This window comes from Pseudomonas sp. TH41 (assembly GCF_016650695.1).
GTDB lineage: Bacteria > Pseudomonadota > Gammaproteobacteria > Pseudomonadales > Pseudomonadaceae > Aquipseudomonas.
The window spans coordinates 1,147,965-1,191,987 of sequence record NZ_JAEKFH010000005.1; the positions used below are offsets into that span (position 1 = coordinate 1,147,965).

Annotated in this window: 42 protein-coding genes, 1 tRNA gene and 3 pseudogenes (1 of these 46 running past the window's edge); 18 read left to right on the plus strand and 28 right to left on the minus strand. The window is 58.3% G+C overall.

Features of this window, described 5'->3' with window-relative positions; all coding sequences use genetic code 11:
- The 6 genes and pseudogenes from JFU37_RS23620 to JFU37_RS23645 all read left to right on the plus strand — a co-directional run.
- On the plus strand, positions 1-126 hold the 3' portion of the coding sequence (locus tag JFU37_RS23620) for a cysteine-rich CWC family protein (protein WP_201119432.1). The gene continues 69 nt to the left of window position 1, outside the view; 126 of the gene's 195 nt are visible here — the last part of the coding sequence; its start codon lies beyond the left edge, outside the window; it ends in the stop codon at positions 124-126.
- A gap of 57 nt (positions 127-183) precedes the next feature.
- Entirely contained in the window at positions 184-876 is a 693-nt protein-coding gene (locus JFU37_RS23625; protein ID WP_201119433.1) for a pseudouridine synthase, read from the plus strand.
- A gap of 312 nt (positions 877-1,188) precedes the next feature.
- Entirely contained in the window at positions 1,189-2,073 is an 885-nt protein-coding gene (locus JFU37_RS23630) for an alpha/beta fold hydrolase (protein WP_201119434.1), read from the plus strand.
- A 180-nt stretch (positions 2,074-2,253) separates the two neighbouring features.
- Positions 2,254-2,327, plus strand: a tRNA-Gly gene (locus tag JFU37_RS23635).
- Between the two features lie 818 nt (positions 2,328-3,145).
- Complete coding sequence (locus JFU37_RS23640) at positions 3,146-3,409, plus strand: short-chain dehydrogenase (RefSeq protein ID WP_201119435.1); 264 nt, start codon at positions 3,146-3,148, stop codon at positions 3,407-3,409.
- Between the two features lie 82 nt (positions 3,410-3,491).
- Positions 3,492-3,764, plus strand: a pseudogene (locus tag JFU37_RS23645) (type II toxin-antitoxin system HicB family antitoxin); the annotation flags it as partial.
- Between the two features lie 505 nt (positions 3,765-4,269).
- Here the strand turns inward: JFU37_RS23645 and tam are convergent.
- Positions 4,270-5,040, minus strand: coding sequence for a trans-aconitate 2-methyltransferase (gene tam, locus JFU37_RS23650; RefSeq protein WP_201119437.1), 771 nt, complete (start codon positions 5,038-5,040; stop codon positions 4,270-4,272).
- A gap of 269 nt (positions 5,041-5,309) precedes the next feature.
- On the opposite strand from tam, the gene JFU37_RS23655 reads away from it, so the two are divergent.
- A complete protein-coding gene (locus tag JFU37_RS23655; protein ID WP_201119514.1) occupies positions 5,310-5,720 on the plus strand; it encodes a low affinity iron permease family protein in 411 nt (136 codons plus the stop codon).
- 45 nt (positions 5,721-5,765) lie between these two features.
- Here the strand turns inward: JFU37_RS23655 and JFU37_RS23660 are convergent.
- From JFU37_RS23660 to JFU37_RS23675, 4 genes and pseudogenes are all read right to left on the minus strand, one after another.
- Positions 5,766-6,271: pseudogene (locus tag JFU37_RS23660) on the minus strand (DUF4142 domain-containing protein).
- Positions 6,272-6,346: 75 nt separating this feature from the next.
- A complete protein-coding gene (locus JFU37_RS23665) occupies positions 6,347-6,505 on the minus strand; it encodes a KGG domain-containing protein (RefSeq protein ID WP_201119438.1) in 159 nt (52 codons plus the stop codon).
- A 116-nt stretch (positions 6,506-6,621) separates the two neighbouring features.
- Complete coding sequence (locus tag JFU37_RS23670) at positions 6,622-7,968, minus strand: sensor domain-containing protein (RefSeq protein WP_201119439.1); 1,347 nt, start codon at positions 7,966-7,968, stop codon at positions 6,622-6,624.
- An 85-nt stretch (positions 7,969-8,053) separates the two neighbouring features.
- Positions 8,054-8,692 (minus strand): LysE family translocator, encoded by a 639-nt coding sequence (locus tag JFU37_RS23675; RefSeq protein WP_201119440.1) that lies wholly within the window; start codon positions 8,690-8,692, stop codon positions 8,054-8,056.
- A gap of 237 nt (positions 8,693-8,929) precedes the next feature.
- On the opposite strand from JFU37_RS23675, the gene JFU37_RS23680 reads away from it, so the two are divergent.
- Entirely contained in the window at positions 8,930-9,169 is a 240-nt protein-coding gene (locus tag JFU37_RS23680) for a CopG family ribbon-helix-helix protein (protein ID WP_201119441.1), read from the plus strand.
- Complete coding sequence (locus JFU37_RS23685; protein ID WP_201119442.1) at positions 9,159-9,443, plus strand: type II toxin-antitoxin system RelE/ParE family toxin; 285 nt, start codon at positions 9,159-9,161, stop codon at positions 9,441-9,443. The genes JFU37_RS23680 and JFU37_RS23685 overlap by 11 nt, the downstream gene beginning before the upstream one ends.
- Before the next feature lie 150 nt (positions 9,444-9,593).
- On the opposite strand, the gene JFU37_RS23690 is transcribed toward JFU37_RS23685, so the two are convergent.
- The 4 genes from JFU37_RS23690 to JFU37_RS23705 form a co-directional block, all read right to left on the minus strand.
- Complete coding sequence (locus tag JFU37_RS23690) at positions 9,594-10,925, minus strand: MFS transporter (protein ID WP_201119443.1); 1,332 nt, start codon at positions 10,923-10,925, stop codon at positions 9,594-9,596.
- Between the two features lie 187 nt (positions 10,926-11,112).
- Entirely contained in the window at positions 11,113-12,039 is a 927-nt protein-coding gene (locus JFU37_RS23695; protein WP_201119444.1) for a hydroxymethylglutaryl-CoA lyase, read from the minus strand.
- Entirely contained in the window at positions 12,036-13,229 is a 1,194-nt protein-coding gene (locus JFU37_RS23700) for a CaiB/BaiF CoA transferase family protein (protein WP_201119445.1), read from the minus strand. The genes JFU37_RS23695 and JFU37_RS23700 overlap by 4 nt, the downstream gene beginning before the upstream one ends.
- A 262-nt stretch (positions 13,230-13,491) precedes the next feature.
- On the minus strand, positions 13,492-14,400 hold the full coding sequence (locus tag JFU37_RS23705; RefSeq protein ID WP_201119446.1) for a LysR substrate-binding domain-containing protein: 909 nt from the start codon (positions 14,398-14,400) through the stop codon (positions 13,492-13,494).
- Between the two features lie 293 nt (positions 14,401-14,693).
- On the opposite strand from JFU37_RS23705, the gene JFU37_RS23710 reads away from it, so the two are divergent.
- Positions 14,694-15,860, plus strand: a complete 1,167-nt coding sequence (locus tag JFU37_RS23710; protein ID WP_201119447.1) for an MFS transporter — start codon at positions 14,694-14,696, stop codon at positions 15,858-15,860.
- On the opposite strand, the gene yiaY is transcribed toward JFU37_RS23710, so the two are convergent.
- Complete coding sequence (gene yiaY, locus JFU37_RS23715; protein WP_201119448.1) at positions 15,857-17,005, minus strand: L-threonine dehydrogenase; 1,149 nt, start codon at positions 17,003-17,005, stop codon at positions 15,857-15,859. The two genes, JFU37_RS23710 and yiaY, sit on opposite strands and share 4 nt — an antisense overlap.
- Before the next feature lie 153 nt (positions 17,006-17,158).
- Between yiaY and JFU37_RS23720 the strand changes: the two genes are divergently transcribed.
- On the plus strand, positions 17,159-18,178 hold the full coding sequence (locus JFU37_RS23720) for a DUF4917 family protein (RefSeq protein ID WP_201119449.1): 1,020 nt from the start codon (positions 17,159-17,161) through the stop codon (positions 18,176-18,178).
- Positions 18,179-18,322: 144 nt separating this feature from the next.
- Here JFU37_RS23720 and JFU37_RS23725 read toward each other — a convergent pair whose 3' ends face one another.
- From JFU37_RS23725 to JFU37_RS23740, 4 genes and pseudogenes are all read right to left on the minus strand, one after another.
- Positions 18,323-18,667, minus strand: a complete 345-nt coding sequence (locus tag JFU37_RS23725) for a YegP family protein (RefSeq protein ID WP_201119450.1) — start codon at positions 18,665-18,667, stop codon at positions 18,323-18,325.
- A gap of 82 nt (positions 18,668-18,749) precedes the next feature.
- The gene (locus JFU37_RS23730; protein ID WP_201119451.1) at positions 18,750-20,096 is read right to left on the minus strand and encodes an ATP-binding protein; all 1,347 of its coding nucleotides are present in this window, start codon (positions 20,094-20,096) and stop codon (positions 18,750-18,752) included.
- Positions 20,093-20,770 carry a response regulator gene (locus JFU37_RS23735; RefSeq protein WP_201119452.1) on the minus strand — a complete coding sequence of 226 codons (678 nt, stop codon included), beginning with the start codon at positions 20,768-20,770 and terminating at the stop codon, positions 20,093-20,095. Before JFU37_RS23735 ends, JFU37_RS23730 begins: the two co-directional genes overlap by 4 nt.
- A 91-nt stretch (positions 20,771-20,861) precedes the next feature.
- Positions 20,862-21,161, minus strand: a pseudogene (locus JFU37_RS23740) (hypothetical protein); the annotation flags it as partial.
- A 144-nt stretch (positions 21,162-21,305) separates the two neighbouring features.
- Between JFU37_RS23740 and JFU37_RS23745 the strand changes: the two are divergent.
- Positions 21,306-22,097 carry a dienelactone hydrolase family protein gene (locus JFU37_RS23745; RefSeq protein ID WP_201119454.1) on the plus strand — a complete coding sequence of 264 codons (792 nt, stop codon included), beginning with the start codon at positions 21,306-21,308 and terminating at the stop codon, positions 22,095-22,097.
- Between the two features lie 163 nt (positions 22,098-22,260).
- Positions 22,261-22,986: a 4'-phosphopantetheinyl transferase family protein gene (locus JFU37_RS23750; protein ID WP_201119455.1), complete on the plus strand. Its 726-nt coding sequence runs from the start codon at positions 22,261-22,263 to the stop codon at positions 22,984-22,986.
- Between the two features lie 126 nt (positions 22,987-23,112).
- On the opposite strand, the gene JFU37_RS23755 is transcribed toward JFU37_RS23750, so the two are convergent.
- Positions 23,113-24,723 (minus strand): ATP-binding protein, encoded by a 1,611-nt coding sequence (locus tag JFU37_RS23755; protein WP_201119456.1) that lies wholly within the window; start codon positions 24,721-24,723, stop codon positions 23,113-23,115.
- Positions 24,720-25,442: a response regulator gene (locus JFU37_RS23760; protein ID WP_201119457.1), complete on the minus strand. Its 723-nt coding sequence runs from the start codon at positions 25,440-25,442 to the stop codon at positions 24,720-24,722. The genes JFU37_RS23755 and JFU37_RS23760 overlap by 4 nt, the downstream gene beginning before the upstream one ends.
- 733 nt (positions 25,443-26,175) lie before the next feature.
- On the opposite strand from JFU37_RS23760, the gene JFU37_RS23765 reads away from it, so the two are divergent.
- Positions 26,176-29,070, plus strand: a complete 2,895-nt coding sequence (locus JFU37_RS23765) for a ribonucleoside-diphosphate reductase subunit alpha (RefSeq protein ID WP_201119458.1) — start codon at positions 26,176-26,178, stop codon at positions 29,068-29,070.
- Between the two features lie 262 nt (positions 29,071-29,332).
- Here JFU37_RS23765 and flgE read toward each other — a convergent pair whose 3' ends face one another.
- The 7 genes from flgE to JFU37_RS23800 form a co-directional block, all read right to left on the minus strand.
- Positions 29,333-30,649 carry a flagellar hook protein FlgE gene (flgE, locus tag JFU37_RS23770; RefSeq protein WP_201119459.1) on the minus strand — a complete coding sequence of 439 codons (1,317 nt, stop codon included), beginning with the start codon at positions 30,647-30,649 and terminating at the stop codon, positions 29,333-29,335.
- Between the two features lie 30 nt (positions 30,650-30,679).
- The gene (gene flgD, locus JFU37_RS23775; protein ID WP_201119460.1) at positions 30,680-31,402 is read right to left on the minus strand and encodes a flagellar hook assembly protein FlgD; all 723 of its coding nucleotides are present in this window, start codon (positions 31,400-31,402) and stop codon (positions 30,680-30,682) included.
- A gap of 15 nt (positions 31,403-31,417) precedes the next feature.
- Positions 31,418-31,861 (minus strand): flagellar basal body rod protein FlgC, encoded by a 444-nt coding sequence (gene flgC / locus JFU37_RS23780; protein ID WP_007980123.1) that lies wholly within the window; start codon positions 31,859-31,861, stop codon positions 31,418-31,420.
- A gap of 3 nt (positions 31,862-31,864) precedes the next feature.
- The gene (flgB, locus tag JFU37_RS23785; RefSeq protein WP_157714477.1) at positions 31,865-32,272 is read right to left on the minus strand and encodes a flagellar basal body rod protein FlgB; all 408 of its coding nucleotides are present in this window, start codon (positions 32,270-32,272) and stop codon (positions 31,865-31,867) included.
- A 255-nt stretch (positions 32,273-32,527) separates the two neighbouring features.
- Positions 32,528-33,499, minus strand: coding sequence for an IS110 family transposase (locus JFU37_RS23790; RefSeq protein WP_201113410.1), 972 nt, complete (start codon positions 33,497-33,499; stop codon positions 32,528-32,530).
- Between the two features lie 391 nt (positions 33,500-33,890).
- Positions 33,891-34,718, minus strand: a complete 828-nt coding sequence (cheR, locus tag JFU37_RS23795; RefSeq protein ID WP_150633335.1) for a protein-glutamate O-methyltransferase CheR — start codon at positions 34,716-34,718, stop codon at positions 33,891-33,893.
- 46 nt (positions 34,719-34,764) lie between these two features.
- Positions 34,765-35,697, minus strand: a complete 933-nt coding sequence (locus tag JFU37_RS23800; protein ID WP_201119461.1) for a chemotaxis protein CheV — start codon at positions 35,695-35,697, stop codon at positions 34,765-34,767.
- A gap of 82 nt (positions 35,698-35,779) precedes the next feature.
- On the opposite strand from JFU37_RS23800, the gene flgA reads away from it, so the two are divergent.
- The 4 genes from flgA to JFU37_RS23820 all read left to right on the plus strand — a co-directional run bounded on the left by flgA (position 35,780) and on the right by JFU37_RS23820 (position 38,390).
- Entirely contained in the window at positions 35,780-36,541 is a 762-nt protein-coding gene (flgA, locus tag JFU37_RS23805; protein ID WP_201119462.1) for a flagellar basal body P-ring formation chaperone FlgA, read from the plus strand.
- A 167-nt stretch (positions 36,542-36,708) separates the two neighbouring features.
- The gene (flgM, locus tag JFU37_RS23810) at positions 36,709-37,035 is read left to right on the plus strand and encodes a flagellar biosynthesis anti-sigma factor FlgM (RefSeq protein ID WP_201119463.1); all 327 of its coding nucleotides are present in this window, start codon (positions 36,709-36,711) and stop codon (positions 37,033-37,035) included.
- Positions 37,036-37,083: 48 nt separating this feature from the next.
- Positions 37,084-37,551 (plus strand): flagella synthesis protein FlgN, encoded by a 468-nt coding sequence (locus JFU37_RS23815; protein WP_201119464.1) that lies wholly within the window; start codon positions 37,084-37,086, stop codon positions 37,549-37,551.
- Positions 37,552-37,643: 92 nt separating this feature from the next.
- On the plus strand, positions 37,644-38,390 hold the full coding sequence (locus tag JFU37_RS23820; protein ID WP_201119465.1) for a flagellar brake protein: 747 nt from the start codon (positions 37,644-37,646) through the stop codon (positions 38,388-38,390).
- 66 nt (positions 38,391-38,456) lie between these two features.
- Here JFU37_RS23820 and JFU37_RS23825 read toward each other — a convergent pair whose 3' ends face one another.
- From JFU37_RS23825 to JFU37_RS23845, 5 genes are all read right to left on the minus strand, one after another.
- Complete coding sequence (locus JFU37_RS23825; protein WP_201119466.1) at positions 38,457-39,827, minus strand: MFS transporter; 1,371 nt, start codon at positions 39,825-39,827, stop codon at positions 38,457-38,459.
- A gap of 70 nt (positions 39,828-39,897) precedes the next feature.
- Entirely contained in the window at positions 39,898-41,139 is a 1,242-nt protein-coding gene (locus JFU37_RS23830; protein WP_201119515.1) for a glutamine synthetase family protein, read from the minus strand.
- Between the two features lie 312 nt (positions 41,140-41,451).
- Positions 41,452-42,144, minus strand: a complete 693-nt coding sequence (locus JFU37_RS23835) for a sensor histidine kinase (protein ID WP_201119467.1) — start codon at positions 42,142-42,144, stop codon at positions 41,452-41,454.
- On the minus strand, positions 42,141-43,745 hold the full coding sequence (locus JFU37_RS23840; RefSeq protein ID WP_201119468.1) for a tetratricopeptide repeat-containing response regulator: 1,605 nt from the start codon (positions 43,743-43,745) through the stop codon (positions 42,141-42,143). Before JFU37_RS23840 ends, JFU37_RS23835 begins: the two co-directional genes overlap by 4 nt.
- Positions 43,715-44,023 (minus strand): hypothetical protein (locus JFU37_RS23845; RefSeq protein ID WP_201119469.1); only part of this gene is annotated, 309 nt, incomplete at its 5' end. The genes JFU37_RS23840 and JFU37_RS23845, both read right to left, overlap by 31 nt.

A 44,023-nucleotide genomic window follows, 5' to 3' on the forward strand; every position in this document is an offset into this window, starting at 1 on the left:
GCCGATCGGGCCTGCTGGTGCTATGGCGTCAGCATCGACCCGGCGGTACTCGAAGCACTGCCTACCGAGTTGCGCGACAAGTCCTGCCTGTGCCCGCGCTGCGCTCAGGTCGAGGCGCAGTTGTAAGCATCCTCCCGGCCGATCACGTAAGATGCGCGGCCCTTTTCCTGCCGATACCCCGTCATGCGTATTGACCGTTTCCTCAGCAACCTGCCGCGCTTCAACCGAAAGCAGGTTCGCCTGTTGCTGGTGGAAAAGCGCATCAGGGTCGACGGAAATATCGTCAGCGACCCGCACACCGAGGTCCGGGAATTCAGCCGCGTCGAGGTCGACGACGAGGTGCTGCAAACCGGCAAACCGGTGCGCCACTTCATGCTGCACAAGCCCGCCGGTTGTGTCAGCGCTACCCGTGATCCGGAACACCCGACGGTGCTCGACCTGATCCATGAACCGGATAAAGATGAACTGCACATCGCCGGTCGTCTGGATTTCAACACCACCGGCCTGATGCTCATCACCAACGACGGCAGCTGGTCGCGACGCCTGACCCAACCGCAGACCAAACTGCCCAAGGTCTACTACGTCGAGACCGAGCAGGACATCGGGCCGCACTACGCGCTGAAATTTACCGAAGGCCTGTATTTCGCCTTCGAAGACCTCACCACGTTGCCTGCCGAGCTGGTGCTGCTCGGGCCGAAATCTGCGCGTCTGAGCATCGTCGAAGGCCGTTATCACCAGGTGAAACGGATGTTCGGCCACTTTGACAACAAAGTATTGCGCCTGCATCGCGAACGCATGGGGCCGCTGGTGCTCGACGACTCGCTGAAGCCGGGCGAATACCGCCCGCTGAGCGATGAAGAGATCCAATTGATCTAAGCCGCCTACCGCTGAGCAGAAGTTGTCGAACAATTTACGAAAGACACTTGCGCGATGGCGTTGCCCCTGCTTGAATCAGGTCGTCAGCCGAAATGTGACTGACGAGTCACAACATACTTCTAAGAAACTTTTTGTCGGTTAGAGAACCCTCAGGTTCCGCCTCAGACCGGCAGACTGCCCGCCAATAATAATACCCGTCGACCTGCAGTACGGATCGACATGGGCCACAAAAATTCCAGGCATATGCCTACCTGTCACAAAGCTCGTGCAATCTCATTTGCGCGCATACCCGCTTGCCAGGAGTCTTATGACATGAGGCCAGAAATCGCTGTGCTGGATATACAAGGTCAGTACCGGGTTTACACGGAGTTCTATCGCGCAGACGCCGCAGAGAAGACCATTATCTTGGTCAACGGCTCGATGGCCACGACTGCGTCGTTTGCACAAACCGTGAAAAACCTTCACCCGCAGTTCAATGTGGTCTGCTACGACCAGCCCTACGCGGGCAAGTCAAAAGCCCACAACCTGCACGAGAAACTGCTGACCAAGGAAGTCGAAGGGCAGATCCTCCTGGAGCTGATCGACCACTTCGCCGCCGAACACGTGCTGTCGTTTTCCTGGGGTGGCGCCGCGACCCTGGTCGCCCTGGCCCACCAGCCACGACGCATCGAAAAAGCCGTGATCAGCTCGTTCTCCCCGGAGATCAACGCGCACATGCTCGATTACCTCGAGCGCGGTGTTGACTACCTCGGCAGCCGGGACGGTGACCGCGTCGGCAACCTGGTGAACAGCACCATCGGCAAACACCTGCCGACCCTGTTCAAACGCTTCAACTACCGGCACGTCAGCAGCCTGGCCGACCATGAATACGGGCAGATGCACTTCCACATCAGCGACCTGCTGCACAGCGATCGCCAGTGCTTTTTCAAAGCCGCCGAGAAAATCAACGTGCCGGTATTGTTCATGAACGGCGAATGGGACGAATACACCGCCGCCGATGGCGCCCGGTTATTCGCCGATCACGTGCAAAACGCCACGTTTACGACGCTGGATGCGACCGGGCACTTTCTCGACATGGAACACAAAGCCGCCTGCCGAGACAGCCGCAATGCATTGCTGGGTTTCCTGAAACCGGCACAGCATGAAAGCCGACCGCGTTACCACTACGTCCAGGATCAACATGCACTGGCAATCTGAAACAGAGTCATCGCGAGCAAGCCCTGCCCTACAGTGTTAAACGCATTCCTGTAGGCGCAAGGCTTGCCCGCGATAGACCGCCACGCGGTCTTTGCCCTGTGTCACCTGCGCTAAAGCGATCCCGCGTAAAGAAAAACTTCTTTTCCACGCGCACATCTGGTACAAAGTCAGCCGCTCTGAGCGGGTGTCGTATAATGGCATTACTCCAGCTTCCCAAGCTGATAACGAGGGTTCGATTCCCTTCACCCGCTCCAATCGAATTTTGATCTCACGTCGTTTTTTGACGGGGGATGCAGGTAAAAAAAACCGGCCTTGATGGCCGGTTTTTTTGTGTCTGGGGTTTGTGTTTCAACGCGGAAATTAGCGTTTTCCCATAAAGTCGCTGTTCTGTTAGCGTTTTTCTTGCCCAAACAAAGGATTCGCCGGCACCGACGCCCTGAATGATCAGGTCAACGCGGAGATCGTGTAATGCACATTAAAGGGGCAATCTTTGTGGGAGCGAGCTTGCTCGCGATGGCGGACTGTCAGGCAACGCAAGTGTTGACTGCGCCACCGTCATCGCGAGCAAGCTCGCTCCCACAAGGGTTGCAGTGTTCAACGCCTTAACTGATCGGCATTAGCCGTTAGTGGCCGTTTTTTTTGTGCGCGGGACTTTGATGAACACCTGTTTCTCCCCTGGAAGTAACAAGTCAACGCATACCAAATTCAAGTGCCGACGGCCCATTCTCCTAGGCTCTAAGCGAGGCCTATTTTAGAAAAGGCAACGTCCTACACTACTCTGGGAATTGTCCGTACACTTGCGCATTGCTGTGTCTTTGTCACGAGGCCTATAGTCCGATCCGCGTCCACATGGCGTATCGGGTTTGGCGACTCGATGGCAAGGCACAGAAATCTCCGAGCTAGCTCGGAGCGTTTCTGAACGCACTTGGCTACCTGTTTTTTGGTGGCTGTGCGTGGGAGATCTTCGGGTCTGCCGGTTTGTGCCTTGTCCGGTTCGCCAACCCGCGTACAGCTACCACCCTTTGTTTGGCGACGATGAGTGGTAGTTCACCTAACTTCAAGGTAATCACTCATGAACGAATATATGGCTTTAACCAGCAACGCCGACGACCTCCCCTCGCTCTATGTAAACACCACCCAACCGCTGCATTCACTGCTTAGCACCGCCCGCTACAGAATTGGCGCAGTGACGCAGATCCTTGAAAACCTCGCCATGCGCGGCGACATCACAACTGACTCGGTAATCCTCAGCGACTTCGCATTGCTTTGCTGCATACCCTTGCGCGACGGTTGCGATGTGCTGGACGTCATTGCTCGACGCATGGATGCGCAATAGTTTGACGAGAAATGAGGGCGCCTTTCGGGGCGCCCTTTGACGTCATGGCATCAGCAACTGGATCCGCGTGAGGACAGTGAACATGCTTTACCCGATTGCGATTTCAATGGGCGATGACAAACACGCGTGGGGCATAGCCGTCCCGGATGTCCCGGGTTGTTTTTCCGCCGGGGAAGATCTGGACGATGCGAAGGCTATGGCTCGCGAAGCCATTGAGGGTCATTTCGAACTACTGGCTGAAAACGGTTTACCGATTCCACCTGCCAGTAACGTCACGCTGCACACAGCCAATCAGAAATACGCGGGATGTGTCTGGGAAGTGGTAGAGATCAACATGTCCAAGTACTTTGGCGAAACCCACTAGCATCGACGCATAAGGCAGTCCCGATCAGTTAAGCCGCAACACGAGCTGTAGCAGCTGGCGAAGCCTGCGTTCGGCTGCGCAGCAGTCGTGAAATCAGACTACGCGGTGTTTCAGGAAGACCTCGCGCACAGGTTTTACGACTGCTTCGCAGCCGAACGCAGGCTTCGCCAGCTGCTACGGATTGTGTCGCGCCTTTAACAAACGGCATTACCCCGAACACCGTTTCTTTTGTTAGTTTTTTGCCTCCCCACATATAGTTTGCGTATAGATCCCCGCGAGCCAGTAAAGAAGCCGTAGCAGCGCATTGAGCCTGACAACAGATGCCTTACTCTGCCAGCTCACCTTTCACTTAGAGGTCAGCATGGACCATTCAGAGTTCGGGATCATGATCATTTCAATGATTGGGTTGTTCGGCTTTGCTTCGTTTGTTTTTGAATACTTGAGTGCCAGGAAAAGGGGCCGATAACGTTCAGCGTTATCCGTCCCTTTTTTTGCGTTAGCGGGTCGCGACGATGAACAATCGCGGGAACGGCAGCAGCACCGAGCCATCGCTCAGCGCCGGATAAGCCTGCTCGATCGCGGCGTGATATTGCTTGAGGTATTGCGCCTTTTCCGCGTCATCCAGCGGTTCGAGAAATGGCCGCAAACCGCTGCCCTTGAACCACTCGACCACGCCCGCCGCACCGCCCGCCAGTGGATGATGGTAGGTGGTGCGCCAGACATCGACTCGTGCACAGTGCGGCCGCAGCATCGAGTAGTAAGCGCTGGCACTGGCCATTTCCGTCCGCTGCCCGGCGGCGTCCGCCAATTTACTGGCCCACGGGCCCTCAGCGGCCACTTCGCGCATCAGGCGATGGGACGGCTCGTTGAGGTTGTCAGGCATTTGAATGGCCAGGCTGCCGCCCTTGGTCAGTCTGGCGGCCAGCGAAGGCAGTAACATCGCGTGATCGGGAAGCCACTGCAACACCGCGTTGGCGAATATCACGTCGAACGGACCGTTGTCGTCCCAGGTTCCGATATCAACAGTGTCGAACTGCACGTGCGGCAAGCGCTTACGGGCGGCGTCGATCATATCAGTTGAACTGTCCACGCCACGCACGGTGGCGTCAGTGAAGCGCTCTACCAGCAACTCCGTCGAATTGCCGGGGCCGCAACCGATGTCGATAGCCGACCGCGCATCCACGGGCGGGATCGCCGCGAGCAGATCTCGAGCCGGACGTGTGCGTTCATCTTCAAAAGCGACGTATTGCTTGGCGGACCAACTCATTGCGTTCTCCTGTCGGCGTGTTGTCGTGGGCAGGGGCAGACAACCGGTTCGCTACGATACCTCGACTGACACTCGCTTCCCTATCAACACCTTATTTGTAGGAGCTGCCGCAGGCTGCGATCTTTTGATCTTGCTCTTAAAAACAAAAAGATCGCAGCCTGCGGCAGCTCCTACAAGGGCGGCGCAGGAGAAATACGAACATGTCATCAGAATTTTCATCCCGCCCGCGCTGTCACAAAATCAGGCGCATCCCCATAAGGAGCACGGCAATGAAATTCGCAAAAATCTCTCAGAAGCTCGCCCTGTGGGCCGGCAGTCCCCGGACGTTTCTCGGGGCAATTATTCTGATTTTCCTGTGGGGGTTAAGCGGGCCGATTTTCCATTTCGACGACACCTGGCAACTGATCATCAACACGTCGACCACCATCATCACTTTCCTGATGGTGTTCCTGATTCAGAACACGCAGAACCGCGACACGGACATTTTGCATTTGAAGATTGATGAGTTGTTGCGAGTGACGACGGAGGCGCAGAACGCGATGCTGGGGCTCGAAGCGCTGGACCTCAAGCAGTTGGAAGCGCTGAGAAAGCAGTATCGGCAACTTGGCGAGGGCGAAACGATTTCCTTGGACGGGACCGTCGTCCAGGAAAAAGACAAGCCAGATTTGAATGAAAGCTGATCGGAAAATCGCGGGTGGCCGGAGGTCACCCGCGCGCGCCGATGTTTAGCGACTCGCTTGCAGCGCCTTGGCCATTTGCAGATGGTTTTGCAATTTAGGCAGCGTTTCTTCAGCGAAGGCTTTAATTTCCGGCACGTCAGTGGTCTGCGCTACCTGCTGCAGTTGCTCGATGGCTTCCTGGGTAGTTTTCACCTGACTGGCGGCGTAGGCCTGGTCGAAGCTCGCGCCGTCCATCACTTCCGGCATCAGGGCTTTGGCCTTGTCGATGACTTCTTCGCGTGGCGCCACCGGCAAATCGAGTTGCTTGGCGATTTTCGCCAGATGCTGATTGGCGGTGGTGCGGTCATTAATAACAATGATGGTGTAGTCCTTGACCTCTTTTGATTCGGTTTTCTGATGCGCCAGGCGACTGGCTTCGATTTCGGCCATGCCTTTGGCCGAGGCATCGTTGATGAATTCGGCGGGCGACTGGGCAAAGGCACTGCTGTGGCGCACAGGCCCAGTACCGCGGCAAAACTGGCATTGCGTAATCGGGTGGCCATCCGGCTCATGGTCGCGCCCTCCTCAAAATAAAATTAAAACGGGAGCTTTCGCCCCCGCCTTTCAATCAAAACTACCTTCACCCACTATTTGGATTTCTGACCACCTTTGCGGCCCATTTCTGGTTTCACAGGGTCTTTATCGACAGTCGTGGTGGTAGTTTTCCCACCTTTGCGACCGGCTTCAGACGCCTTCGTTCGATCGTTGGCGAAGTTTCCCGAGTTCGAGTTTCTTGAGTTAGGCATGATTCTCTACCTCTTGGTGATGATCGCGACGAGCAGGTGCCCGCATAGAATCTGAATTTCGATCCGCAAAAAGGTTTAGAAAACCTGATAACGCCGCGACGAACGGCGGCGAATGCTCAGACCAGTCGCAGGTGATGCTCGCGCTTGGCGCTGTACATGGCTTCATCGGCATGTCGGAACAATTGTTTTTCATCAGTGCCATGGTCGGGGTATCGCGCCACACCGATGCTGGTATGAACGTTCAGGCTGTGCCCGTCCAGACGCAGCGGCTGAGCCAGCACCTGACGGATTTTACCCGCGACGCTGTCGGCGTCTTCCGAGGCGTGGATACTGTGTAACAACACCACAAACTCATCACCGCCAATGCGCGCCACCGTGTCGGTTTCCCGCACGCACCCCTTGAGCCGATTGGCGACCGCTTGCAGCATCATGTCGCCGACAGCATGGCCATGGGTGTCATTGACCTGTTTGAAACGGTCGAGGTCGACGTACAGCAAGGCCATTCGACCGCACTCCTGACGAGCCACCGCCAGCGAGTCTTTGAGACGCTCGCGGAGCAATTCGCGGTTGGGGAGCTGGGTCAGTTGGTCGTACTGGGCCATCTGCTGCAGCCGGGCATGCAATTGTTTGCGCTCGATCGCAGTGGCGACCTGGGCACAAACGTACTGCAACAGTTCCTTATCCTGCTCGGTGTAGCGCTCGCCACCCGGTACGCTTTTGACGATCAGCGCGCCGATGGTGCCGTTTTGCGAGTTCAGTGGCACGCCCAGCCAGCAAGGCGAATTCTGTTCAGCCACCAGCCCCTCGAATCCTGCGGGTGGAACGTCCTGGTCGGGGGTCAGCAAAATCGGCAGGCCGGTGCGAATGACCTCGGCACACAGTCGCCCGGTGACCGTTCCGGGCTGCCCGGGTTGCGGCTCGCGATCATCAACGTGATAGGGGAAGTTCAGTTGTGCACAGTGTTCGTCGTACAGCGCGACGGAAAAATTCAGCGCCGGCAACCATTCACCGATGATCAGGTGGATGCGTTTGAACAGCGCCAGCAAATCTTCCGCCGCGTGGGCCGCTTCGGAGATCGCATACAACGCCGCTTGCCGGGATTCCGCCTGCTTGCGCTCGGTGATGTCGCGCGCCACGGCGATGCGCAACTGGTCGACCTCAGACCAGCGCGCCGACCAAAGGATGTGCACCACTCGGCCATCCTTGCGCAAGTAACGGTTTTCAAAGTTGAGCTTGGGCTCGCCGCCCATGATTTCCCGTGCGGCATCAAGGGTGCGCTGACGGTCGGCTGGATGCACCAGATCGATCATTGGCTGTCCGATCAGTTCGTCCGGGGTGTAGCCGAAAATACGCTCGCAGGCCGCGCTGACAAACACGAAGCGACCTTGTTTATCGACCGCACAGACGGCGTCCAGCAAGAGATCAATGTAGCTCGCCAACGGCGCGGAATTTCTGGTTGCCATGGTGCAGAGAGCGTGTCCGGACAATGCAGCAAAAAGAAACCATCCTTGACCGATGAGCAGAACTGGCGCGTCCCGGCAACCAGTATCAAGCCTTGTTCGTCACCAACCCCGGCAATGCATGCGCCAGGGCATTGATGGCAAAACCGATAAACATGACCCCACACAGCCGGGTGATCAACAGCTCATGCCGTTGATACAACGTGCGTACCTGCTGCGCACCGACAATGCCAATGAGGATAGCGTAGGCCATCAGACCGCCGATGAAGCTCAGGACGATCAGCCACGGCAACATCGACCAGTGGAGCAACTCTGCACGACTGGAGAGCAGCGCGGTGAACGTTGCCACCGCAACCGGGTACGCTTTCGGATTGGTCAGACCAAACAGAATGCCGTGCCAGAACGGTTGTCGCGCCGGGCCCTGAGGCGCGTCGGCGCTGCTGCGACGGGCACGAACCGCGCGCATGCCCAGCCAGAACAGATAGAGCCCGCTGAGCACGCCCAGCACATCGAATGCCGTGCTGCCGATTTCCCTCGCCCCCACAATCGCGACGAGCGCCGTGCTGCACCAGACCACGTCCCCAAGCAAATGCCCGCAAAGAAACCCCGCCCCCGCCCGTCGACCACGGGCCGCGCCGATGCCAAACACCGCCAGCACACCCGGTCCGGGCGTGATGCCGTAGATAAAACCGGAAGCGAGAACGGCCATTAGCAGCGATGGGGTCATTGGAAATCCTTTTGAACTACCGGGTGAATGGACGCAAGTCTATCTCAGGACTTTGCGCATCGACTGACTGATCGTTAAAGAACTTTACGTCCGCACTGGGGCCCGACGCCTCAACCGCGCACGGTCCTTAGCTCCGTGAGTTCATTCAAGCATTTGTTACGACAGACGAACGGCCGGCCTATTACCCTATATGACGCTGTAGTATGTTGTATTACAAACCACTACATCGAGACTGCCATGTCCGTCATGTCTTTGCGCCTGCCAGACGAAATCGCCGATACCCTCGCCACTCTTTCTAAAGCTACAGGTCGCAGCAAGTCATTTCTTGCCGTGGATGCGTTGCGCGAATACCTGGCACGAGAATCATGGCAAATTGAGGAAATTCAGAAAGCGTTGAAGGAAGCTGATGCAGGTGACTTCGCAACGCCCGAAGAAGTGAAAGCAATCGCAGACAAGTGGGCTGCCAATGCGCGTTGAGTGGCTGCGTACCGCATTAAAAAATCTGGATGACGAAGCAGCCTATATAGCCATTGAGAATCCAAAAGCCGCAGCGGAGTTCGTCCAAGCCATTCTCGCCAGCGTCGATCACCTTGCTAGCTTTCCTGCGACAGGACGAGAAGGTCGTTTGCCCGGTACTCGTGAATGGGTCCTGCCCGACCGGCCGTACCTGATTCCCTATCGAGTTCGCCAAGGTCGCCTACAAGTGCTTCGGGTCTTTCATACTCGGCGCCTTCCACCCACGAATTGGTAGATATCAGCGGCGACGGTGGTGTTGATTCAGTTTAGTGATTCGCTGGCTAAAGCAATTATTGCAACATGTTGAAGATCAAAAGATCGCAGCCTGCGGCAGCTCCTACAGGGATGCGTGGTCCATGCAGGAGCTGTCGCAGGCTGCGATCTTTTAAAACTTGTCGAGCGTGCGCAGCTTCTGCGGCAACCCCCACATCAGCAGCGCCACGGCGATCAGCGCGGCGACGCCGATGACGTACAGGGCCGGGGTGGTGCTGCCGGTCAGGTCCTTGATCCGCCCGACCATGACCGGGCTGACAATACCGCCGAACTGGCCAAGGGTGTTGATCACCGCGATCCCGCCAGCCGCCCCTGCGCCGGCACCGGCCAGCAGTTTTGGCGGCAAGGTCCAGAAGCTCGGGATGGAGGCGATGATCCCTGCGCCGAGCAAGCCTAGCGCGACGATCAGGAAGGTCGTGTGGTTGGCGAAGATGCCTGCACAGAAGAAGCCCACCGCTCCCACCGCGACCAACCCGGCGACAAACTTGCGGCGCTCGCCGGTCGAGTCGGACAACCGCCCGATCACCACCATGCTGATCGCCCCACAGATGTACGGGATCGCCGTCAACAAACCGATCATGACCGGGCTCTCGGTGCCGGCACTGCGGATCAGCTGCGGGGCCCAGAAATTCAAGCCGTAGGACGCCACCTGAATCAGGAAATAGATCAGCCCCAGCGTCAGGAAACCCGGAATTCGCAGCGCGGCGAGCAACGAACCGCCGCTCTTGTGCGGTTCATGGTGCGCGATGCGGCTGGCCAGCAGCGTTTTCTCGGACGGCGTCAGCCAATGAGCGTCTTCGATGCGGTCCTTGAGCAACGTCAGCACCAGCAAGCCGAGGCCGATGCACGGCACGCCGCCGAGCAGAAACAGCCAGTGCCAACCGCGCATGTCCAGGAAGCCATCGAGGTGTTGCAGCACCAGTCCGGAGAACGGTGCGCCCACCAGACCGGCAAACGCCGACGACAGGAACAACATCGAGGTGATACGCCCGCGATAGTGCTGCGGGAACCACAGCGTCAAGTAATACAGCACGCCCGGCGCAAACCCGGCCTCCATGGCGCCAATCACAAAGCGCAACCCGTAGAACTGCCATTCGCTGTTGACGAAGACCATCGCCGCCGTCGCAAGCCCCCAGGACATCATGATCCGGGCGATCCAGCGCCGTGCGCCGACCTTGTAAAGCATCATGTTGCTCGGCACTTCGAACAACACATAACCGACCACAAACAGCCCGGCGCCGAGGCCGTACGCGGTGTCGCTCAGGCTCAGGTCCGTCTGCAACTGGAACTTGGCGAAGCTGATATTGATGCGGTCAAAAAAAGCGAACAGGTAGCAGACCATAATCAGCGGCATCAGCCGCCAGGCGACCTTGCTGACCAGGGCTTTTTCTTCGTCGTGGCTAACGGACGGGCTTGCGCCCGCTTCCAGTACATTAAGGCTCATGGTGTTTCTCCAGGCGGACTTCCCGTGGGTGTCCGATTGTTTTTGTTGTCTGGTTGAGATAATCGGTGTGGAGGCCATTCATTGTGGGAGCGAGCCTGCTCGCGAATACGGTCTGACATTCAGCAACGATGTTGACTGACACTCCGCTTTCGCGAGCAGGCTCGCTCCCACCGGGGATTCGGTGTGGTCAGGACGGGGTCGGGTGCAAATCGCAATTGCGTCCGGCCTTGGCCAACTGCCCGGGCACTTCGTGGCCTAGCAGCGCCGGCAATCCTCGGGACAGCTTCAGCAGCAGCGGCAGGTCGATACCGGTGTGAATGCCGATTTCATCGCACAGGTTCACCAGGTCTTCGGTGCAGATATTGCCCGAGGCACCCGGTGCAAACGGGCATCCACCCAGCCCGCCGAGGGCCGCGTCGAAACGTCGGGCACCGGCCTCGTAAGCCGCGAGCACGTTGCACAAACCGAGGCCGCGGGTGTTGTGGAAATGCAGGGTCAGATCCGCGGGCGAAACGCGCTGCAAGACCCGACGCACCAGCCGATCAACCTGGCGTGGATTGGCCATGCCGGTGGTATCGGCCAAGGTAATGCCCTGGATCCCGAGCTCCTGATAAGCCTCGACGATTTGCAGAACGCGATCCTCATCGATCGTGCCTTCGAACGGGCAGCCGAACGTGGTGGCGATGCTGCCGTTGAGGCGCACCTGGGTGCCGCCCACGTACTGCACGACCTCGCCGAACGCGGCCAACGAATCTTCGCAACGCATGCGCATGTTCGCCAGGTTGTGGGTCTGGCTGGCAGACATCACCAGATTCAGCTCGTCAGCCCTCGTCGCCAGCGCCCGCTGCGCGCCTTTGAGGTTTGGGATCAATGCCACGTAAATCACACTGGGTTGCCGGGTGATGCCCTTAAACACCAGTTCACCGTCACGCAGCGCCGGAATGGCTTTGGGCGAGACGAACGAACCCGCTTCAATGCGGCTGAACCCGGCCAACGACAGCTGATCGATCAGGGCAATCTTGTCGACGGTTTCGACCCAGGTCGGCTCGATCTGCAAGCCGTCGCGGGGAGAGACTTCCTGAACCATCAGGGTCTGGGAAAAATCAGTGATCATTGCACCACTCCTTCAGCTTTCAACCGCTCGATGTCCGAGCCTGTAAGGCCCAGCCCCGCGAGAATATCGTCGGTGTGCTGGCCCAAACCCGGTCCGGACCAGTTCACACCGCCGGGGGTTTCGGAAAGTTTTGGCACAATGCCCGGCATCTTCACCGTGGCGCCACCGGGCAGGTCGGCGCTGAGCAGCATGTCCCGCGCCTGATAGTGCGGATCGGCAACGATGTCGGCCACTGAATAGATACGTCCGGCCGGCACTTCGGCGGCTTCCAGGGCTGACAGTACGTGGTCGATCGGCAGGCTGCTGGTCCAGTGAGTGATCGCCGCGTCGAGTACGTTGCTTTTAGCCGCGCGACCGTCGTTATGAGCAAATTCCGGCGCTTCGGCCAGATCAACCCGGCCTATCACGCCCATCAAGCGCTTGTAGATGGGGTCGCTGTTGCCGGCGATCACCACGTAGGCGCCGTCGGCGGTCAGGTACGTGTTGGAAGGCGCGATGCCCGGCAAGGCCCCGCCGCTGCGCTCACGAACATGGCCAAGCATGTCGTATTCCGGCACCAGACTTTCCATGACATTGAATACGCTTTCGGCCAGCGACACATCGACCACTTGCCCGCCGCCCTGCCCGGTCTTGACCCGCAGCAATGACATCAAGGCGCCGATCACCGCGTGCAACGAGGCCAGGGAATCACCGAGGCTGACGCCAACCCGAGCCGGCGGCGTACCGGGTGTGCCAGTGGTGTAGCGAATCCCGCCCATGGCCTCGCCGATGGCGCCGAAACCCGGCCGATCGCGGTAGGGGCCGGTTTGGCCGTAGCCGGAAATCCGTACCAGGGTCAGGTTGGGGTTGAGGGCGTGCAACACGTCCCAGCCCAATCCGAGTTTCTCCAGCGCACCGGGGCGCAGGTTTTCGATCAACACATCGGCGCTGGTCGCCAGTTGTTTGACCAGTTCAATGCCTTCGGGGGATTTCAGATTCAGTGCCAGGGACTTCTTGTTTCGCGATTGCAGGTACCACCACAGCGAAGTGCCCTCATGCAGCTTGCGCCATTTGCGCAGAGGGTCGCCCTGCCCCATGGCTTCGATCTTGATCACTTCGGCACCGAACTCGGCGAGCATTCGGGCAGCGAATGGCGCGGCGATCAGCGTGCCGATCTCGATCACCTTGATTGCACTCAGGGGGGCAGTCATCGCGGGGTACCTCTTGTTCTTGGAATATGAGCCAAGGCTAGAGGAGCGAGGGGGCAGGAATCCAACCTTCAGTTGGCAACGGGTGTTCGCGAAACGCGAACGGTCGGTGAATGGTCTGACGCAGTCATCACCTGTAGGAGCTGCCGAAGGCTGCGATCCTTTGATCTTGTTCTTGACCTTTTCTGCATCAATGGAAGATCAAGATCAAAGGATCGCAGCCTTCGGCAGCTCCTACAGGTTGTGTGGCCAGCTAATCGACTGATCAGACCTGACCCCGCAACTGCTCAAACAACATCCGGCTCACAGGCGACAACGCAGCCTCATCCCGAACCACGATGATCAACGCCCGATCCGACCAATCGTCGGTCAACGGCACCGCATGCAAACCCAACGCCCGACCAAACAATTCATAAGCCTTCTGCGGCAAAATCCCGATGCCCATATTGGCCTGAACCATCCGGCACATCGCGTCAAACCCCGGTACATGAATCCGCAGCCGCAGCACCTTGCCTGCCTTGCGAGCCGCTGCGTGAGTGCGCATGTTGATCGAGCTGGCGGAATGCAGGCCGACGTAATCGCTGTCCAGCGTCTCGGCGAACGCCAGGCTGGAACGGCTCGCCAATGGATGATCGGGCAGCATCAACACCACCAGTTTGTCCTGACGGTAAAGCACACTGTGCAAGCCTTTGACGTCGCTGTCACTGGAGCAGATTCCGAGGTCGGCCACACCGTCCAGCACCCCCTGGATCACCCCACTGCTAGGCCGTTCTTCGAGATCGGTCTTGACCTGAGGATGACGCTCGGAGAAACCCCGCAAGTCTTCGGGCAGAAACTGAATGATCGCCGACAGGTTGGCGAGCATCCGCACATAGCCGCGAATACCATGGCTGTGCTCGCCCAGTTCGAGCCCCATTTTCTCGACGTTGAACAGCATCTGCCGAGCGTGGTGCAACAGGGTTTCACCGGCCGGCGTCAGGGTCATGCCTTTGGCCTGACGCACGAACAAACTAATGCCCAGCGCCTCCTCCAACTCCATCAACCGCTTGCTGGCCGCCGACACCGCGATGGCTTCGCGGGTCGCAGCACGGGTCAGTGTGCCTTCTTCATGAACCGCGACAAACAACTGGAGGGTGATCAGATCGAGGCGGCGGATCAGGCTTTTTTGCAGCATGGGGGGCTCGATGACTTCGGTTCGACGAGTCGACAGGATAGCCCGGTTTTTATGCAGCTCGGCAAAGCAATTGCCCCACAACCTCACAAGGCATCGGCCTACACATTTATCTCTTGTAACACTCAGCCATGCCGGAAACAGCTGATTCAAAGACCCTGACCACACGCTGTAAAGTCTGGAAACGCACACGGCTTGCTTCACACCAATGGATCGCTTCACACATGTGAACTCGTAAGCGAGCTTTTTGGCACATACGCTGAAGACATCAGCGATTGAACCCCAAGGAAGACTAGATGAAGAGCAGCACCACCTTACTGGTCACCTGCAGTACGGTTTTTCTCGCGCAATTGGGCATGAGTATTTACTTGCCGGCGCTGCCGGAGATTGCCCGGGTTCTGTCCGCCGACGCCTCGCAGGTTTCATGGGGGCTGGCGGTGTATCTGATCGGCATGGCCTTGCCAATGCTGTTCTGGGGCAGTCTCGGTCAGCGCATCGGCCGAAAACCAGTGCTGCTCGCGGCGCTTGGAATTTATGGGTTGGGCAACCTTGCGTTGCCAATGAGCCAGACGCTTGAATCGTTCCTGATTTGTCGACTCGTTCAAGGCATTGGCGCCAGCGGGATTTCGGTGATGGCCAGGGTGCTGATACGCGATAGTTTCCGCGGTGAACTGTTGGCTAAAGCGCTTTCCTGGCTTTCGATTTCCTTCGTGGTGGCGCTGGGGATCGGCCAGTACCTCGGGTCGATCATCCAGGTGTCCTTGGGTTGGCCGGCGATTTTCTATCTGTTGGGCGGTGTGAGTCTATTGCTGGCGATGGTCGTAGCGCGGGTCATGTTTCCGGTGCTGGTGGAGGGCAATGTTCAGGCATCCGGCTGGCCGAGTTACTGGTGCATTTTGCGTGATCGGGCTTTCCTGTTGCCAGCCCTAACCGGCGGGCTTGGTTATGGGGTGATCATCGCGTTCAACACCGCCGCACCGCTGATTCTGCAAGGACCGTTCAACTGGTCAGCCGTGGAATACGGGCTGCTGGGTTGGCCGATCAGCGCGGCCTACTTTCTGGGGGCATTGGGGGTTAACGGTTTGGTGTTGCGCACGGGTCAGCGGCGGTTGATGACGGCGGGTGTCGGGCTGGTGTTGGCCGGTAGCACGGTGATGCTGCTGGGGAGCGCCGCTGGCACTTCGATTGCGCTGCTGTTCTGGTTGCCCTATTGCGTCGCGGTGTTCGGTCAGTCGTTGAATTACCCGATCAGCCTGTCGCTGGCCAACGACGGTTCGCCGGTCAGCGGTGCTTATGCGATGGCGTTGAGCGGTTTCATTCATCAACTGATGGCCGCCGCTATTGGCGGGTTTGCCAGCCTGATTGCCAGTCAACAGGCATGGCCACTGTCGCTGTTGTGCACTTTGCTGGCGGTGGGCGCGATGCTTTGCGTGATGCTCGCGCCCGAGCGTAAAACCGCTTAAAACGCGTTGCGGAATATCTCCTCGATTTGCCGCTGGTCCGCCACGCGCGGATTGGTCAAGCCACAGGCGTCTTTCAGCGCATTGATGGCCAGGATCGGAATATCGTTAAGCTTGGCGCCGAGTTCACGCAAACCAGCGGGAATCTCCACATCCCTGGCCAAGGTGCGGATCGCTGCGATGGCTGCCTGAGCGCCTTCTTCCGGGCTGAAACCACGGATGTCTGCGCCCATTGCGTGAGCCACATCGGTCAGGCGATGAGCACAAACCAGTGCGTTGAAGCTTTGTACATGAGGCAGAAGCACGGCGTTGCAAACACCGTGCGGCAAATCATAGAAACCACCCAATTGGTGGGCCATGGCGTGGACGAAACCCAAGGACGCATTATTGAAGGCCATGCCGGCGAGGAATTGCGCGTAAGCCATGTTTTCCCGTGCGGGCATGTCACTGCCATCGCGCACAGCCTGGCGCAGGTTGTTGCTGATCAAGGTGATCGCCTTCAGCGCGCAGGCATCGGTGATCGAGTTGGCGGCGGTGGACACGTAGGCTTCGATGGCGTGGGTCAGCGCGTCCATGCCGGTCGCCGCGGTCAGGCCCTTGGGCATGGCCACCATCAGCGCCGGGTCGTTGACCGACAGCAGCGGCGTGACGTTGCGGTCGACAATCGCCATTTTCACGTGGCGCGATTCGTCGGTGATGATGCAGAAGCGGGTCATCTCGCTGGCGGTACCGGCGGTGGTGTTGATGGCGATCAGCGGCAACTGCGGCTTGGCGGATTGATCGACGCCTTCGTAGTCGCGAATCTGCCCGCCGTTGGTCGCGCACAGGGCGATGCCTTTGGCGCAGTCATGGGGCGAACCACCGCCCAGGGACACCACGAAATCACAGCGACTTTCCTTGAGCAGGCCCAGGCCACGCTCGACATTGGCGATGTTCGGGTTGGGCTTGGCACCGTCGAAGATCACCGCGTCGATATCCTGTAGCGCCAGTTTCTCGGCAATCATCTTCGCCACGCCAGCCTTGGCCAGTCCCGCGTCAGTCACGATCAACGCCTTGCGAAAACCGTACTTGCCGATGGCGTCCATCGCTTCGTCGAGGCAACCGATGCCCATGATGTTAACGGCGGGGATAAAAAATGTGCTGCTCATGAGCGAATCTCCTGTCGGGGTCGAATCAGCGGTGCCGATCCTGCGGGAACACAGGATCGCCTCATCAAACGGGCGGTTTCTTGATCTGGCTCAAGTCCCGGTCGTGATAAAGTCGCCGCCCATCAGACCTTTTGCTTTGAGACGAAGACCGCAATGACCGATTTCCAGGATGTTGACGCCCAACTTGAAGACTGGAACGCCTTGCGCACCACCGCCTCGTTCAGCGGCCTGCTGCTGGGTAACGGCGCCAGCCGCGCGGTGTGGGACGATTTCGGCTACGACTCGCTGTTTGAAAACGCCCGCACCGTCGAAGAAAAACCCCTGAGCCAGTCCGAGCTGAGTGTGTTCGACGCCCTGCAGACGCGCAGCTTCGAGCAAGTGCTCAGCGCGCTGAAAACCACCAGCCGGGTCAACAAGGCCCTGGCCGTCAGCTCCGCCGCACCGCGCAATCGCTACTACGCAATCAAGGAAGCGCTGATCAACACCGTCCACGCGGTGCACATCCCGTGGCGGCTGGTGGTGCCTTCGACGCTGGCAACGATCAATCAGGAACTGCGCAGCTATCGGACGGTATTTACCACCAACTATGACTTGCTCAGTTACTGGGCGATTCAGCACCAGCCTGACGCCATCACCGATCTGTTCCAGGGTGCCGAGCCGGTTTTTGATTTGAGCGCCACCGCGACCGATAAAACCCGATTGCTGTACCTGCACGGCGGTCTGCACCTGGTGCGTAATCAGGACGGTACCGCGCGCAAACTCATGTCGACCGAGGGCACGCTGCTCGGCAGCTTTGCGATCAACAACACGATCAAGACCCTCGATGACGTGCCGCTGTTTGTGAACGAAGGTCCGTCGCAGGACAAGCTCAAGACCATTCGCAGTTCGGATTATTTGTCGTTTTGCTATGACCAGTTACTCAGCCATGGCGAGGGCTTGTGCTTGTTTGGTCATGCGTTGGGCGAGCAGGACAGTCACATCATCCACGCGTTGCGCCAGGCGAAACCGAAGGCAGTGGCGATCTCGATTTACCCGCGCAGCAAGGCGTTCATCCAGCATCAGAAGCGGCATTACGCGAAGGTGTTTGAGGGGACGGGCTGCGAGTTGCGGTTTTTTGATTCGAAGACGCATGCACTGGGTAGCCCGAAGCTTACGGTTCCAGTCGAGGTTTAGCGGCGACGCGGTAGACGCCCGCTCCCACACTGGATCTGCGGGCGTGCACAAATCCCTGTAGGAGCGAGCTTGCTCGCGATGGTGTGTCAGTCGGCATCTATGTAGCTGACACACCATCGCGAGCAAGCTCGCTCCTACAGGTGATCAGAGCACCGGCAACGTCTTGTCCTTGATCACCTTGGTCGGCCCGTTGGCCTTGACGCTGGCGATGCCTTTCTCAAGCGCGGCCTCGGAGGAATAAGCCTCGCTGCTACCGATGATTTCGTGATTCGCGGCTTTGAGGTTGAAGTACGGATGGCCATCCTTGGTGGTCTTTTTCTCGTAGCGGTCATCCAGCGGGCTGTTTTTCTGCACCGAGGCGATGCCGTTATCCGCAGCACTGCGGGTCGTGTAGTGCTCGCTGTTCAGAATGATTTCAGCATTGGCTGCTTTCAGTACGAACCGAAACTGGCCGCTGCTGGTTTTGCTTACTTCGTACCATCCGGACATGCTCGTTCTCCTTGGCAATTGAGAGGGTTCGCGCCAAAGAGTAAAGACCACCCAGGTGTGTCTGTCGCCCTCAAGACCACCCTCAAACCACCGGAAAATGAATCCGGAACGCCGCACCGCCCATAGGCGAATCCCCCAAGGTCAATTTCGCGCTGTAGCTCTCGATGATGTCCTTGACCACCGCCAAGCCAATCCCCTGCCCCGGATGCTGACGATCCAGCCTTTCGCCGCGCTGAAGAATCCGCGCACGCTGGTCCGGCGGCACACCGGGTCCATCATCCTCGATGCACAACTCGACGGCGCTGAGCGTCTCACGCACGCTGATGCGCACTTCGCCCAGGCACAGGCGATAGGCGTTTTCCAGCAGGTTGCCCATCATTTCCAGCAAGGCGCCCTGCTCGATCGGCACGTAACACGGATCCGGCAGATCGAAAGCGACCCGCACGCGTTTGTCGCGATACACCTTGTCCAGCGTGTCGCAGAGGCTTTTCAGCACCGGCCGCAAGCGTACCTGATGGCGCACCAGGCCACTTTTGCGCAGGCTGGCGCGTTGCAACTGATAGCTGATCTGTTGGCTCATGCGTTCGATCTGGGTTTGCAGCACCCAGGCTTGATCGCGATTTTCAGGGCGCTGCGCCATGTCCTCGCTGACGCCTTGCAACACCGTCAACGGTGTTTTCAAACTGTGAGCCAGGTCATCCAACGAATCACGGTAACGGCTGCGCTGCTCGCGCTCGCTGTGCAGCAAGCGGTTGAGGGAACCGGTCAGGCGCAGCAGTTCGCGCGGGTGTTGTTCAGTGAGGCTTTCGCGGGTGCCGCTTTCAATCTCGTCGAGTTCCTGACTCAGCCGGCGCAACGCCTGCAAGCCCCAGGTCAGGCCGATCCACAACAACGCCAGCAGCACCAGCAAGGCGGCGCCAAACCCCAGGTAGAGATTTTCCCGCAAACCTTCGAGGGTGACTTCGTACTCACGCACCGGTTGCAGCGCGACGATGCTGAACGCCGCACTTTTGCCGCCCAGCAGTTTGACCTCGACGTCATAGACAAAGAATTCCTCGCCGTTGGCCTCGCGAATCCTCGCAAACTCGTTACCGCGTCCGTCGTAACGCGGTTTGTAATTGATGTCCTCTTCCTGGGTGCCCTTCGAGCGCCAGACCAGGTGACCTTCGCGGTCGTAGATGTAGCCGAGCAAACGGCTGTCGGTCAGGTTGAAGCGTTCATCGGGCAATTGCGTCGGCATCTGCAAGTGATTGTTCTCCACCCGGGCGGCGGAGATCAGCGTGGTGACGTCCGACGCCAGGCGCTGCTCGATCGAATCCTGCAACGCCAGGCTGAACGCGCCCTGCATCGCCGGCAACAACGCCAGCATGAACAACACCGCCAGGAGGGTGGCAGCGAGCATCAAACGAACGCGAAGAGAACGAATCAAGTGCAGCGCTCGTTGAACAGGTAGCCGAGGCCGCGCACGGTATCGATCGGTTTGAACCCGGACGGGCCTTCGAGTTTGCGGCGCAGACGACCGACGAGCACTTCGATCACGTTCGGATCACGCTCGTCGTCGTCCGGGTAGAGCTGTTCCATTAAGCGGTCCTTGGCCACCACTTGCTGATGATGCCGCATCAGGTACTCGAGGATCCGGTACTCGTACGCGGTCAGCGCCAGCGGTTGTTCATCGAGGGACGCCTGCTTGCGATTGAGGTCAAGCAGCAGCGGCCCGGCAACGATTGTCGATTGCGTGAAACCGCTGGAGCGGCGCAGCAAGGCATTGAGCCGGGCATCCAGCTCTTCGAACTGGAACGGCTTGACCACATAATCGTCAGCACCGGCGGCCAGGCCTTCGACCTTGTCCTGCCAGTTGCCGCGTGCGGTAAGGATCAGGATCGGAAACGTCTTGCCCTGGGCGCGCAACTGACGAATCAGGTCGAGCCCGCCCATGCCCGGCAGGCCGAGGTCGATCACCGCCAGGTCATGGTTGAACTGCTCGGTCTGGTACAGCGCCTCTTCGGCATTGGCCACGGATTCGACCACATGGCCGCTATCCGTCAGGCGGGTTTGCAGGTGATGGCGCAACAGCGCTTCATCTTCGACGACCAGCAGTTTCATAACGCTCTCCCGGGCAAATCAACATCTCCAAAGGCTATGGTGTACCTGGATGGCCAGCAGGCCAATGTTCGCCGCCATCCACCGGTCAGGACAGATCGTAGCGCCCCATGAGGTCTTCCTCACGGAGTTTAATGCCATTGTGCGAGACCGACACGTTGTCGTAAGTGGCGAAGTAACCGCCCTGATTGTTTTGTTGGCCCAGACGCACACCCCACGCGCTGTCAGCGCCCACCACGCCACTGACGGTCGAGCTGTTCAGGGCGAGGGACTTTTTGACCTTGTCGCTGGTCTTTCCAAGAGCAAGCCTGGCGAAATTGTCGTCGGAAGCGAACGCCGCGGTACTCGCGCTCAGGACGGTAAAAGCCAGAAGCAGGTTCTTAAAGCCAGTCATTAGGGGGCTCCTCATGCGCCAGGTGCTTTGGGATACGGGCAAGGTTACGCACCCGGCACTGAACTCACCCTGAACGCACACTGAACCTAAGCTGAATCAGATCGACTAGGCTGTTCTGACGACGTCCTTACAGGAGACTCAACCATGCGCGTGTTTCTCGCCCTCGTATTACTGGCCTTGAGCGGGCTCAGCCAAGCCGCGATCAAGACGCAGGAGATTCCCTATCAAAGTGCCGACGGCACCAAAATGATCGGCTACTACGCCTACGACGATGACATTAAAGGTCCGCGCCCGGGTGTCGTGGTGGTGCATGAGTTCTGGGGCCTGAACGATTACGCCAAGCGCCGCGCCCGTGACCTGGCCGGGTTGGGCTACAGCGCACTGGCCATCGACATGTATGGCGACGGCAAGAACACTGAGCATCCCAAGGACGCCATGGCCTTTATGCAAGCCGTGCTGAAGGACAGTGCTGTGGCCAGCGCGCGGTTCCAGGCCGGGCTCGACTTGCTGAAGAAACAGCCGCAAACCAATCCGGACAAACTCGCCGCCATCGGTTACTGCTTCGGCGGCGGCGTGGTACTGAATGCAGCCCGTCAGGGCGTGCCGCTGGCCGGTGTGGTGAGTTTCCACGGTGCACTGGCGACCAATACGCCAGCGACGCCTGGCAGCGTGAAAGCGAAAATCCTCGTCGAGCACGGTGCGCTGGACAGCATGGTGACGGCGGATAACGTCGCGGCATTCAAGGCCGAGATGGACAAGGCCGGGGCTGATTACAAATTCGTGAGCCTGGATGGCGCCAAGCACGGCTTCAGCAATCCTGATGCGGATCGCCTGAGTCATGGCGATCATGGTGGGCCGGATATTGGTTACAACAAAGCGGCAGATCAACACTCGTGGGCCGATATGCAGGCGTTCTTCAAGAGGATTTTTGGTTAATCAGACAGACCGCGTTGCGGCCATTCGCGAGCAGGCTCGCTCCCACAGGAATTTGTGGAGCCCCATAAATCCAATGTGGGAGCGAGCCTGCTCGCGAATGGCTCAACGCCGATCTGAACCTTGCCACTACCCAGCCCCAAGGCAACCCGGCAAAATGCCCGACATGAATCCCGCCCCCGCCCTACCCGCCTGCTGCACCCCACTTGATGCCCATTGGCCGCTGCCGTTTGCGCTGCCCGATACCGTGCTGCTGAGTACCCACTTCGATACCTCGCAACTGGCCATCGATGATTTTCAACGCAGCGCCATCGAGGCGCCTGCCAGCATCCAGCGCTCGGTCGCCAAGCGTCAGGCGGAGTTTCTCGCCGGACGGATCTGCGCGCGGGCCGCGTTGCAACAGCTCGAAGGACTGAGCCTCAGCCCGGCCATTGGTGAAGACCGAGCACCCGTGTGGCCGCCGCACATCACCGGTTCGATCACCCACAGCACTGGCCGGGCCGCTGCGATTGTCGCAAGGAAGTCCGATTGGCGCGGACTGGGAATGGACCTGGAAAACCTGCTCAATCCTGAGCGGGCCGAACGCCTGGCCGGGGAAATCCTCACGCCAGCGGAATTGCAGCGCATGGCCGCCGGCCGTCGCGATCAGCTGGCGATGTGGGTGACGCTGACGTTTTCGGTGAAGGAAAGTTTGTTCAAGGCACTTTACCCGATCGTGCAGCAACGCTTCTATTTCGAACACGCCGAGGTACTGGAATGGACCGAGAGCGGTCAGGTACGACTGCGGTTGCTGACCGACCTGTCCCGCGAGTGGAGCAACGGCACCGAGCTGGATGCGCAATTTGGGGTTGTGGATGGGCAGTTGTTGAGTTTGGTCAGTATCAAGGCCTGAAGGCTTGTAGTGTTTGTTCGGGCCTCATCGCGAGCAAGCTCGCTCCCACAGGGATTTTTGGTGCGACATAGATCCAATGTGGGAGCGAGCCTGCTCGCGATGGCGGTGGATCATTCACCGCCCATCTCAACGTTTTTCCTGACTCCTCGGCCAACTCAGGCTGAAACACGCCCCCCCCAAATTTTTGCTTTTACTGATCAATGCCCGTCCGTCGTGCCAATGAATAATCCGTCGCACGATGGACAACCCCAACCCATGCCCGCCCGAGGCGCGGGTCCGGCTGTCATCGAGACGCAGGAAGGGGGTGAAGATTCTCTCCCAGGCATTTTCCGGCACGCCCGGCCCGTCATCCTCAATATCTACGCGACAGCGCTGCTGCCCCACCTGATAACTGACGGTCACCCGAGACGACGCGTGACGCATGGCATTGCTCACCAGATTCTGTATCGCCCGGTGTAAATAACGCGGCTCCGCCTCGACCCACGCGTCGTCGCAATCGGCAGCCGACAGGCACAAACCGCGCTGAACCGTGATCTCGGCCCGAAGTGGCGCCAGCTCCTCAATGACTTGATTGACCAGTGCATCCAGATCGACCCGCTGGAAATTCAGGGCCGGCGAGCCCTGCTCCAACCGCGCATACGTCAGCATCTCGTCCACCAGCCGATCGAGATCCTCGATGTCGTGGTCCATGCCTTCGCGGTATTTTTCCAATGCTTGCGGCGTGGTCGCCGAGCCGATCATCTCCAGGCCAAAACGCAGCCGCGCCACTGGCGTGCGCAATTCGTGGGACACGGCACGCACCAGTTCCCGCTGGATCGCCAGCAATTGCTGCAAGTGCTCGGCCATGCCATTGAACGCCGAGGCCAACCGCCCCACTGAATCCGCGCCGCGTGCCGGCACGCGGGTTTCCAGGCTGCCCTTGGCGATGCGCGTGGCCGCGGCTTCGAGGCCGCGTAAGCGGCGTTCCAGTTGGCGCACCAACAGGTAAACGATCAAACCGATCAGGCTCAAACCAAGGGCCGCGATCAGCACCAGCCACTCCGGTGGATACGGGTTCATCTGATACAGCGGGCCGATTTCCAGCACCCAGGGCGTACCGACCATCCCGGCGAACACCCGGATCGAATCGCCCCCCTTGCCCAGCGCCATCACCGTGTCGCCTTCGGACACCCGACGGCTCTGGTCTTCGTCCATGTCGGCCTCGTCAACCGTGACCAGTCGCAGATCAAAGCCAAAGCCCTTCTCTTCCTTTATTTGTGCCAGGCGCTTGGGCTGCTCAGCCACCGGGACACGCACCAGTTCATCGGCCAGCAGGTAAATAGTTGCCCGGGCCAGTTGTTCGCTGATCTGTTGGACTTCGCCGGTGAGCACCAACTGTTCCTTGTCGCTGACCAACCGGTAAACCATCGCCGCATGCGGACCGGTCTGCTCCACCAGCGCCTGCCCCCGCAGCACTCGGGTGCGCTGGGTGAGGTCGAGGTCGGTCTGGGCAAACGTCTTCAGCGCCAGAGGAATCCCCAGTAAGCGCTCCCACACCACCAACGCACGATGGCGCTCGGTATCGTTCATCGGTTGCAGGTTGCCCGCCATCAGCGAGAACGTGCCGTGGGCCAGGCGTTCGCGGTATTGCTCGCTGCGCACCTGGTTAAGCATGTGCAAGGCCAGCACACCGAGCACCGCCACCAGAATCAGCGCCGCGCACATGCCGCCATAGATGCGCAGAAAGATCGAGTTCACAGGGACAGGTCTGCGCAGGCCTCGGGAACAAACAGATAACCTTTGCTGCGGACGGTCTTGATCAGTCGCGGATGCTCCGGATCATCGCCGATCTTCGGCCGAATTCGCGAGATGCGCACGTCGATGGAGCGGTCCTGACCGTCATAGCCAATGCCGCGCAGCGCGGTGAAGATTTCTTCCCGGGACAGAATGCGCCCGGCATTCGCCACCAGCAGCCAGAGCAGGTCGAACTCTGCGCTGGTCAATTCGATACCGACATCATGCAGCCATGCTTCGCGTAATGCGTTGTCCACCACCAGCGGGCCGAACTGCAAACGTCGTTGTTTTTCCGGGGCCACTTCCGGCGCTTCACTGCGGCGCAGCAGGGCCTGGATGCGCGCCAGCAGCAGGCGCGGGCGAACGGGCTTGCAGACGTAGTCGTCGGCGCCCAGATCGAGGCCGAGGATCTGGTCAGTGTCATCGGTGCGGGCCGTGAGCATCAGGATCGGTCCGTCGTAACGGTCGCGGACCTTGCGGCAGATGCTCAGGCCATCTTCGCCGGGGAGCATCAGGTCGAGGATGACCAGGTCCGGCTTCTCATTGATGATGCGAGCCGCGGCCAGGGCGCCATTGCCCTCGATCGACACGCGCAGGCCATTGGCTTCAAGGTAATCGCGGGTCAGTTCGGCCAGACGCTGGTCGTCCTCCACAATCAATATCTGCCAGGCTTCTTGTTCCACGGGTGACCTCTACTGCCAACAACACTTATAAGGAAGGATCCACCCGTCTTTTTGTAATGATGGGGGAGGATAAGAATGCGTATGCACTGGCCGATTGTATAAACGCCGCTCGCCGAGAACACAAGCCGGTAAATGCGTTCGGACTCGCTGTTTTTTTGTGATAGGGTTCGCGCCCTTAAAAATCCGACTGACCGTTTTCAATCATTGAAAATCAGTGAAAAACGGTCCGCTCCAGCTACGTCGCGGCCTACACGCCCGTTCCACCTTTCACACACAATTTACGCACAGGTTTATCCACAGGCAGTACGTTGCAACACCCTCCAAAACGCATTATCTTGTAGGTCGGCGCAAAAAAAACCCTACATGTAGGGTTTTTGCTAAAAAGCCCAACCACATTTCAGACCAGAAACTCAAGCGCTTTATTGCCTGTTTATGGTTGAACCAAGCGTGATTTTACAAGCCCAAACCGCACCTGCGGATGGCACCGTTTTTTCAGGCCTGAACGGCCAGAACGGTACGGGTGTTGCAGACATTACTGCCACCCGGAATGGAATCCGGTTTCGAGCCCAGGCTCGCAGCCAAAGACTTCGGCAAGGAAGCGGCATCATTAGCCTTTTTCCTACTGTCCCGAAGTTGTTATGCCCGACGCCCGTCGGTTGTAGTGCTTCAGGACAGAACGGTGGGCACCGTGAAGGTGCCCAAACAAACATAGAGAATGTGGAGACAACCCCCCATGCAAACCGACACAACTCGCGAGAACCCGCAGGGCACCTTGCCGCAGGCCGCTGATTCGACTTCGGATCTGTCCGCCACCGCGCCAGGCCAGCTGCGTGTGATCAAGCGTAACGGCACTGTCGTTCCTTACACCGATGACAAGATTACCGTCGCCATCACCAAAGCGTTTCTCGCAGTTGAGGGCGGCACCGCTGCCGCTTCGTCGCGAATCCATGACACCGTTGCCCGCCTGACCGAACAAGTCACCGCAACCTTCAAGCGTCGCATGCCATCGGGCGGCACTATCCACATCGAAGAAATCCAGGACCAGGTCGAACTGGCCCTGATGCGTGCCGGCGAGCAGAAAGTGGCCCGCGACTACGTGATCTACCGTGACGGTCGTTCGAAAGAACGCGCTGCCCACGCCCCGGCCGTAGAAGCCGTCAACGCTCACCCGTCGATCCGCATCACCCGCGCTGATGGCACCTTTGCACCTCTGGACATGGGCCGCCTGAACACCATCGTCACCGAAGCGTGCGAAGGCCTGGCAGAAGTCGACGGCGACCTGATCCAGCGCGAAACCCTGAAAAACCTGTACGACGGCGTGGCCCTGACCGACGTCAACACCGCTTTGGTGATGACCGCCCGTACGCTGGTCGAGCGTGAGCCGAACTACTCGTTCGTGACCGCTCGCCTGCTGATGGACACCCTGCGCGCCGAAGGCCTGAGCTTCCTGGAAGTCGCTGAAAGCGCCACTCACCATGAAATGGTCGACCTGTACGCCAAGGCCCTGCCTTCGTACATCGCCAAGGGTATCGAATTCGAATTGCTGAACCCGGTCCTGGCCACCTTCGACCTGGAAAAACTCGGCAAGGCAATCAACCACGAGCGCGATCAGCAGTTCACCTACCTGGGCCTGCAAACCCTGTACGACCGTTACTTCATCCACAAGGATGGCGTGCGTTTCGAGCTGCCACAGATTTTCTTCATGCGCGTGGCCATGGGCCTGGCGATTGAAGAGAAGAACAAAGAAGACCGCGCGATCGAGTTCTACAACCTGTTGTCGTCCTTCGACTACATGTCCTCGACGCCAACCCTGTTCAACGCCGGCACCCTGCGTCCACAGCTGTCGAGCTGCTACCTGACCACCGTTCCGGATGACCTGTCGGGCATCTACCACGCGATCCACGACAACGCCATGTTGTCGAAGTTTGCAGGCGGCCTGGGCAACGACTGGACCCCGGTTCGTGCATTGGGTTCGTACATCAAGGGCACCAACGGCAAATCCCAGGGCGTTGTTCCGTTCCTGAAAGTGGTGAACGATACCGCCGTCGCGGTTAACCAGGGTGGCAAGCGCAAAGGCGCTGTCTGTGCCTACCTGGAAACCTGGCACATGGACATCGAAGAGTTCATCGAGCTGCGCAAGAACACCGGTGATGATCGTCGTCGTACCCACGACATGAACACCGCCAACTGGATCCCTGACCTGTTCATGAAGCGCGTCTTCGATGATGGCAAGTGGACCCTGTTCTCGCCGTCCGAAGTGCCAGACCTGCACGACCTGACCGGCAAGGCCTTCGAAGAGCGTTACGAGTACTACGAAGCCCTGTCCGAGTACCCGGGCAAGATCAAGCTGTTCAAGACCATCCAGGCCAAGGACCTGTGGCGCAAAATGCTGTCCATGCTGTTTGAAACCGGCCACCCATGGCTGACCTTCAAGGACCCGTGCAACCTGCGCAGCCCGCAGCAGCACGTCGGCGTGGTTCACAGCTCGAACCTGTGCACCGAGATCACCTTGAACACCAACAAGGACGAGATCGCCGTTTGCAACCTGGGCTCGATCAACCTGCCGAACCACATCGTCAACGGCAAGCTGGACACCGCCAAGCTGGAACGCACCGTGAACACCGCCGTTCGCATGCTCGATAACGTGATCGACATCAACTACTACTCGGTGCCACAAGCGAAGAACTCCAACTTCAAGCACCGTCCGGTCGGCCTGGGCATCATGGGCTTCCAGGACGCGCTGTACCTGCAGCACATCCCTTACGGTTCCGACGCTGCCGTCGAGTTCGCCGACAAGTCGATGGAAGCAGTCAGCTACTACGCGATCCAGGCGTCCTGCGACCTGGCCGATGAGCGCGGCGCTTACGAGACGTTCCAGGGTTCCCTGTGGTCCAAAGGCATCCTGCCGCTGGATTCGCAACAAATCCTGATCGAGCAACGTGGCCAGCAGTACATCGACGTTGACCTGAACGAATCCCTGGACTGGGCACCGGTTCGCGCTCGTGTACAGAAAGGCATTCGTAACTCCAACATCATGGCCATCGCACCGACCGCGACCATCGCCAACATCACTGGCGTATCGCAGTCGATCGAACCGACCTACCAGAACCTCTATGTGAAATCGAACCTGTCGGGCGAATTCACCGTGATCAACCCGTACCTGGTTCGTGACCTGAAGGCTCGCGGTCTGTGGGACTCGGTCATGATCAACGACCTGAAGTACTACGACGGTTCCGTGCAGCAGATCGAGCGCATCCCGCAAGAACTCAAAGAGCTCTATGCGACTGCTTTCGAAGTGGACACCAAGTGGATCGTCGACGCGGCAAGCCGTCGTCAGAAGTGGATCGACCAGGCTCAGTCGCTGAACCTGTACATCGCTGGCGCTTCGGGCAAGAAGCTGGACGTGACCTACCGCATGGCCTGGTACCGTGGTCTGAAAACCACTTACTACCTCCGTGCCCTGGCCGCGACCAGCACCGAGAAGTCGACCATCAACACTGGCAAGCTGAACGCGGTTTCCAGCGGCGGCAACCACGGTGACGACTCGGTCCTCGCGGCACCTGCCGGTCCTGCTCCAGTACCGAAGGCTTGCGCCATCGACGAGCCGGATTGCGAAGCGTGCCAATAAGCTTGAGCCGGTAAGCGCTGAAAGGCGCTTACTCGAAACCCCCGACAGGCCTCTGGCTTGTCGGGGGTTTTCTTTTGCCTGTTGTAGGAGCGAGCTTGCTCCGGGCGGCGTTCCGACGAAGGACGTTAACGATAACGCGTTCATGATGGATAAACGTATCGCTCTCAGGTCTTTCGCGAGCAAGCTCGCTCCTACAAAGACCATCCACAAAAAAGCCCCTCTTTCGAGGGGCTCTTTGTGAAGCGCTATCCGCCAACCGGCATCAGGTCATCTGAATGATGGTTTGCATGATGGTGCTTTGGGTGGAGATGGTCTTGGCGTTCGCCTGATAGTTGCTCTGCGCCTTGATCAGGTCGACCAGTTCGTTGGTCAGGTTGACGTTGGACTCTTCCAGGGAGTTGGAAGCGATCGAGCCCAAGGTACCGGTTTCCGGCGCATCGTAGCCCGGGATACCTGACACGTAGGTTTCTTTCCAGCTGGTGCCGCCGACTGGCTGTAGACCTTGCTCGTTGGTGAAGCTGGCGAGGGAGATCTGGCCGATAGGCTTGGTCTGGTTGTTGCTGAAGTTAGCCAGCAACACACCGCTGCCATCGATGGTCAGGTTGGTGATCTGACCAGTGGCGTAACCGTTTTGCGAAGGAATCGAACGTGCGGTATCGGCGTTGAATTGAGTGGTGTTGGCCATGGCGATGGTCACGCCCGCAGGGCTGGCGGCTGCGCCGTTGGCTGTCCAGACGCCGGCGGTCACAGTGCCTGGCGTCCAGTTCATGATCTTCAGATCGCTGCTGATAACCGGCCCCGGCGGCGTACTGACCGAAACCAGCTTGCCCGACGTATCGAACGTCATGGTCGAAGGAACCGGAGCAGTAGCGGCAACGGCAGGGTCGCTGCCGTCCGGGTTGCGACCATCGATCAGGGTGTAGGTTTGCCAGGTGTTGGCACCTGTCTTGACCATGTACTGGTCCATGGTGTGCTGGTTACCCTGAGTGTCGAAAATCGGGGTACTGAACTGCTTGGTGAAGGTCGCCGACTTGGTGGGATCGAACTTGTTGGTGGCAACTGCCTGGTCGATCACGTCAGCCGTAGAGTCCAGGTTGATCGTCGACGACACGGCGGTGGTGGATTTCGGCGACAGGTTGGAGGTGTCAATGCGCAAGTCGGTCAACACACCATTCTGAATCTTGCCACTGGCATCCACACCGTAGCCCTGCAGCCGCGAGGTGCCATCGGTGTTGGTGACGTAACCGTCCTTGTCGACCTTGAACGTACCGGCACGGGTGTAGGACAGCGAACCACTGTTGTTCAGGACGAAGAAGCCCGAACCGTTGATACCCATGTCCAGCACGTTGCCGGTGTTGCTGATGTCACCCTGGGTAAACTGCTGGGAAACGTTGGCCAGGCTCACGCCGTTACCGACGGTCTTGCTACCTGTGCCCAGTTTGCTCGCCGAGTACACGTCTTCGAATTCTGCACGGGATGACTTGAAACCGGTGGTCGCGACGTTGGCGATGTTGTTGCCGGTCACATCAAGTTGTTTGTTGGCTGCATAGAGACCGCTAAGGCCGATATTGAAAGACATATTCCACTCCTTTATGCCGTGTTGTCGGCTCTATATACCAATGGTTGTGACTTTGGACAGAGCGACGCTGCCCAGCCCGGCCAGGTTCAGCATCAACTCACCGCCCGTCTGGCTGATGGTCACACTGTTGACGGTCGCCGGCAGATTGGTGATCAGCGATACAGCCTGACTGTCGATGGTGGTCGACGCTGCGAAGGTGTATGTGCCCGCTGCGACTGTCTCGCCTGCATCGTTCTTTCCATCCCAGATGAAGCTGGCGTTGCCTGCACTCTGAGCGCCCATGTCGATGGTTCGTACAGCCTTGCCGTCCGCATCAGTGATCTTCAACGTGGCGTCGGACACCGAGGACGGCATCACTACCGTGCCGGTCATGCTCTTCGAGGTGTCGACCACGGACTTGCTGCCCGGTGCGATCACCGAACGCCCGACCAGCGACGAGGCCTGCAATGCCTGGGACGAGTTGTAGTTGCTGGCAATACCCGACACGGTGGTGTTGAGAGTGGTGATGCCCTCCAGACTACTGAACTGCGCCAATTGGGCGACGAACGCACCATTGTCCTGCGGTTCCAGCGGGTTCTGGTTTTTCAACTGGGTTACCAGCAACTGCAGGAACGCATCCTTGCCCAGAGACTGGCTGCCCGTGGCGCTGCTGACTGCCCCCGTCAGGCCATCAGTCGTGGTGTTGGTCTTGACCGAGGAGTTGGCCAGGATGTCGTTGAGGCTCAAACTGCTGGTGGTATCAGTAACACTCATGAAAGTCGCCCCTTATCACTGACCGAGGGTCAGGACCTTCTGCATCATGGTTTTGGCGGTGTTCATCATTTCGGCGTTGGTCTGGAACGAGCGACTCGCAGAAATCATGTCAGCCATTTCTTCGACGACATTGACGTTCGGGTAGTAGACGTAGCCCTTGGCATCGGCAGCCGGATGGTTCGGCTCATAACGCGCCTCAAGGTTGCTCTGGTCTTCGACCACACCGAGCACTTGCACGCCTTGACCGGCCGCGTCCTGGCTCTGGAACAACGAATCGCTGCCGCCGCTCTGACCGCCCTGGAACATGGTGGCGAACACCGGGTGACGCGCACGGTAGGTCTGGTCGATGCTCGACGAAACGGTTTCGGCGTTGGCGATGTTACTGGCGACGGTGTTCAGCCGAGTGGTCTGGGCACTCATGCCGCTACCGGCAATGTTGAAAACACTGGATAGAGACATGGCTTACTCTCCGCGCAGGGCTGACACCAGCCCTTTGAATTTGCTGTTGAGCAGGGTGAAGCTGGCCTGGAAGTTGACCGCGTTTTCCGCGTAGTTCGACTGTTCCAGCTGGGCATCCACGGTGTTCTGGTCAATCGACGGTTGCATCGGCGTGCGATACAGCAGCGACTCGTCGCCATTGCCCAGACCTTCGGCTTCGATATGACGGCTGTTGGTCATGTTCAAGGCGAAAGTGCCGTTCTTGGTTTTCTCGTTCTGCTCTGCGAGCACTTTCGAAAAGTCCAGATCCCGAGCCTTGTAGTTCGGGGTGTCGGCGTTGGCAATGTTGTTGGCCAGGACTTCGGCACGCTGAGCGCGAAAGCCCAGGGCTTGTTCGTGAATACCGAGCGCTTTATCGAAGCTGATGCTCATGTCGGGAAACCTTCGGGTGACCTGATTTTTCGTACGATGAACTTAGCAAGCGTCGTGCCAATTCAAAAAAGCCCGTAATCCGGGGCTTTGCGGGCGGAGGCAAACACGGCAATGCCAGAAAAGCGGCAAACGGTTTCCTCTGGCTGCCGCTTTTCTGCCGCTTGTTCGACGGACCTCCCTCGATCTTTTGATCTTGATCTTGATCTTAAAAAACAAAATCAAAAGATCGCCTCCCTGTAGATACCGTCTTGAACCTCACCGAGCAAGCGCAAGTTTCGGGTCAAAGGGTTGACCCGACTTGAGCACGCCGTAAACGAAGTGCAGCAGCTTGCGCATCGCCGCACAGATGATCTGCTTGGGGGCCTTGCCGTTGGCCTTCAGGCGATCCTTCATGGCGATGATCGCCTCGTTATGCTTCAGCGCCACCAGGCCAGGCATGTAAAGGCCTGCCCGTACTCGCGCTGAGCCGATCTTGGAGATCACGGTCCGGCCTTTGAGCAGTCCCGAGTCCTGCAATTTCGGGTTCAACCCAGCAGCAGCGACCAGCTTGCGAGGATCGTCATATTTGCGCAGGTCACCCAGCTCGGCGAGCAGCCGCTCAATGGTTTTCTGTCCGATACCATCGATGGTCACGATCAAGTCGCGCATCTCGCGCATATCAGGGTCGTCATCGATGTGGTTTTTGATTGCTTTGTGCGTTTCAGCGATCTCTTTTTCGATGTGGCGCAGCACGGAGTTGATCGAGTCTTTGACCTTTTCATCGGACACCTCCAGACGATTGCGTTCCATTTGCTCCATTTCCTGAAGGTCATCCAGGCGGCGCACCATAGCTTTGAGCTGGCGGTACTTCAACGGCTCCGGCGCCCACAGTTGAAGCTTTTCAGCTTTTTCCCGGGCGAAATCGGCGATCAGCTTGGCGTCGCTTTTATCGGTTTTGATCCGGCGTAATTCGCTGCCGGCGTACGCATGGGTCGTGGCCGGATTGACCACGCAGACCCGGTAACCCTTGTTGTAGACGAACTCGGCGAGCTCCAGGTGATAGACGCTGGTAGCTTCCATCACGATCAGCGCTGAGGGCTCGACCTGCCTGTGCAACCAGGCTTCAAATTCTTTGAAACCCTTGGCATCGTTCGCCAGCTTGGCCTTGGTTTTGTGCTTGCCGTTTGGCAGATGGGTAGCAATATCAAAAGTGTTTTTAGCGACATCGACACCAACGAAACTGGACATGACCGTCTCTCCATTAGATCCCTTGCGATCATCACTGCACTCCGTCCAACCTTGTGAATGCGGGCTCTCGCCAGAGACGGGCCCAAGATACCGTTCGAACTGTATGAGTGAGTGTGGAGGGCTGGAGCACAATCTACGTCACAGGCAAAAAGCCTAAGGAGCTGCACGGCTTCCAGATCCCTCCCTCGATGATCAGTCGAGAACTATCGCTCCTGACGGAGCGATAGTCGAGATACAAGGAGCTGCCGCAGGCTGCGATCTTTTGATCTTGATCTTAAAAACAAGATCAAAAGATCGCAGCCTTCGGCAGCTCCTACGTGATGCAAAAGCGGCAGGCATAAAAAAGGGAGCCCTTGAGGGCTCCCGTTTTTTTATGCCTGCCGCTTTTGCATCACTTCGCCTGGTAAATAATCCCCGGGCTGCACTGGACCATCTGGTAATGATCCGGCAAACCGTTCAGCGCTTCGGAAGCGCCGAGGAACAGATAACCGCCGGGCTTCAACGTGCTGTGGATGCGCAACAGGATGTCCTTCTTCACTTCGGCAGAGAAGTAGATCAACACGTTGCGGCAGAACACGATGTCGAACTTGCCGAGGCTCGCGTAGCTGTCCAGCAGGTTGAAGGAACGAAACTCCACCCGGCTTTTGATCGGTGCCTTGATTGCCCACCGCCCCGGCCCTTTCGGGTCGAAATAACGCTGAAGACGCTCGGGCGACAGACCACGGCCGATCGCCAGGCTGTCGTACTCACCCGTCTTGCAGTTAGTCAGCATGGTGCCGGACAGGTCAGTGGCAACGATCTGCACCCCCATCTTCAATTGCCCCATGTTGACCCGCTCGAACTCGTCGATGGACATCGACAGTGAATACGGTTCCTGACCCGACGAACACGCCGCCGACCAAATGCGCAGACGCTGACCGGGAGCGGCTTTGATCGCTTCGGGCAACACCTTGTTCTTCAAGACTTCAAACGGATAGGTGTCACGAAACCACAGGGTTTCGTTGGTGGTCATGGCATCCACTACCATCTCGCGCAAACCGCTGCGCGGTTGGGTCTGAATGCGCTGGACCAGCTCACCCAGGGACTTGATGCCCTGCTGTTCCATCAGTTTGTTGAGACGGCTCGAGACCAGGTACTGCTTGTTTTCACCGAGCAAAATGCCACAGGCTTTTTCCAGGAATACCCGGAACTGTTCGAAATCCAAATTACCCGTAGACAATGATGCCGCCTCTTAAATCGTATTGATCACCAGGGGCAGAAGGCCCCTAGCTGATGTCTGCTGCTTTGATCCGGTCGACAACCCGGGATGCCAGGTCATCAGGACGGAATTTGGCAAGGAAGTCATCGGCACCGACTTTCTTGACCATCGCCTGATTGAATACGCCCGACAACGAAGTATGCAGGATGATATGAAGCTTTTGCATGCGAGGGTCGTTGCGGATCTCGGCCGTCAGGGTATACCCGTCCATCTCCGGCATCTCGATGTCGGAAATCATCATCAGAAACTCTTCTTCCGGCTTCTTGCCCTCGTCGACCAGTTTGCGCAGGTAATCCAGCGCTTGCTTGCCGTCGTTCAATGCCACCACTTCGACACCGACCGTCTGCAGGCAACGGGTGACTTGCTTGCGCGCCACCGACGAGTCATCGACCGTCAGTACTTTCAAGGACAGCGCCTTGTGCTGGGTTTCGACATCCACCACGCCGATCGAAATTGCTTCCGGTGTCGGCGCCACTTCCGCCAGCACTTTCTCGACGTCGATGATTTCGACTAACTGATTGTCGACCCGAGTCACAGCAGTGAGGTAATGATCGCGTCCCGTGCCCTTGGGTGGTGGATGAATCTCCTCCCAGTTCATGTTGACGATACGTTCCACCGACCGCACCAGGAAACCCTGGGTCTTGGTGTTGTACTCCGTGATGATCACGAAGGGATTGCTTTGGTCTTTCAATGCGCCGGACCCGGTCGCCATCGCCAGATCAAGGATCGGAATGGTCGCCCCCCGAATATTCGCCACACCGCACACGACAGGACTGGACTTGGGCATCAGGGTCAGCTTGGGGCATTGCAGCACCTCACGAACCTTGAACACGTTGATCCCATAAAGCTGCTGGCCGTCGAGACGGAACAACAACAGCTCAAGGCGATTCTGCCCCACCAATTGCGTGCGCTGGTTTACCGCATCCATTACACCAGCCATGCACAGACTCCTACACCAACGCTTAAGTGTGTTGCGACGCACCTTCATCACTAAACGGCACGGCGCTTGCTTTTTAACTCTTATGAACACAGAACCGACATTTTCCCGACGCCTGACATCAACCTTGCGCACATTGCTTTGCGCGATGTCGGCCGTTTGCCTGTTCAACGCTGGCAGCCCTGCCCTTGCTGACGCAGTTACCTTGCCTGACATGCTTATCGGCGTCACTCAGGGCTTTCTTGAATTCACCGTAGAGGACTATCTGGCGACCAGTCAAACCGAAGGTCGTTATGAAATCGAGGTCAACCAACTCGACCCGCGTCTGCGCATGCCCATGTGCGACAAGGAATTGACAGCCTCACTCGAGAGTCCGGCCAAGCCGCTGGGGCGGGTGACGGTCAAGGTTCGCTGCGAGGGTGCGTCCCCCTGGACCGTCTTCGTGCCCGCTCAAGTACGCCTGTTTCGCAACATCGTGACCACCACCCGCCCCCTGCGCCGCGCCGGCATCATCGAACCTCAAGATGTGACCCTGCGCGAGCGCGACATCAGCCTGATCAACCAGGGCTACCTGACGTCGGTCGACGACGCGATCGGGCAAAAACTGACCCGACCAATGGTCGCCGATCAGGTCATTACCTTGGTGCACCTGGAACAGGCGGAAGTGATTACCAAGGGTGATCAGGTGGTGATTACTGCCCGCAGTGGAACGCTCAGTGTACGCATGCCGGGGGAAGCGTTGTCCAACGGCGGCTTGCGCGAACAGATCCGGGTAAAAAACCTCAACTCCCAGCGAGTCATCAAGGCGCAAGTCACCGCGCCCGGCCAAGTGGAAGTGGCCATGTAGGGCGCTCTGCTCGTGAAGTTATGGCGCGATGTCCGACTGTTCCCTAAACTGTGCCTCATGCAAGGCAAGCGCTGACGCGCGCAAGCTCATTGATAAAGTGGGCCTAAAGTTTTTCCGGGTATGGCCGAAAACATGGCAAGCGTCCAAATACCCAGAGGTTTTTTATCATGGTCATCGATTTCAGCCGGTTGAACAGCTCCTCGTCACTTACCGGTGCTACACGTACCAGCGCCAGCAAGGAAACCGCCGAAGCCGGCAAATCCGCGCCGCTGAATACTCCGGCCGAACAGGCCAGCACCGTCAAAAGCGGGGAATCTGTACATTTCAGCGATGAGGCTCAACAGTTGCAGAAGGTCACTGACAAGCTGCGCGATCAGCCTGCCGTCGACAACGCCCGCGTGGCCGAGTTGAAAGCAGCGATTGCAGATGGCAGCTACAAAGTCGACAGCAACCGTGTAGCCAGCAAACTGCTTAACTTCGAAGCCCAGCGCTAGGCCAAGGCCGGCGCCAGGCTTTTGGACGCTTAAAACCCAAGGCCCGCCATGCACGACACTAATTTACTGCAACTGATCACCGACGACTTTGCTCCAGCGCAACAATTGCTGGAGTTATTGCAGGCCGAGTCCCTCGCGTTGCATGGTCGGGAGATGCAACTGCTTGAAGAAATTCTTGCGCAGAAACAGGCATTGATCATCTTGCTTGAACAGCATGGCCGCAAGCGCAGTGAAATTCTTGCGAGCCTTAATCTGCCCACCAACCGCAATGGACTGGAGCAACTCGCCAGCCATTCGAGCATCGGTGACCAGCTGCTGGAACAGAGTGACGTACTGACCCAGATGTTGGCCCAATGCCAAGCCATCAACGTCAATAATGGCCAGTCAATCCTGGTGCAGCAGGCTGCCACGGCCAATCAGCTGAAAATTCTCACCGGCGGCGAACCACCAGCACTCTACGATGCCCGTGGATCAACCTCCAAGCTGGCAATGCCACGCCCACTCAGTCAGGCTTGAGCTTGTCAATGAGCCTGCCCTACCAAGACGCGTCACATGCTGGCAATATGATAACCAGCCGCAGTCATATTTTGTCTGGAGATTGATGAACCGTGTCCAATGCCTTAACCGCGGAAGATTCTCCGCAGCCGCCCAAGGTGCTCGCGACGCCCATGGAGATCGCTGGTAACCTGCGGCAGCTGCAAGAAAGCCATGACCCGCTGATTATCACGTTCCACGAGCGCAACCAGCGCTTCCAGACCTATCTGGTGGACGTCGACCGTGACCGGAACATGATTGCCCTGGATGAAATGGTGCCCCGCGACGGCGAGCGCTACCTGCAGGCCGGCGAATCGTTTCGGATCGAAGGGTTTCACGACGGTGTGCGCATTGCCTGGGAAAGCAACGGGCCATTGACCATCGACGAATCCGACAGTACCCGTTGCTATCGTGGCCCACTGCCCGACGAGGTGGTCTACCACCAGCGCCGCAATGCGTTCCGGGCTGCGTTGAAGCTGGCACAACTGGTGGATGTCGAGTTAGCGGGTGAAAAACTCAAGTCGCCGATCAGCGGCAAGTTGCTGGACATTTCCGCTACCGGTTGCAAGTTGCGCTTTGAAGGCGACATCACTGGCAGCCTGCAACTGGGCCAGGTCTATGACCGCTTCATGGCTGCCCTGCCCTTCGGCAAAATGACGGCGCCTGTCGAACTGCGCTACCTGCACTTCGAAGAAAAAATCTCCACCACGTTTGCCGGCGTACGCTTTCACAACATGAGCGGGCTGGTGCAGCGTCAGGTCGAGCGTTTCGTCTATCAGCTTCAGCGTGAAGCGCGACGCTTCGACAAAGACGACATGTAACACGACACATCAATAAAAAACGGGCAGTCCCTTACGGTGACGGCCCGTTTTTTTTATGCCTTGGCTTTATGGCCTGGCCTCGGTAAAGCTTTGCTCGCGCCCTGTGTCAGGGGCTTCGGGAGGCGGGCCGGTTTCGGGCTCTGGCTCCGGCTCTGGCTCTGGCTCCGGGTTGATCGGGCTCTGCATCTGATCCTGTACCACCTGCTCGTCGACACGCGGGTCAAGGCAAGCCACCAGCGGTGAACTCGACATACTGTCCGGCATGGCCACGTGATGCAGCGGTGCATCGTCGACCTGATGCAGATTGGTGACCGCTTTCGGGCGGATCCGCCACACCAGCACCACCGCGAAGAAACTGAAGAAGGCATAAAGCATATGGCTGCCAAACAGCTTCATCAGCACCCCGGCCACCAACGGCCCGATACTGGCGCCGACGCCGTAGGTCACCAGTAACATCGCCGTCAGGGACACGCGACGATCGCCTTCGACATGGTCATTGGAGAAGGCCACCGCCAGCGGATACAGGCAGAACATGACCAGCGAACAAACGAACCCGGCGATGAACAATATCTCCAGTGTCACCTGTTGCATGATTGCCAGCGGCAACGCAGCTACGGCCAGGACCATCGCAAAACAGCGGATCAACAACGCACGGTCATAACGGTCGGACAACCAGCCCAATGGCCACTGCACCATCAGCCCGGCAAAAACGCAGCTACCCATGAACAGACCGACCTGCTCCGTGGATAACCCTTGCTGAGAAGCATAAAGCGGCGCCAGACCGTAAAAAGAACCAATGATCAGCCCTGCCCCCAACACCGTGCTCAACGACTGCGGCACGCGCTTGATGAAAAATCGAGGCTCCATGGGTGCGGGATGCAGCGGTGCAGGGTGGATCCGGCGAGTCAGGGCCACCGGCACCAGGCACAGCGCGAAGCACAACGCGACCAGCATCAACAGCTCCAGGCCCAGCGCCGGGTGCATGACCAAAATCAGCTGACCCAGCACCAGCCCCAGGTACGAGGCGATCATGTAGCCGCTGAACACCGCCCCGCGTTGCGAGGCTTCCGCCTGCTCATTGAGCCAGCTTTCGATGACCATGTACTGGCACATCATGCCGAGGCCGACGATGACCCGCAGGAATATCCAGGCAGGCAGCCAGTCGATCAGTCCGTGGCCGAGCACCGCCGCACCGACAATCCCGGCGCAGGCTGAATAGGCCCGAATATGCCCGACTCGGGCAATCAGACGGTGACCGATCTTGCCGCCCAGGACGAGGCCAAAATAGTTGGCCGCCATCAACGCGCCCACCCATAGGCTGTCGACGTGATCGGCCGCCAGGCGCAAGCCCAGGTAAGTACTCAACAAGCCAGAGCCGATCAACATCATCAGCGAGGCAAAATAAAGCGCTCGAAAAGGTTTCCAGATTTGGCGCATCGGCGTTCCGAGCGGCTCCTTGCAGTGAGAAACGGGCTATCCGAAAAGATAGCCCGAAGTCGACAGATCGTCAGGCCTGGGCGGCTAGAACACGACGTTCCCAGGGAGTAATTTCATCAAGGAAGCTGGTCAACTCCATGGTCTTCGAAGCGATGTAACCTTCGATGAACTCCTTGCCGAACAGTTCCTTCGCCAATTGACTACGTTTCAGACGCTCAAGAGCCGCATGCAAGGTACACGGCAATGAAAGATTGTCCGGCACGTCGAATTCACCCTGGATCGGTTCGCTCGGCTCCAGCTCGTTTTCGATGCCATACAATCCGGCTGCCAGGCTCGCGGCAATGGCCAGATACGGGTTGGCATCAGCGCCCGGCAGACGGTTCTCGACCCGACGAGCGACCGGTGAACTGACCGGGATGCGCAGACCGGCGGCACGATTATCGTGGGACCAGCAGGCATTATTCGGTGAAGCGAACGGATGGCACAAGCGTTGATAGGAGTTCACGTTCGGCGCGAACAAAGCGGTGAAGTCCGCCATACCCGCCTGCTGACCCCCAATGAAATAACGGAAGGTCGCGGTCGGCTGACCATCCTGATCACTGAACACGTTACGTCCGGTGCCGATCTCGACGATGCTCTGGTGAATATGCATGGAATTGCCCGGCGTATGTGCCAGCGGTTTGGCCATGCAAACCACGGTCAGACCGTGCTTGAGCGCGACTTCTTTGAGCAGATGTTTAAACAGAAATGTCTGGTCGGCCAGCAGCAGCGGATCGCCGTGCAACAGGTTGATCTCGAATTGGCTGATGCCCATCTCGTGCATGAAGGTATCGCGAGGCAGGCCCAGGGCGGCCATGCATTCGTAGACTTCACTGAAGAACGGCCGCAAGCCGTTGTTGGAACTGACGCTGAACGCCGAATGACCTTCTTCACGACGACCATCCAGGCCTACCGGCGGCAGAAACGGTTGAGTCGGGTCGGAATTGGGCGCAAAGATAAAAAATTCCAGCTCGGTCGCCACCACGGGTGCCAGGCCGAGCGCAGCGTAACGAGCGATCACGGCCTTGAGTTGGCCGCGGGTCGAGAGGCGAGAGCTTTCACCGGTCAGCTCATCCGCATCGCAAATGGCGAACGCCCGTGGTTGCTTGCTCCAGGGCAGGCGATGAATGTGCGCAGGATCGGGGACCAGTGCCAGGTCGCCATCATCACTGCCGTAAAAGCGCGCCGGCGGATACCCGCCCATGATGCATTGCAGCAGCACACCCCGCGCCATCTGCAAACGCCGCCCTTCGAGGAACCCCTCGGCAGTCATTACCTTGCCTCTGGGTACGCCATTCAAATCCGGCGTGACGCATTCAATTTCATCAATGCCTGTCAATCGCTGCGCGAGTGAACCCTGGCCGTCGGTTTTCATGACGCCATCCTTGTTGTTGTACGAGCCGCGAACGGCGACCCGTACAAAATAGGCTCCGCGTGTTCGGAATATCAAGCGCCACACACAAAGAAATCACGGTTTCAACACACCCTGTAGGAGCTGCCGCAGGCTGCGATCTTTTGATCTTGCCTTTATAAAGCAACGTCAAAAGATCGCAGCCTGCGGCAGCTCCTACAGGAATTGTGTTCATCAGGGGAGGTAAAGACTGAACACGCCGCCGCCCAACGAACCGCCATTGCTGATTTCGGTGCGGCCGCCCACGCCATTGCGCTGATGCAGCGCTGCAATACGTCCGGCGAAGTACAAGCCCAGACCGGTGCTGCCCGTGCTGTGGTTAATGCCCTGCATGTAATCGGCCTGACGCTCGATCATCTCAGGTGAATAGCCGTCGCCATCGTCGTTGATGGTCAATACCAGCTGCCCGGCCTCATCACTGACGGTAATCAGTAGCGCGTGGCGAGCATAACGAATGGCGTTGTTGATGCTGTTGGCCAGCACGGAGGCGACCAGCTCACGGTCGAAGAACCCCAGTGGACTCAACGGGTCGACTTCATAGGTCGCGATAATCCCACGGCTGGCGAACACTTCTTGATGAGCGGCCAGTTGCGCTTCGATGAAATCATCCAGTTCATGGTAGGCCGGCTGTAACGGCATCTGGTTGACGCCCAGTTTGTACAGACCCAATAACTGCACCAGCATGCCATTGAGATGAGCGAACTCGTACTCGATGACGCCCTGCTCCGGGCTGTGCTGCTCGGGGTCGGGCAAGCGCGCCAGCCAATCGCTGTGAGTCTGCATCAACAGGGCGAGCGAGTTCTTCATGTCGTGTACGGTGGAAGCAATCACCGTCGAAAAATCCAACACCGGGTAGTCTTGGCTCATTCGCCGAACGCCTTGATTTTCAGTTTCTGATAGCGCGGATAACGCGCGTCGGTGTCCGGCATCATGCCAACCATTTTCAGGCAGGCCCGACATTCATCCATTTCGGCTGAAGGCACACTCGTGTCAGCACCATGGAGCAGCGACTGCGCCATGTTCAGGGCGATACTGATATTTTTCGGCTGCAAGGCCAGGGCTTTGCGAAATACCGCCCGGGCCTCCACCAGGTTTCCGGTCTTGTAAACCCGTACGCCCTGTCGGTTGAGATCGGCGGCCATGTTGCTGGAATTGAGAATCGCCGGGTCATCGGTCAATTTGGCAATCCCCTGCATCACCACAGGATCGTCACCATAAATTTCCGCGCAGTTTTTCAACATCGATGCGCCTGCGCTCGCCTGGCCAAGCATTTGCAACTGTTTGGCCACCAATAATGCTGCTTCCGCGCTCATGAACTGCTCCATGCCCTCGAGGCGCAGCATTGCCTGTTCGGTGAGTTTCTCCGCCGTTTCAGCGTCGTTGAGTAACAGACTGGTGGCCTTCATCAGCCGCGCACGAATCTGCAAGCCAGGATCGCCAGGATTCTCCTTGGCCACCAAACTGAGGGTCGTGTTGATTTCCAGTCGAGTGCGGGTATCCAGTCCTTTCTCGCTGCCTTTGCTGATCAAGGCATGGGCCAGGCCCAGGTTGCTTTCCGCATCCTTGAAACGAGACTGCGCCCCCTGTGACACAGCCTGACGAAAAGCTTTGGAGGCGGTGTCGAAATCTTCGTTGGTCATCGCCAGTTTGCCCAACAGCGCTTGCCTGCGTACGGCCAGGGGGGACAGGCGAATCGCTTCTTCCAAGACTTTCTGAGCCGCCTTGGTGTCGCCTTCGACCATCAGCACTTCGGCCATGCCGTCGTACAGTGCCGGCATCATCGGAAACACTTTCAGGGCTTTTTCGTAGATGTCTTTGGCCTGGCTGACCTGGCCGCGCTTGAACAGCAACTGACCCAACCCGGCAAACGCCCATGGCAACGGGCGATCCGCAATAATGCTGTCGTAGAGACGCTCCAGTGCTTCGTTCTGACTCAAGTCTCGCAACGCGTCCGCGCGGTACCGCAGGCACAGCGGAGAATAACGAATGTCCTTCTTGCACAGTTCGATACAGGCGTTGAGCACTTCAAGCGGCTTACCACGATCGAGTGCTTGCAGGATTGGCTTGAGCAAATTCTTGCGTTGCTCCAACCGCTCAAGGCGCTGGGCCAGGCCGGAACGGTTGAAGGGTTTTGTCAGGTACGCATCGGGTTCATGCTCCAGGGCACTGAGTACCATGGCCTGGCTCGTCTCGGCGGTGACCATGACGAACACGGCCTCATGGCTGATCAGCTTCTCAATCATCAGGTCTTCAAGCACCTGCTGACCGTTCTTCTTGCCGTCGCCCAGGTGGAAATCCTGCAGGATAAAGTCGTAGGCCTTCTGCGAGCACATGCGCAGCGCCTGTTCGCCGGTATCGGCAGTGTCAACGTCCTTGACCCCCAGCTCCCGCAGCATGGACCTGATGGAACTGCGGAAATCCGAAAAATCATCGACGATCAGAAAACGCTTTTGGTGATACGACAACATCGAAGATTTCCAGGCAATTTAAGTAGAAGACCATGACCGTTCGGGTTATCGGCCAGGAGTGCCGTTCCCTTGAGATCTCCTGCTGATCGAATGCACTCTAAATATTTGAAGGCGTTATTGAAAAACGGGATTATCCTGCCAGATTCCGCACCGGCAAGCTCAAGCTGAAACCGATTGCCGTGGAGCTGGTCAGGGTGTTGCGCGATATCCACACTGTTGTCGTCAAAGAGCGGCACGGCATTACTGTCGAGTTGCAGGCGCCCGGGTGTCATCCAACT

What these genes read in the sequence shown, in the direction of transcription:
- JFU37_RS23655 (WP_201119514.1), top strand. Translation starts at nt 5,310, where the DNA reads ATGAAATTCGCAAAAATCTCTCAGAAGCTCGCCCTGTGGGCCGGCAGT.
- JFU37_RS23665 (WP_201119438.1), bottom strand. Translation starts at nt 6,505, where the DNA reads ATGCCTAACTCAAGAAACTCGAACTCGGGAAACTTCGCCAACGATCGA.
- JFU37_RS23765 (WP_201119458.1), top strand. Translation starts at nt 26,176, where the DNA reads ATGCAAACCGACACAACTCGCGAGAACCCGCAGGGCACCTTGCCGCAG.
- JFU37_RS23630 (WP_201119434.1), top strand. Translation starts at nt 1,189, where the DNA reads ATGAGGCCAGAAATCGCTGTGCTGGATATACAAGGTCAGTACCGGGTT.
- JFU37_RS23750 (WP_201119455.1), top strand. Translation starts at nt 22,261, where the DNA reads ATGAATCCCGCCCCCGCCCTACCCGCCTGCTGCACCCCACTTGATGCC.
- JFU37_RS23680 (WP_201119441.1), top strand. Translation starts at nt 8,930, where the DNA reads ATGTCCGTCATGTCTTTGCGCCTGCCAGACGAAATCGCCGATACCCTC.
- flgA (WP_201119462.1), top strand. Translation starts at nt 35,780, where the DNA reads ATGAACACAGAACCGACATTTTCCCGACGCCTGACATCAACCTTGCGC.
- JFU37_RS23675 (WP_201119440.1), bottom strand. Translation starts at nt 8,692, where the DNA reads ATGACCCCATCGCTGCTAATGGCCGTTCTCGCTTCCGGTTTTATCTAC.
- flgM (WP_201119463.1), top strand. Translation starts at nt 36,709, where the DNA reads ATGGTCATCGATTTCAGCCGGTTGAACAGCTCCTCGTCACTTACCGGT.
- JFU37_RS23725 (WP_201119450.1), bottom strand. Translation starts at nt 18,667, where the DNA reads ATGTCCGGATGGTACGAAGTAAGCAAAACCAGCAGCGGCCAGTTTCGG.
- flgE (WP_201119459.1), bottom strand. Translation starts at nt 30,649, where the DNA reads ATGTCTTTCAATATCGGCCTTAGCGGTCTCTATGCAGCCAACAAACAA.
- JFU37_RS23800 (WP_201119461.1), bottom strand. Translation starts at nt 35,697, where the DNA reads ATGGCTGGTGTAATGGATGCGGTAAACCAGCGCACGCAATTGGTGGGG.
- JFU37_RS23835 (WP_201119467.1), bottom strand. Translation starts at nt 42,144, where the DNA reads ATGAGCCAAGACTACCCGGTGTTGGATTTTTCGACGGTGATTGCTTCC.
- JFU37_RS23670 (WP_201119439.1), bottom strand. Translation starts at nt 7,968, where the DNA reads ATGGCAACCAGAAATTCCGCGCCGTTGGCGAGCTACATTGATCTCTTG.
- JFU37_RS23840 (WP_201119468.1), bottom strand. Translation starts at nt 43,745, where the DNA reads ATGTTGTCGTATCACCAAAAGCGTTTTCTGATCGTCGATGATTTTTCG.
- JFU37_RS23705 (WP_201119446.1), bottom strand. Translation starts at nt 14,400, where the DNA reads ATGCTGCAAAAAAGCCTGATCCGCCGCCTCGATCTGATCACCCTCCAG.
- flgB (WP_157714477.1), bottom strand. Translation starts at nt 32,272, where the DNA reads ATGAGCATCAGCTTCGATAAAGCGCTCGGTATTCACGAACAAGCCCTG.
- JFU37_RS23700 (WP_201119445.1), bottom strand. Translation starts at nt 13,229, where the DNA reads ATGACTGCCCCCCTGAGTGCAATCAAGGTGATCGAGATCGGCACGCTG.
- JFU37_RS23695 (WP_201119444.1), bottom strand. Translation starts at nt 12,039, where the DNA reads ATGATCACTGATTTTTCCCAGACCCTGATGGTTCAGGAAGTCTCTCCC.
- JFU37_RS23685 (WP_201119442.1), top strand. Translation starts at nt 9,159, where the DNA reads ATGCGCGTTGAGTGGCTGCGTACCGCATTAAAAAATCTGGATGACGAA.
- JFU37_RS23690 (WP_201119443.1), bottom strand. Translation starts at nt 10,925, where the DNA reads ATGAGCCTTAATGTACTGGAAGCGGGCGCAAGCCCGTCCGTTAGCCAC.
- JFU37_RS23790 (WP_201113410.1), bottom strand. Translation starts at nt 33,499, where the DNA reads ATGTCCAGTTTCGTTGGTGTCGATGTCGCTAAAAACACTTTTGATATT.
- JFU37_RS23745 (WP_201119454.1), top strand. Translation starts at nt 21,306, where the DNA reads ATGCGCGTGTTTCTCGCCCTCGTATTACTGGCCTTGAGCGGGCTCAGC.
- JFU37_RS23720 (WP_201119449.1), top strand. Translation starts at nt 17,159, where the DNA reads ATGACCGATTTCCAGGATGTTGACGCCCAACTTGAAGACTGGAACGCC.
- JFU37_RS23640 (WP_201119435.1), top strand. Translation starts at nt 3,146, where the DNA reads ATGAACGAATATATGGCTTTAACCAGCAACGCCGACGACCTCCCCTCG.
- JFU37_RS23735 (WP_201119452.1), bottom strand. Translation starts at nt 20,770, where the DNA reads ATGAAACTGCTGGTCGTCGAAGATGAAGCGCTGTTGCGCCATCACCTG.
- JFU37_RS23815 (WP_201119464.1), top strand. Translation starts at nt 37,084, where the DNA reads ATGCACGACACTAATTTACTGCAACTGATCACCGACGACTTTGCTCCA.
- JFU37_RS23830 (WP_201119515.1), bottom strand. Translation starts at nt 41,139, where the DNA reads ATGACTGCCGAGGGGTTCCTCGAAGGGCGGCGTTTGCAGATGGCGCGG.
- JFU37_RS23710 (WP_201119447.1), top strand. Translation starts at nt 14,694, where the DNA reads ATGAAGAGCAGCACCACCTTACTGGTCACCTGCAGTACGGTTTTTCTC.
- flgC (WP_007980123.1), bottom strand. Translation starts at nt 31,861, where the DNA reads ATGTCTCTATCCAGTGTTTTCAACATTGCCGGTAGCGGCATGAGTGCC.
- tam (WP_201119437.1), bottom strand. Translation starts at nt 5,040, where the DNA reads ATGAGTTGGTCCGCCAAGCAATACGTCGCTTTTGAAGATGAACGCACA.
- yiaY (WP_201119448.1), bottom strand. Translation starts at nt 17,005, where the DNA reads ATGAGCAGCACATTTTTTATCCCCGCCGTTAACATCATGGGCATCGGT.
- JFU37_RS23625 (WP_201119433.1), top strand. Translation starts at nt 184, where the DNA reads ATGCGTATTGACCGTTTCCTCAGCAACCTGCCGCGCTTCAACCGAAAG.
- JFU37_RS23825 (WP_201119466.1), bottom strand. Translation starts at nt 39,827, where the DNA reads ATGCGCCAAATCTGGAAACCTTTTCGAGCGCTTTATTTTGCCTCGCTG.
- flgD (WP_201119460.1), bottom strand. Translation starts at nt 31,402, where the DNA reads ATGAGTGTTACTGATACCACCAGCAGTTTGAGCCTCAACGACATCCTG.